This is a genomic window from Micromonospora sp. NPDC004336 (genome assembly GCF_053602615.1).
Genome location: NZ_JBSGDY010000044.1, coordinates 1 through 41716 on the forward strand (window position 1 = coordinate 1; position 41716 = coordinate 41716).

Consider the following 41716-nt stretch of genomic DNA (forward strand, 5'->3'; position numbering starts at 1 on the left):
GCGGGCGCGCAGCCGATGGTGCGCGACGACCTCGGGCTGGCGCTGGTCTTCAACGGCTGCGTCTACAACTATCCCCGGCTCCGCGAGGAGCTGCGCCCGCGTTTCGCCGACTGATCGACGTGCCGGGCCGTGGGCCCGGCCGCCGGTCAGGAGTTGGGGCGCTTGCCGTGGTTCGCGCCGCTCTTCTTCCGGGCCTTCTTCTTCCGGGCCTTCTTCGCCATGGTGACCTCCTCGTGATGGTCGGATCCGCCTGCGCGCGACCTCGGAGCCGGTGCGCGCACCGGTCGTACCGGCACCGGGGTCCGACCCGTTGATGCTAGTGCGGCCGACACCGGCCATCGTGCGCCGGGGCGGCCCGCCGCACACCATGATTGGATACGTCGGCAGGCAAACGCGAGAGAAGGGTCCGTGGAGATGGCCGAGGAGATCCGCGCCGAGATGGTGGCGAACGTCTGGAAGGTCGTCGCGTCGGCCGGGGACACCGTGTCCGAGGGGGACACGCTGGTGATCCTGGAGTCGATGAAGATGGAGATCCCGGTCGTCGCCGAGTCCGACGGTGTCGTCAAGCAGCTCGCGGTCAACGAGGGCGACGTCGTACAGGACGGGGACCTCATCGCGGTGATCGATTGACCGGCCTCTCGGTCCGGCGCGCCGGCCCCGAGGACTTCGCGGCGGTGGCCCGGCTGACGGTCGCCGCGTACGAGGCCGACGGCCAGCTCAAGGGCGAGCACGGCTACGCCGCCGTGCTCGCCGACGTGGCGGCCCGGGCGGAGCACGGCGAGGTGCTGGTCGCCGTCGACGGGGCAGGCGGCGGGGTGCTCGGCTCGGTGACGTTCGTCCTCCCCGGCAGCCGGTACGCCGAGCTGTCCCGCCCCGGCGAGGCGGAGTTCCGGATGTTGGCGGTCGACCCCGCCGCGCAGGGCCGGGGTGTCGGCGCGGCCCTGGTCGAGGACTGCGTGTCGCGGGCGACCGAGCTGGGCTGCACGGCGGTGACGATCTGCGTGCGCAGCGGCTTCGCGACCGCCGCCCAGCGGCTCTACGAGCGGCGGGGCTTCGTTCGCGTGCCGGAACTGGACTGGTCGCCCGTCGCCGGCGTGGAGCTGCTCGGCCTCCGGCTGGACCTCCCGCCCGCCTGATCCCGGCGGCCCTCGCCAGGCCGCGTCGGGCGGCCTGCGGATCGGGCTCGCGTCGGGCGGCTTGCGGCCTCGGCCTCCCCGCGCATCGGCCCATGTTGGGCGGGGGTCTGCGGATCCGGCCGGCCTTGGCCCTGCGGGTCCGGGCGGCCTGCGGCTGGGGCCGGCCTCGGCCCCTAGTACTCCAGCCGCACCTGATGAAGTCGGAGTCTTCGCTGGTAGTGGGCTGTTCTGGCGCGGTACTGGTGTCGGCGTCGCCAAAGTGACCATCGATGGACGTAGTCGAAGGGTCGGGCGGTGGTGATCAGGTGTGCCAGGAGACGTCGGACCTCGCCGAGGGTGAGAGGAATGAGGCCGTCATCGGACTCAGCGCCCCCTTTTTGGCCTGCGCGGCGGTGATGGCGAGGTAGGCGTGGGCGCACAGAACGAGAGTTATGTGCCGGTACCAGGCGTCGTACCGACGCACCTGGTAGTGATCCAAGCCGACCTCGGTCTTGGCGGTCTGGAAACACTCCTCGATCGCCCACCGGGTTCCGGCCACGCGGATCAGATCCTCGTCGAGGGTGCCTGCGGGGCCGAAGCACAGGTAGTAGGCCAGGTCAGTGGGGTCGGTGATGCTGCGGCGGATCAGCAGCCAGTGGCCGTATCCGTCGACCGTGCCGGGCAGGGAGGCCACAGCCCAGTCGTAGAGCCGTGGTCCTTTGGCGCCGTCGCCGCAACTGCGCCGCTTCCACGCCAGGGCCGGCGCGTTCGCGGCGAGGACGTCCGGACGGGAACTGCCCACCGTGGTCGGGACCCGCTGGTTGCGGGGCACGGCCAGGACGTAACCGATGCGTTGCTGCTGCAGCCAGGTCCGGAACTTCGAGTCCTGTCCGTAGGCCTCGTCCGCGGTGACCCATCTCGCCGGCAGGCCGGCGGTGATGGCACGTTCGAGCATCCGCAGGCCCAGCGCGGGCTTCGTGGCGAATCCGACGCTGGCCGCGATACCGGCTTCCTCGCGGCGGGCGGGGTCCTCGCACCAGCCACGGGGTAGATACAACTCCCGGTCGATCAGCGTGCGCCCGCCCGGGCTGGCATAGGCCAGGAACACCCCGAGCTGGCAATTCTCCGTCCGCCCGGCCGTGCCCGAGTACTGACGCTGCACCCCGGCCGACTTGATGCCCTTCTTCAGGAACCCGGTCTCGTCGACGATCAGGACCCCGTCGTCGTGACCGAGGTGCTCGGACACGTAGGCGAACAGGTCGTCACGAACAGCGTCCGGGTCCCACGCGGACCGGTTGAGCAGCCGCTGCATCCGGTCCGGCGTCGCGTCGCCGGCGGCCTCGGCCAGGGTCCAGCCGTTCTTGCTGGCCAGGGGTGACAACAACCCGACCAGGTAGGTCAGCGCCTGCCGGCGCGGCTCCGCCCGCCCGAAACGGTGCGCGAACCGCGCCAGCAGATTATCCAGACCCGCCCGCCAGCCCACAATCTCATCGATCAACACAAGCACGGGAGCCTGCCCGCACTACGACTGGCCACAACAGACAGACAGTGCGACCACGCAAACCATCGACCGATAGCATCGACATACGCAGCTGCGTGGTCGGCTCAACTCCGACATCGATCACGCCAATGAGCTGCCGAAACCTCAGATGAGGCAACTGCGGCTGGAGTGCTAGGGCCGGCGGTGTGCAAAGAGGACCGCTCCTGGAAGGCTCTCGTCGAGGCCGAGCAGCATCTGGGCCTTGACCGTGAATCCGGCATCGCGCAGCCAGGTCGCCATCCGGTCCGGCTGACGGCGGTGCACGTAGACCTTCATCGGGTGACCGCCGTAGCCTTCCGTCTTCAGCCGTGACTCATCTCCGACGTGAAAGCCGAGCAAAAGAGGTCCATCGGGACGCAGAACCCGCCGAAAGTGGCCAAGAACCGCCGGGATCTCGTCGTCGGGGATGTGGATCAACGACCAGAAGGCGAGCAGGGCAGTGATCGATGCGTCAGCGAGTTGTAGGTCCGTCATCGAACCCACCTCGAACCGCAGGCCGGGGTGCTCCCGCCGAGCGATGTCGATCATCGCGGGTGCCAGATCGACGCCGAAGGCATCGACGCCCAGCTTATGCAGGTGGGCAGTGACATGGCCTGGTCCGCAGCCCACGTCCGCAACCGGGCCACCGCCGGCGGCGTGGACCAGGTTGGCGAACAACGCCAACGCCGCGAGCAGATAGGGCTCCCCGGCCAAGGCCACCCGTGTGTAGTCGGAGTAGCTGTCGGCGACCGTGTCGTAGGAGATCCGGATGTCTGCCAACCAGTCGTCCGCTCGCCTGCTCCGTGACCCAGAAGTGCCGCCGCCTTCCAACCGCGTTCCGGTATCCGTCATCGTTCGGCTCCTTCTCATGAACTGGTGCGGACGCGTAGGTCTCGGAAGCCGCGCACGCTACCAGTCTCCAAGCCAACTTCGGTGAGCCGAGCGCCCACCTTCGAGGTTTGACACCGCCCTGGCCGTCACCAGCTACAGCGAGACAGACGCCAGATGTCGGAGACCGGAGACCAGTGCCAACACAATCCGGACGGTGCCACCACTGGTGCCACCAACCGTGGACGGTGCCGGCTTCGAGTGGACCGGACACGGGCGCCTCGTTGCCGTCGGCCCGGTGACGGACGACTTCTACTGCGACCAGGCACTCAACGGCAGCACCCCGATCCAGGTCGTAGCCGAGACCGCCCACGTGCTCGCCTTCCACCACACCCGGCCCTTCTGGCCCGTCCATATCGTCGTCGTCCCCAAACGCCATATCCCGTCGCTGGTGGACCTGGGTGACGCCGACATCTCCGAGGTCCATCAAGTCCTGGCCGTCGTCCGCGATATCGCGACACGGGCGTGCGGCGGCGAGGGGCGTCAGGGCGCCCCGGGCGCGGCGTCGTCGCGCTGCCCGCCGATGGGGGCGAGGAGTTCGTCGGCCATCGCCAGCGCGAGCTCCATCCGCTGGGCGTCGGTGAGCTCCGGGGCGCGGACCGCGAACCAGCTGCTGTGCACGGCGAAGATCGCCAGCACGGCGCGGAGCTGCGCAGCCGGTGACTTGTCGTCCCGGCACAGCAGGTCGGCCAGCCGCAGCATCCGGCCGCGCATCTGCTGCCCGGCGGAGAGGCTCTTCAGCACGGTCTGGTTCTGCTCGAAGAACCGCATGACGGAGGGCTGGTCGCCGGCGAACATGGCTTCGGCGTACCGGCCGATCACGGCGCGCCGGGTGTCCAGGCCGTCGGGCTGCGACTCGGCCCACTCGATGAGGGCGTCCAACCGGGCCAGCCGGTCCTCGACCACGCTGGTGACGATCTCGTCCTTGCTCTTGAAGTGGTAGTAGAGCGCGGCCTTGGTCACGTCCAGCCGCTCGGCGATCTCGCGCAGCGAGGTCTTCTCGTACCCCTGCTCGGTGAAGAGCTCCAGCGCGACGGCCTGGATGCGTTCCCGCGTGCCGCCTGTGCTCTCCCTCACCAACACCACCCAATCCGGTTGACCGATCCTGGTGCCCAACTTACCGTCCGGCTAGTAAGGTAGCTAGCCGGCCGGCAAGTAAGTGCGGCACATCTCGGGGGGAGCTTACCCATGACGCAGGCAAGCCAGGCTCCGGCACGACCTCACGTGCGGGTCGTGCTCTTCGGCCTGATGATCGCCATGATGCTGGCGATGCTCGACAACATGATCGTCAGCACGGCGCTGCCCCGGATCGTGGGTGAGTTCGGCGGGCTGGACCACTTCACCTGGGTGGTCACCGCCTACGTGCTGGGAACCACCGTCTCCACCCCGATCTGGGGCAAGCTCGGCGACCTCTACGGGCGCAAGTCCGTCTTCCTCACCTCGGTGGTCGTCTTCCTGGTCGGCTCGGCGCTCTGCGGCATGGCCGGCTCCGACCTGCTCGGCGGGCCGGACGACGGCATGGTCGAGCTGATCGCCTTCCGCGCGGTGCAGGGCCTCGGCGCGGGCGGCCTGATGGTCGGCGTGATGGCCATCATCGGCGACCTCGTTCCGCCCCGGGAGCGGGGGCGCTACCAGGGGATGATCGCCGGCATCATGGCCTTCGCCATGGTCGCCGGCCCGCTGGTCGGCGGGTTCATCACCGACCACCTCTCCTGGCGCTGGGCCTTCTACGTCAACCTGCCGCTGGGCGGGGTCGCGCTGGCGGTGCTGGTCGCCACCCTGCGCCTGCCGAAGCACCGCACCGAGCACCGCATCGACTGGCTCGGCGCGGCGCTGCTCTCGGTCGCCATCACTGCGATCGTGCTGGTCACCACCTGGGGCGGCAACGAGTACGACTGGACCTCCGGGCCCATCCTCGGCCTCGTCGCGCTCACGCTGGTCGCCCTGGCGGCGTTCGGCCTCGTCGAGCGGCGCGCCGCCGAGCCGATCCTGCCGCTGCGGCTCTTCGCCAACCGCAACTTCGCCCTGATCTCGGTGATCGGCTTCCTGCTCGGCTTCGCCATGTTCGGCGCGATGAACTTCCTGCCGCTCTACCAGCAGACCGTGCAGGGCGCCTCGGCCACCAACTCCGGCCTGCTGCTGCTCCCGCTGATGTTCGGCATGCTCGTGGTCTCGCTGGTGGTGGGCCGGTCGATCACCAAGACCGGGCGCTACCGCGCGTACCCGATCGTCGGCGGCGTCGTGATGGCCGCCGGCATGGCGCTGCTGACCCGGCTGGACGTCGACACCAGCAAGACCGAGTCGTCGCTCTACATGCTCGTGCTCGGCGTCGGCATGGGCTTCCTCATGCAGACGTCGATGCTGATCGCGCAGAACAGCGTCGAGCAGCGGGACCTGGGGGCGGCGAGCGGCGCGGCCACCTTCTTCCGGTCGATCGGCGGCTCGTTCGGCATCTCCCTGTTCGGGGCGGTCTTCGCCAACCGGCTGGCTGGTTCGCCGGGCGGCGACGCGTTCGGCGGCGGCGGCGAGGCCGGCGCCGCCATGGACCTGGAGAAGTTGAAGGACCTGCCGGCGCAGGCCCGCGAGCTGGTGCTGGGCGGCCTCGCCGACGCGGTCTCGCACGTCTTCTGGTGGGCGTTGTTCTTCAGCGTCGCCGTGCCGGTGCTCGCCTGGTTCGTCCGGGAGGTCCCGCTGCGCACCGCGAACGAGCCCCCGGCGCAGCCCGACGGCGGGGACCACGGCGAGGTCTCCCTGGCGAAGACCCCCACGGCCTGAGCGGCGGTCAGGGTCGCGCAGGTGGCGGTCCGAAGCGCGCGGGTGGCGGTCAGGGGCGGCGGAGCGGGGCGGTGAGGCGGCGCCAGAATCGGCGCAGGCGGGAGCCGGGCTCGCGGGGACGGGGTACCGGGCGGGCGGCGGCCAGCGAGGTGGCCAGGGCCGCCGCCTCCGCGTCGAGGGCGGGCGTGGCCAGGGCCAGGTGGGCCAGGGAGGCCGCGATGGGCACCGGGCGGAGCCGGGCCACCGCCGCGACGTCCGCCAGCCGCTCGGCCACCACCCGCGCCACGTCGGGGCGGACGGTCGGGTCGACCCAGGCGGCGGTGACCATGGCGAACAGCGCCGCCTCGGTGATCCAGTCCTCCACGCCCCAGACCAGTTCCAGCAGCACCCGCCGGCGGGTCGAGGTCGCCCACGGCTCGTCCGTGCGGTGGTGCAGCAGGCCGAGGCAGGCCCACACCTGGACGCAGCGCACCCAGAGCGAGGGATCCTGCCCGAGCACCCGGCCCAGCGCGGTGGGCGGCGCCTCCGGCGGGTGCGCGAGCAGGCCGAGCAGGTCGGCCAGGTCCAGGGTGGCCAGTCCCACGGCCGCGTCGTACGCCGCCGGGGGGTGCGGCCACGCCGGGTGGGCGAGCTGCCGCAGCCGGGCGGCGGCCTCCGCCGAGGGCGCCGGCACCGCGGCCGTGACCGCGGTGCCGTCCCAGCGCCAGAGTTGCCGGGCGTCGGGCCGGCGGGGCTCGCGCGGGTCCGGGTCGGGCACGCCGGTCACCTCGACCCGCATCGCCGGCACGGCGGAGGCGACGGTACGCAGCGCGCTCGGCGGCGCGGGCCGGTCCAGCCGGACGGCCGCGCCGACCCCGCCGTGGTCGTCGGCGACGGCCCGGCGCAGCGCGTCCACCACCGCCCCGGTGGCCGGGGTGACCTGCCCGAGCCAGGCCTGGCCGCGGCAGCACTCGGCCAGGTCGCCGTGCTCGTGCGTGTCGTCGGGATGGTCCCGGACGAAGTCGGCGAGCGCGACCAGGTGCGCCACGTCGCCGTCGCGCTGGTAACGCAGCCGGTGGGCGGTGTGCACGGCGCAGTCGAAGGTGGGATCCCGGGCCAGGGCCCGGTCAATCCACTCCAGCGCCTCGTCGAGCCGCCCGGTGTCGGCGAGGGTGCCGGCGATGTCGGCGTACACGGCGAGGTCGTCGGGGTCGTGCGCGACGGCCCGGCCGAGCGCCGCCAGCGCCTCCCGGGTGCGGCCGGCGCTGCGGTACGCGTACCCGAGCCACACCTCGCCGATCTTCGAGGGCTCCGCGCGTACGCCCCGGGCGGCCCACTGGATCGCCAGGGCGACCTCGCCGATCCGCCGGGCCAGGGCGGACGCCGCGCCCAGCAGCAGGCCGTGCCCGGCGTGGACGGTGACCGCGTTGCGGGCCAGCGCCAGGTAGGGGGAGAGCGCCGCCCGGTCGGCCCGGGGCGCCGGGTCGGGCACGGCGGCGCAGACCTGCATCAGGATCCGGGCGGCCCGGTCCGGGTCGAGCCGCTCGGCGAGTTCCGGCGCGGTCACCCAGGGCACGCCGGCCCAGTCCGTGCCCGGCGCGTGCCCGGTCGCCGCGACCAGCAGGTCCAGCCCCTCGGCGGGCCGGCCGGCGGCGGCGAGCAGGTGGGCGCGGGCGACCACGGCGCCGACGAAGGCGTGGTGGTGCAGCGGAAAGAGCTCCACCCCGCCGTTCCCGTCGGCGACGGCGAGCCGGGCGAGGGTCTCGTGGACCTCGGGCAGGGTCGGGGCCTGGGCCAGCGCGGCGGCGACGTGTCCGGCGGCGTGTTCGAGGTCGCCGGCGTCCATGGCGAGCCGGGCCAGGGCAAGTTCCTCCGCCGCGGGCAGCGCCCGGTCGTCCTCGGCCACGTCGTCCTTTCGCTCGTCGGTGCTCCGGTGGGCCGGGCAAGCCTAGGTGATGTTGGACGACGATGGTGATCAACTGCGCACTTCTGCTCGTTCGATTGCTCAGATCAGATCAAAGGTGCAAGACTGAGCAGGAAACGCGCGGCAACCGCGCAGTGGGAGGAGTTTCCGTGACGCGTGCAGGGGCTGGCATGGCCGCCGACATCGACGAGCAGCCGGCGGGCTACGAGCGGTTGCTCTCCGCCGAACACGCCGGGGCGATCGCCCGGGTGGCGGCGGTCATCGCGGAGCGTCGACCCCGGCACGTGGTCTTCACCGCCCGGGGCACCTCCGACCACGCCGCGCTCTACGGGGCGTACCTGACCGAGATCCGGCTCGGCCTGCCCGCCGGGCTCGCCTCGCCCAGCGTCGTCACCGTCTACGGCGCGCGGCCGGACCTCTCCGACGCGCTCGTCGTCGGCGTCAGCCAGAGCGGCGGCTCGCCGGACCTCGCCGAGGTGCTGCGCACCGCCCGCGCCTCCGGCGCGCTGACCCTCGCCGTGACCAACGCGCCCGACTCCCGGCTGGCCGAGGTCGCCGAGCTGAGCGTCGACATCGCCGCCGGGCACGAGCGCGCGGTGGCCGCCACCAAGACGTACACCGCCGAGCTGCTCGCCCTGCTGATGCTCGTCGAGGGCATCCGGGCCGGCGACGGCGCGCTGCCCGCCGACGAGCGCGCCGCGCTCGCCGCCCTGCCCGAGCTGGCCGCCCGCACCCTGGCCGACCAGACCCCGGCCCAGCTCGCGCCCCGCTACCGGTTCGCCGGCCAGCTCGTCACCACCGGCCGCGGCTACGCGTACCCGACCGCCCGCGAGGCCGCGCTGAAGCTGATGGAGACCTCCTACCTGCCGGCGCTCGCCTTCTCCGGCGCGGACCTGCTGCACGGCCCCCTCGCCATGACCGACCCGGACGTGCCGGTGCTCGCCGTGGTCGGCTCCGGGCCGGGCGGCCGGTCGATGGGCGAGGTGCTGCCCCGGCTCGGCGAGCGCCGCGCCGACGTGGTGGTGGTCGGCTCCGCCGACGTCGAGGGCGCCACCCGGATCGCCGTCCCCGAGGTCGACGAGCGGTACGCGCCGCTGCTGGACATCCTGCCGTTGCAGCGCCTCGCGCTGGCGCTGGCGCTGGCCCGGGGCGAGGACCCGGACGCGCCCCGGGGGCTGAAGAAGGTCACCGCGACGATGTGACGCCCGGCGTGGCACGCTGGTCAGCGTGTCCACGCTGCGCGACCTCGCCGAGGAGCACACCCGCCTCCGTCCGGCCGACATCGACCACCTGCACCGGATCGCCGGCGACTGGCAGTTGCTCTCCGACCTGTCCTTCGCCGACCTGCTGCTCTGGGTGCCCGTGGACGGCGACGGGACGTACCTCTGCGTGGCCCAGGTCCGCCCGACGACCGCCCCCACCGCGTACCTGGACGACCAGGTGGGGCGGATCGTCGGCGGGCCGGAGGTGGCCCACCTGGAGGTGGCCCACCGGCAGGGCCGGATCTGGCGCGAGGGCGACCCGGTCTGGTACGGCGACGTGCCCGCCCGGCACGAGGCGATCCCGGTCCGGCTGCGCACCGCCGACGGCGAGGCCGGCGAGGTGATCGCGGTGGTGGGGCGGGACACCAACCTCTCCACCGCGCGCACCCCGAGCCAGCTGGAGCTGAACTACCTCACCACCGCCGACGACCTGGCGCAGATGATCGCCGACGGCACCTTCCCGCCGCCGCGCCATCCCGGCGAGACCACCTCCGCCCCGCGCGTCGGCGACGGGCTGGTCCGCCTCGACGCCGGCGGCAAGGTCACCTACGCCAGCCCGAACGCGCAGTCGGCGTACCGGCGGCTGGGCTACGCCTCGCACCTGGTGGGGGAGGACCTGGCGGCGCTGCACCGCCGGCTGGCCGGCGACCCGCTGGAGGGCACCGACGCGGCGAACGGCATCCTCGCCGCGCTGCGCGGCGAGGCGCCGCCCCGCCGCGAGATCGACGCCCGGGGCGCGACCATGCTCACCCGGGCGCTGCCCCTGATGCCCGCCGGGGTGCCGATCGGCGCGCTGGTGCTGGTCCGCGACATCACCGAGGTACGCCGCCGCGACCGCGCGCTGATCACCAAGGACGCCACCATCCGGGAGATCCACCACCGGGTGAAGAACAACCTCCAGACCGTCGCCGCCCTGCTGCGCCTCCAGGCGCGTCGGGTGTCCATGCCGGAGGCCCGGGTCGCGCTGGAGGAGTCCGTACGCCGGGTCGCCTCGATCGCGCTGGTGCACGAGACCCTCTCCATGTCCAGCGACGAGGCGGTCGAGTTCGACGGCATCGTGGACCGGGTGGCGAGCGCGGCGACCGAGGTGGCGGCGGCCGAGTCGACGGTCGGCATGCGCCGGCTGGGCAGCTTCGGGGTGCTCCCCGCCGAGGTCGCCACCTCGCTGGTGATGGTGCTGAACGAACTGCTGCTCAACGCCGTCGAGCACGGCTTCCCGCCCGCCACCGAGCCGCCCGGCGCGCCGGACACCGGCGGCGCGGCCGGCGGGCCGCCCGAGGTGGTGGTGTCGGCGCACCGGTTCCGCAAGATGCTGCACGTCTCGGTGACCGACAACGGGCGCGGGCTGCCGCCCGACTTCGACGCGGAGTGGGGCGGCAACCTCGGCCTGCAGATCGTCCGGGCGCTGGTCACCGGCGAGCTGCGCGGCACCATCGAGCTGCGCGACGGGGCGAACGGCGGCACCGAGGCGACGATCGTCGTCCCGCTGGCCCGCAGCGCCCCCGAGGGCCGCTCCACCCCCTGACCCGATGCTCTCCCGGGCCTGCGTGCCCGGCGGCCCGCCCGTCCCGCGTGTCCGGCGTCCCGTCCGTTCCGCGTGTCCGGCGGCCCGTCCGTTCCGCGTGTCCGGCGTCCCGTCCGTTCCGCGTGTCCGGCGTCCCGTCCGTTCCGCGTGTCCGGCGGCCCGTCCGTTCCGCGTGTCCGGCGTCCCGTCCGTTCCGCGTGTCCGGCGTCCCGTCCGTCCCGCGTGCCCGGCGGCCCGCCCGTCCCGCGCGTCCGGCGGGGCGGTCCCCGTCAGCGGGTGAGCAGCGCGACGGTCAGCCCGGGGCGGTGCCAGACCCGCTCGACGGTGAAGCCGGCGCGCAACGCGTCGCCCTTCGCGCCGGGCACGGCGGCCAGCGGGTCCTCGCGGCGGCCGGCCACGACCAGCCAGATCCGGTCCGTGCCGGCCAGGCACTCGGCCGGCCGGGCGCACTCGGCGGCCCACAGGTCGCCCCGGCGGACCTGGTCCCGCGTGGCCAGCACGTCCCGGGGACGGTGGTCGAGGTGGTAGGCGAGACCGAGGTCCAGGAAGAGCCAGCTCTCCCGGGGCGAGTAGACGACAGCGTCGCCCGGTCGCTGGCCGTCGCCGACGATGCGGGCCACGCCCCGGTAGTCCACCGGGGCGCTGCGCGGCCACTCGTGGGTGCGCCGCAGCGCCGCCTGGTCGGGCAGGCCGAGCAGCCCGGCGAGCGCCACCACGGCCAGCGCGGCGGGCAACCGCACCGTGGCCAGCGCCGCCCCGGCCAGCAGGCACGCGAACGGCACGACGAAGACCAGGTAGCGGGGCACCCACAGGGGTACGGCGACGCCGGCGGCGAAGACCAGCAGCACCGGCAGCAGCACCGCGCACCCGGGCAGCAGGGCGCGCCGGCCCAGCCGGGCCGCCCCGAGCGCGGCGAGGCCGACCAGCAGCCCACCCACCACGCCGCTCTGCGCCACCCCGCCCGGCAGCGCGGCCAGGTCGTCGAGGCGGGCGGGTGCCACCCAGTCGAGCTGCCGGGACCGCTGCCTCGCGGCCAGCAGCACCAGCGGGGTGACCAGCAGCGCCGCCGGCAGCAGGGCGAGCAGCCAGCTCAGTGGACGACGCCACGACCCGGCCGCCCGCGCGGCGGCACCGCTCCCCGCCGACGGGCCGGCCCGTTCCGGCTCTTGGTGGGCGGCGGGTCCACGTCCCTGGTGGGCGGCGGGTTGTGGCTCCCGGTCGTTGGCGGGTTCCGGCTCCCGGTGGGCGGTGGGTTCGCGTTCCTGGTGGGTCGCGGGTTCGTGTTCCTGGTGGGTGGCGAGTTCGTGTTCCTGGTGGGCGGTGGGTTCCGGCTTCTGGTGGGCGGTGGGTTCGCGTCCCTGGTGGGTGGCGGGATCCGGCTTCTGGTGGGTGGTGGGTTCCGGCTTCCGGTGGTCGGCGGGTTCGCGCCGCCGGTGGGCGGCGAGCACCGTCACCGCGTGCGCGGCGAGCAGGGTGAGGGCGATCAGGTGGGTCAGCCCTAGGCCGGCGACGGCAGCGGCGTAGGCGGCCCAGCGCGCCCATCCGGGCCGGCGCAGCGCCTCGACCAGCAGCAGGGTCGCCAGCACTGCGAGGAGCGTGGCCAGCGCGTACGGTCGGGCCTCCTGGCCGTAGCGCGACGTGCCCGGGAGCACCGCGAGGAGCAGCCCGGCGAGCAGCCCCGCGCGGGCGTCGACGAGCCGTTGGCCGAGGAGCGCGGTCAGTCCGGCCGCGGCGGCCATGGCCAGCGCGGCGGGCAGCCGCAGCGCCGTGACCGAGTCGCCGGCGAGCGCCACCCAGGCGTGCATGAGCAGGTAGTAGGGGCCGGTGGCGGCGTCGATGGTGCCGGTGAGGCGGAGCAGGTCGCCCACCGGGCGGGTGGCCGCGCTCCAGGTGGCCAGCTCGTCCCGCCACGGTTGGGCGCGACCGATCCCGGCGGCGGTCACCAGCAACGTCAGCAGCGCGGGCCACGGCCAGACCGGCAGCGGCCGGCGGGCCGGATCCGACCGGGGGCGGTCCCCGCGCGACGTCGCGGATCGCCACCTTCCGGACAATCTGCCCACGGGCCGAGCCTTCCACACCCGCGTCCACCCCGTGCCTCCCGCCGAAGATCGCGCCGGGATGGGGCCGGAGACCGCGCCGGAGGTCGCGCAACTTGCGGGAAGTAGTGCCCTCCCTGCGGCGGGAGGCCACTACTTCTCGGAAGTTGTCGTCTTCCATCCGGCGGGGCGGGAGCTCGGAGTCCGTGCCTCGCGCCGGGATGGCGGCGGGGACCGCGCCGGGGATCGCGCAACTTTCGGGAAGTAGCGCCCTCCCCGGGGCGAGGAGGCCACTACTTCCGGGAAGTTGTCGTCTTCCACCCGGCGGCGCGGCGCGGCGGGGGGCGGGGCGGGGCGGCGCGGCGCGGCGCGGGGCGGGAGCACGGAGCCTGTGACTCGCGCCGGGGATCGCACCGGGATTGGCGCTGGGATGGCGCCGGGATGGCGGCGGGGACCGCGCCGGGGATCGCGCATCTTCCGGGAAGTTGTGCCCTCCCTGGGGTGGGGAGGCCACTACTTCCGGGAAGTTGTCGTCTTCCATCCGGCGGCGCGGCGCGGCGCGGGGCGGGGCGGGGCGGGAGCGTGGAGGCCGACGACGACGCGTCCGCCGCAGTCGCGCCGGCAGCCTGGCGCGGATCGGGCGGTGCGGCGGGCGGCCCCGGCACGCCGCGCATGCCGGCAGCCTGGCGCGGATCGGGCGGTGCGGCGGGGCGACTCCGGTGCGCCGCCCGTGATGTGGGATCCGGCACGCGCTCGTTGGCCGGGCCCCCACGGGTGTGGCAGCATGACGTTCATGACCGCCGCTGTCGTCCGCCGCTTCGTGGCTCGTCGCCACGTCGACTACGGCCGCGTGCGCAGCGCGATCTGTCCGGCCCACTGACGACGCCCGACCAATCTGTCTCGGGCGCGCCCCGCGCCGGCTGTTCCGACACCGTTGTCCCCAGCCCGTTCTCCACGGGCCGGCCGCCGCGCCCGCGCATCCCGAGGCACCGCAGACAACGGAGGACGCCGCCATGGCGGTCAGCAGCATTCCGGCGCGGGCCGGCGACCCGACTGCCCCCCGACCGGCCCGGGCCCCGCGCCGTCCGCGCGGCGAGGGCCAGTGGGCGCTCGGCCACCGCGAGCCGCTAAACGCCAACGAGCGGATCAAGAAGGACGACGACCCGCTGAACGTACGGGCGCGGATCGAGAACATCTACGCCCACCACGGGTTCGCCTCGATCGACCCGCAGGACCTGCGCGGCCGGTTCCGCTGGTGGGGGCTCTACACACAGCGCAAGGCGGGCATCGACGGCGGGCGTACGGCCGTGCTGGAGCCGCACGAGCTGGAGGACGAGTTCTTCATGCTCCGGGTCCGGGTGGACGGGGGCGAGCTCAACCTCGCGCAGCTGCGGGTGGTGGCGGACATCTCCCGCGAGTTCGCCCGGGACACCGCCGACATCACCGACCGGCAGAACATCCAGTACCACTGGATCCGGGTCGAGGACGTGCCGGAGATCTGGCGCCGGTTGGAGTCCGTCGGCCTGCAGACCACCGAGGCGTGCGGCGACTGTCCCCGCGTCGTGCTGGGCAGCCCGGTCGCCGGCGTCGCCCGCGACGAGCTGGTCGACCCCACGCCGGCGCTCGACGAGATCGTCCGCCGGTACGTGGGCGACAAGGCCTACTCCAACCTGCCGCGCAAGTTCAAGACCTCCATCTCCTGGCTGGTCGACACCCCGTACGAGGCGAACGACGTCGCGTTCCTCGGCGTCGACCACCCCGACCACGGGCCCGGTTTCGACGTCTGGGTGGGCGGCGGCCTGTCCACCAACCCGATGCTGGCCCAGCGGCTCGGCGTCTGGGTGCCGCTGGCGGAGGTGCCGGACGTGTGGGCCGGCGTGGTCGGCATCTTCCGCGACTACGGCTACCGCCGGCTGCGCAACCGGGCGCGGCTGAAGTTCCTGGTCGCCGACTGGGGCGTGGCGAAGTTCCGCGAGGTGCTGGAGAAGGAGTACCTGGGGCGCGCCCTGCTCGACGGGCCGGCCCCGGAGCTGCCGGACCGGCCGGTGGACCACATCGGCGTGCACCCGCAGCGCGACGGGCGCAACTACGTCGGGGCCTCCCCGGTGGTCGGGCGGGTCTCCGGCGGGCAGCTGGCGCGGCTCGCCGACGTGGTCGAGGCGCACGGCAGCGACCGGGTGCGGCTCACCCCGTACCAGAAGCTGCTGGTGCTGGACGTGTCGCCGGAACGGACCGACTCGCTGGTGCGCGAGCTGCGGGGGATCGGCCTGGAGGCGCAGCCGTCGGCCTGGCGGCGCGGCACCATGGCCTGCACCGGCATCGAGTACTGCAAGCTGGCCATCGTCGAGACGAAGGCGCGCGGCGAGGAGCTGGTGGCCCGGCTGGAGGAGCGGCTGCGCGACTTCGACGCCGACATCTCCATCCACCTGAACGGCTGCCCCAACGCCTGCGCCCGCACCCAGGTCGCGGACATCGGCCTCAAGGGCCAGCTCGTGGTCGGCCCGGACGGCCGCCAGGTGGAGGGCTTCCAGGTCCACCTGGGTGGCGGGCTCGGCATGGCCGAGGGGCGCACGGCCGGGTTCGGCCGCAAGCTGCGCGGTCTGAAGACCACCGCCGAGGAGCTTCCGGAGTACGTGGAACGCCTCGCCCGGCGCTACCTGGCCGGACGGGAGACGGGCGAGACGTTCGCCAACTGGGTGATCAGGGTCGACGAGGAGGAACTCCGATGAGCGAACCAGTCAGCCGGACCGGCGAGGTGGCGCGATGAGCGAGTCGCGTTCCGTGCCGCTCTACTGCCCCTACTGCGGCGAGGAGGACCTGCGGCCGAGCGAGGCCGGCCACGGCGCCTGGGAGTGCCACGCCTGCGCCCGCGTGTTCTCGGTGCGGTTCACCGGCCTGCTCGGTCGGGCGGTGGCCCGGTGAGCGGGGGCGCGGCCGACCGGCCGGGGCTCGGCTCTGCGGCTGACCGGCCGGGGCTCGGCTCTGCGGCTGACCGGCCGAAGCTCGGCTCGGCGGCCGATCGGCCGAAGCTCGGCTCGGCGGCTGACCGGCCCGGGCTTGGCTCTGCGGCTGACCGGCCGGGGCTCGGCTCTGCGGCTGACCGGCCCGGGCTCGTCTCCGCGGCGGGGCTGGGCCTGGTCGGCGCGGGCGGTCGCGAGCCGGCCGACCCGGCCCGGCGCGGCCCGGACGAGCTGCGCGCGCTGGCCGAGGAGGCGGGCCGGGAACTGGAGGGCGCGCCGGCGCTGGAGATCGCACGCTGGGCGGCCGAGACCTTCGGCGACCGATTCTGCGTCACCAGCTCGATGGCCGACGCCGTGCTGGCCCACCTGGTCAGCCGGGTCGCGCCGGGGGTCGACGTGGTCTTCCTCGACACCGGCCTGCACTTTCCCGAGACGCTGAAGGTCCGGGACGAGGTGGCCCGGACGCTGCCGGTCAACGTCCGGTCGATCCGGCCGAGGCTGACCGTGGGCCAGCAGGACGGCCAGTACGGTCCCCGGCTGTTCAACAAGTCCCCGGACGACTGCTGCCAGCTGCGCAAGGTCGAGCCGCTGGAGCGGGCGCTCGGCGGCTACGACGCCTGGGCCGCCGGGCTGCGCCGGGACGAGTCGCCGACCCGGGCGAACACGCCGGTGGTGACCTTCGACGCCCGCCGGGGCAAGGTGAAGGTCAATCCGATCGCAGCCTGGCGGCAGGCCGACGTGGACGCCTACGTCGCCCGCTGGAACGTGCCGGTCAACGAGCTGTTCAGGCAGGGCTACGGCTCGATCGGCTGCTGGCCCTGCACGCGCCGCACGAAGGCGGGGGAGGACCCCCGGGCCGGCCGCTGGGCGATGTTCGAGAAGACCGAGTGCGGCCTGCACGTCTGACCGGGCCGGTCCCGGGCTCTCCCGCGTCGGGGGCGCCCGGGCCGTCGGCAGTCGCCGGGCTGTCGGAGGTGGCCGGGCCGTCGGGGGCGGCCGGGCTGTCGGCAGTCGCCGGGCTGTCGGAGGTGGCCGGGCTGTCGGAGGTGGCCGGGCTGTCGGAGGTGGCCGGGCTGTCGGGGGTGGCCGGGCCGTCGGGGGCGGCCGGGCCGTGGGACGTGGCCGATCCCGTGGTCCTGGTGGCGCACGGCAGCCGGGACCCGCGCGCCGCCGAGGCGACCCGCGCGCTGGCCCGGGCGGTGTCGGCCGCCCGGCCAGGCACGCCGGTGCTGGCGAGCTGGCTGGACCACACCGACCCGGGACCGGCCGCGGTGCTGCGGGACCTGGCCGCCGCCGGCCGGCGACGGGCGGTGCTGGTGCCGCTGCTGCTCACGGCCGCGTACCACCGGCGGGTGGACATCCCGGCGGCGGTGGCGGCGGCCCGCGCGCAGGGCCCGCCGATCGCGGTACGGGTGACCGACGTGCTCGGGCCCGCCGACGGGGCGGTCGACGCCGGGCTGCTGGCCGGCCTGGGGCGGCGGCTGGGCGAGGCGGAGCCGGGGCGGTTCGACGGGCTGGTGCTGGCGGCGGCGGGCACCAGGGACGCCCGGGCTCGCGGGTCGGTGGGGCGGGTGGCCGCCGCGCTGCGCGCCGGTCTCGGGGTGCCCACCCGGGTGTCGTACGCCTCGGCCGCCCCGCCGGCCGTCGGCGCTGCGGTGGCCCGGCTGCGGTCGCGGGGCGCCCGGCGGGTGGCGGTGGCGGCGTACTTCCTGGCGCCCGGCCTCTTCCACGACGCGGTGGCCGCGGCGGCGCGGGACGCCGGCGCGGTGGCGGTGTCGGCGCCACTCACCGACGCCCCGGAGCTGGCCGACCTGGTGCTGCGCCGCGTCGACGCCGTCGATCGGGTGGCCGGGGTCACGCCTCGACCATGATCGGAAAGGGCGCCGCGCGGGTAGTTGACCGGTGTGCGGACAGCAGTACGCCCCGGCGGGCGGACCCGGCCGGGGCGTGACGCTGTGGTGCGGGGATCAGGCGGAGTGAGCGCGCAGCACCCGGAGGCCACCGCGGCGCTTCACGGCGCGCCGCTCCTCCTCGCTCATCCCGCCCCAGACGCCGGCGTCCTGACCGGACTCCAGCGCCCACTGCAGGCACTGGTCGGTCACGGAGCAGCGCCGGCAGACGGCCTTGGCCTGCTCGACCTGCAGGAGAGCCGGTCCGGACGTCCCGATCGGGAAGAACAGCTCCGGGTCCTCGTCGCGGCAGACAGCATGGTGACGCCAGTCCATGGCGGCAACACTCCTCATTCTGGGTGGGTGGCAGATATTGCTTTGGTGCTTTTCCTATATGCATCCGCAGCGCCGAATGGTGACGGTTCGCGTCCGCTTATTCGGCAGTGCGTGAGCAGGCTGTGTCGGCCCCGAGGACCTGCTGGAACAGCTCAACCTGACGAGCATATCCAGGCAATGTCCCGGTAACTCAAGTTCGCTTGTGAATACTTTCACGAACGCCCGGGATGTCAAGGGGTGACGCTCGGAAAAACTCCGGGCGGTGAGCAAGCCCACAACCCATTTGTCCGGATTCCAGCACCTTCCTGGTTACCCGGTGTACCACAGTCGAGGATCAATATAGTACGGTCCGCGTGACAATGCTGACATTTCCGGCACCTGCCTCTCGGTGTGGCGGCCACCTCGTCGGTGCGGGCTCGTCGCCGCGTCGACCTAGGGCAGTACCCGAGACCTAGCAGATTACTCTCAGTGCGGCAGGAACGGATGTGAATCTAACTTTCTCCCGCTCGCCGAGGTAGTCCCCGTCGAGCTGGAACGCCTGCGGACGCGCCGAGACCAGCGTGAACTCCGCTACATCGTGCAGCCGCAGCACCTGACGGCCGTGCGGATCGGGCGTCCGCGAGAAGAACTGCGTCACGGTACGTGTCGTACTGGCGACCCGGAGCTGCCGCAGCGCGAGCACGTCGAGGCCCAGGTCGAACGACGCCTCCGGGTTCGGGTTGACCTCCCGGTCGCCCAGGTACGTCCACGGCGCGGTGTTCTGGATGATGACGGTGGCCAGCTCGCCCTCCGCCGCCTCGCCCGGCCGCTCCAGGCTGATGGCGGGATGACGCCGGTCGGAGTTGAGGAAGTACTGGGCGACCGTGGAGCGGAAGTAGAGCGCGGGGGTGGAGACCCGGCCCCGCCGGCGCGCCTGCTCCACCCGGTGGATGACCGCGGCGTCGACCCCGAAGCCGGCGCAGAAGGTGAAGTAGCGGTCGTCGGCCCGGCCGAGCCCGATCGTCCGGTACCGGCCCAGCCGCAGGCCCTCCAGGATCATGCTGGTGCCGTCCGGCCAGTCGCGGGGCAGCCCGAGCGCGCGGGCGAAGACGTTGGTCGAGCCCCCCGGCACGGTCGCCAGGGCCGGCAGCCGCTCGGCCGACGTGGCCGCGCCCGGCACGGTCGGCGGCTGCGCGGTCATCAGGCCGTTGACCACCTCGTTGACCGTGCCGTCGCCACCGAGCGTGACGACGACCTCGACGCCCTCCTCGGCCGCCTCGCGGGCCAGATCGGTGGCGTGCCCCCGCCGTCGGGTGTAGCGCACGGAGAGGTCGACTTCGCTGCGCAGGGCCCGGACCAGGACGTCCCGGCTGCGCTCGCTGGTGGTGGTGGCCTTCGGATTGACCACCAGGACGGCCCGCATGGGCGGCACTGTACCCCGCGGGAGCCCGGGTATCGTGGCGCGCGTGACCATCGACTCGGACCCGGTTCCCGTCACCCTCCGCTGGGCGGTCCGGCTGCTGCGGGGCGAGGCGGTCGCCATCGGGCTGGTCGCCGCGTGGCTGATCTGGGCCGACCTCACCGCCACCACCACCGACCTGACGTCGGCGGTGCTGGTCACCGCGTTCGCGGTCGGCGCGGCGGCGGCGCTCTGGGCCCTGGGCGGCGCGCTGGCGCGACGTCGGGCCGGCGCCCGGGCCCCGGCGATCGTGCTCCAGCTCATGCTGCTGCCGATCGGATGGTTCATGGTGCAGGGCGGGCTGGGCTGGCTCGGCGTGCCGCTGATGGCGCTCGGCCTCGGCGTCACCGCGCTGCTGGTGAGCACCCCCACCACCCGGGCCCTCGGCTTCGAGTGACGCCCCGGCGCGCTCGCCGGCGCGAAACGACGCCGCTGGCGCGAAACGACACCGCTGGCGCGGACAGTAGCGCGAAAACGGTGCTGGGCAGCGCGGGAACGATGCCCGGCGGTGCGGAGGGCCGCCCGCCGGTGCGGTAGCGGCGGCCGGCCGTGCGGAAACGGTGCCCGCCGGCGGCCGATCAGTAGCCGGAGGCGCGGCGGGTCAGCAGCGAGATGGTCGCCCGGCCGTCGGCGGCGCTCGCGCCCGCCGAGGTGGTCAGCGCGGTGAGCACCTTCCACGCGAAGGACGACTCCGCCGGCAGCGTGGCACCCCGGACCGTCGGCACCGTCACCTCGACGGTGAGCGCGTCGTCGGTGACCGCGAAGCGGCAGTCGAGCTCGGCGTCGCGGGTGGCGATGGCGAGCAGCATCGCGCACGCCTCGTCGACGGCGATGCGCAGGTCCTCGATCTCGTCGAGCGCGAACTGGAGCCGCGCCGCGAGCCCGGCGGTGGCGGTACGCAGCACCCCGAGGTAGCCCCCGTCCGCGGGCACGGTGAGGTGCACGACGTCGTCGTCGATCGTCGGCTGCCCGGTCAGTTGAGTCACCACTCATCCCCCCGGTCGGGGACTCTACCCGCTCGGCCGCACCGACGTGTGGGGGCCGCCACGTGCCTGCGCCGCCAGGCCGGCCAGCGCGTCCCCGCTGAGCCGGTACGGCACCCACTCGGACACCTGCCGAGCCCCGATGGCGGCGTAGAAGCCGGCGGCCGGGTTCCAGTCGATCATCGACCACTCCAGCCGCCGGTAGCCCCGCTCGACGCAGATCGCGGCGAGGGTGGCCAGCAGCAGTCGCCCCGCCCCGGTGCCCCGGGCGGCCGGCCGGACGTAGAGGTCCTCCAGGTAGATGCCGTGCACCCCGGCCCAGGTGGAGAAGTTGAGGAACCACAGCGCGAACCCCAGCGGCCGGTCGTCCGCGTCGACGGCCACGTGGCCGTAGAGCGCCGGGGCCGGGCCGCGACCGCTCGGCGCGTCCGACGCCGCGCCGGGGCCCGGCGCGGTCCCGAACAGGGCGGCGGTGAGCTGCTCCTCGGTGAGGTGGCACTGGTCGGGCGCGCGTTCGTACTCCGCCAGCTCGTGCACCATGGCGACGACGGCCGGCACGTCCTCGGGACGTGCCGGCCGGATCGTCGGCGGACCGCTGAGGGTCACGCCTTCTTGGTCTCCCAGAAGATCTTCGAGATCTCGTCGATCTTCTGCAGCAGCTCGTCGGCCTTGGACGGGTCGGTGCCGCCCTTCGCGCCGGCGGCGCCCGCCAGCTTGGTGGCCTCGTTGAACAGCTGGTGCAGGTGCGGGTACTTCTCGAAGTGGGCCGGCTTGAAGTAGTCGGTCCAGAGCACCCACAGGTGGTGCTTCACCAGGTCGGCGCGCTGCTCCTTGATCAGGATCGCGCGGGTGCGGAACTCGGGGTCGGTGTTCGCCTGGTACTTCTCGCAGATCGCCTTCACCGACTCGGCCTCGATCCGGGCCTGCGCCGGGTCGTAGACGCCGCAGGGCAGGTCGCAGTGGGCGCTGGCGGTCACGCTGGGCGTAAGGATGCGCGGAAGTCGCATCAGGATCCTCCATGGGAAGTTTGCGATGATCCAATACGACATTACTCCTGGAGCCGCGCCGAGAGGCCGGGTGGAGGTGAACCGGTGCAGGCCGATCACCCGGCGGGAGCACCCCGGCTGCGCTGGCCGCTGACTGCCGTGCTGGTGACCGGACCGTCCATGTCGCCGACGCTGCGGCACGGCGACGCGGTGCTGGTCCGCACGGGGGGCCGGGCCGTCCGCCCCGGCGACGTCGTGGTCGCGGTGTTCCGCAGCCGCCCCGACCTGCTCGTGGTCAAGCGCGCGGTCCGCGCCGAGGCCGGCGGCTGGTGGCTGACCGGGGACAACGACCTGGTCACCGACGACTCCCGGGCGTACGGGGTGGCGGACGTGCGGGGGCGGGTGGTGGCGCGCTACTGGCCCCGCCCGGGACGGGTGCGTACGCGCCGGTTATGACCCTGCTCACATCGGCGTCCCGGTGGCGACACTATGCTCGGGTACGTGCCCGGGTGACCCCCGCACCGCGTGCCGCCGCTCGACGCCTCAACCCGCGCCCGCGCCGGCCGCCCCGTCTGCTCGACAGATCCTGGAGTCACCATGTCGTCGTCCACCGTGGACCCCGCTGATCCCGTCTTCCGGCTGCACCGGGGCGGCAAGATGGCAGTCGCCTCGACCGTCCCGCTGACCAGCCGGGAGGACCTCTCCCTCGCGTACACCCCGGGTGTGGCCCGGGTCTGCGAGGCGATCGCCGCCGACCCGAGCCTCGCCGCCGACTACACCTGGGCCTCGCACACCGTCGCGGTCGTCACCGACGGTTCGGCCGTACTCGGGCTGGGCAACATCGGCCCGCGCGCGGCGCTGCCGGTGATGGAGGGCAAGGCGGTGCTGTTCAAGCAGTTCGCCGGGGTCGACGCCGTGCCGGTCTGCCTGGACACGCAGGACGTGGACGAGATCGTCGCGACGGTGCGGGCGCTGGCGCCGTCCTTCGGCGGGATCAACCTGGAGGACATCAGCGCCCCGCGCTGCTTCGAGGTGGAGCGCCGGCTCGACGAGGCCCTCGACATCCCCGTCTTCCACGACGACCAGCACGGCACCGCGATCGTGGTGCTCGCCGCGCTGCGCAACGCCGCCACGCTGCTCAACCGCAAGCTCGGCGACCTGCGGGTGACCGTCAGCGGCGCCGGCGCGGCCGGGGTGGCGGTGACGAAGATGCTGGTCGCCGGCGGTGTCGACCCCGACCAGGTGGTGGTCTGCGACTCCAGGGGCATCATCGGCCGGCACCGGGAGGGGCTGACCGGCACTAAGGCCGAGCTGGCCGCCAGCACCAACGCCGACGGCCGCGAGGGCGACGTCACCGAGGCGCTGCGCGGCGCCGACGTGCTGATCGGCGTCTCCGGCGGGCAGATCCCGGAGCGGGCGGTGGCCGGCATGGCCTCCGGCGGCATCGTCTTCGCCCTGGCCAACCCGACGCCCGAGGTGCACCCCGAGGTCGCCGCCCGGCACGTGGCGGTCGTCGCCACCGGCCGCAGCGACTACCCCAACCAGATCAACAACGTGCTCGCCTTCCCGGGCGTGTTCCGGGGCGCGCTGGACGCCCGGGCCACCCGGATCACCGACGGGATGAAGGTGGCCGCCGCCGATGCGATCGCGGGCGTGGTGGCCGAGTCGCTCACCGCCGAGGCGATCGTGCCGTCCCCGCTCGACCCCCGGGTCGCCCCCGCCGTGGCCGAGGCGGTCGCCGAGGCCGCCCGCCGCGACGGCGTCACCCGCTGACGGTGCGGGAGGGGCCCTTCCCCCGGGTGACGGGAAGGGTCCCTCCCGCACCGGGGCACTTCTTAACGACCGCTCAGCTTGTTACCGTGCCGATCATGCGTGCCGCCTTCGCCACCCGATTCGACGACGCCAACCCGCTCGCCGCGCTCAGCGTCGGCGAGCGGCCCGAGCCGACCCACCCCGCCGACGACTGGGTGACCGTGCAGGTGCGGGCCAGCTCCCTCAACCACCACGACCTCTGGTCGCTGCGCGGGGTGGGGCTGCGCGCCGAGCAGCTGCCCATGATCCTCGGCTGCGACGCCGTCGTGGTGGACCCGGACGGCAACGAGGCCGTCGTCTACCCGGTCATCCCCACCCCGGGCGACCCGCGTGGCGTCTCCATCCTCTCCGAGCACTTCCCCGGCACCCTGGCCGAGCGGGTCGCCGTACCCCGGTCGAACCTGCTGGCCCTGCCGGCGGGCCTGGCGGCGACGGACGCGGCGTGCCTGCCGACGGCCTGGCTGACCGCGTGGCGGATGCTGACCACCAGGGGCCGGGTCGACGAGGCCGACGCCGTGCTGGTCCAGGGCGCCGGCGGCGGCGTGGCGACCGCGGCCGTCGCGCTCGCCGCCGCGATGGGCAAGCGGGTGTACGCGACGAGCCGCGACGCCGCCAAGCGGGAGCGGATCGCCGAGCTGGGCGCCACCGCCGTCGAGCCCGGCGCCCGGCTGCCGGAGCGGGTCGACGTGGTGATCGAGACGGTCGGCGCGGCCACCTTCGACCACTCGCTGAAGTCGGCCGCGCCGGCGGCCCGGATCGTGGTCTCCGGCGCCACCGCCGGCCACGAGCCCAAGGTCAACCTGCGTCGGGTCTTCGCGATGCAACTGGAGATCCTGGGCACCTCGATGGGCACCCCCGACGAGCTGGCCGCCCTGCTCGCGTTCTGCGCCGAGCGGGGCGTGCGTCCGGTGGTGGACAGCGTGGTCCCGTTCAGCAGGGTCGCCGACGCCTTCGCCCGCCTGCACTCCGGCGATGTCTTCGGCAAGGTCGTCGTCGACCACACCGCCTGACGCCACCTCCCCGCGCGCCGCGCTCTGGGCGGTGGGATCGCGCTCTTTCGCGGAAATAGTGGCCTCCCGGCGCGGGGGAGGCCACTATTTCCGCGAAACAGTGGTCTCCCGGCGCGGGGGAGGCCACTGTTTCCGGGTAGTTGTGCGGATCTTGTGGGCAGCGGCATCAGCGTGCCCGGCGGGGCCCGGGGCAAGCCGGGCGGCCGGTCAGAGGCGGTTGTCGAGGGTGGCGATGTCGTCGCGGGCGGCGTCGGTGGGGATGCGCCCCTTGGCGGCCTCGTCGCCGTAGAGGGACCAGCGCAGGAACTCGATCGTGGTGTCCGAGACCACCCGCAGCGCGACGCCGTCGCTGAGCAGGGCCCGGCCGTGGTCGCCCTTCGACAGGCTCAGCATGGCCTTCGGCCAGGGCACCTTGTCGTAGGCGGCCCGCCCGGCGGCGTACTCGACCACCTCGTCGGCCTCGCCGTGCACGAAGAGCTGCGGGGCGGCGGCGCCCGCGAAGGCGGTGCCGACGCCGAGCGCGGTGCCGGCGAAGACCACGCCCGCGTCCAGCCGCTCGTCCCGGCCGGCCGTGAAGAGGCCGATCGTGGTCACCCCGCCCGCCGAGTGCCCGGCCGCCGCCACCCGGTCCGTGGCCAGCCGGCCGCGCAGCGGGTCGCCGGCCTGGGCGTCGAGGGCGAGCACCCGGGTCAGCGCGTACGACACGTCGGCGGGCTGGTTGAGCACGTCCAGCACGTTGCCGTCGCCGCCCCGGGCCGTGTGCGGGAAGGTCGGCGCGGCCACCACGAACCCGGCCGCCGTCCAGCGGGTGAGCAGCGTCTCGTAGTCGGCCGGTCGTCCGTTCAGGCCGTGGCTGAACATGACGACGGGAAACCTGCCCTCGGCAGCCGCCGCCGACCGCTGCGGCTGCCCGCCGGCCTTCCCCGCCGCCGGGTACCACACGGTCACCGGCAGCGGCCGGTCTCCGTCGCGGTTCAGCTTCAGCTGCCGTACGCCGACGGCGAATGCCTTGGCGGGCGCGGTGCCGGCGGGTACCCGCGGGGTGGGGACGGCTGCCTGCGGGGGCGGGGCGGTCGGCTGCGGCGCCGCCTGCGGGGCCGACCCGGCGTCGCGGGAGCAGCCGACCAGGCCGGCGGCGAGCAGGGCGGTCGCGAGCAGGGCGGGGGTGACGCGAGGCGGCATGGGATCGATTGTGCCTCGCGGCGTGCCCCACCCTCCGGTGATCGGCCGGTGTGCTCGTCGCCACCCGCCGGTCCCACCCATGATCGGTTGACGCGGACCCGGGCGGGACGCGCTCCCAGGCCCGGCGGGGCGTCAACCGATCATGACCGCCCCTCTGCGACGCGGGTGACGCGCAGGCGGGCGAGGTCGGCGGTGTCCTTCGCCCGGCGGGGCCGGTCCGGCATCCAGACGGGGAACATCTCCTTGAACTCGATCTGGGCGGCGACCGAGATCACCGGGACGGTCAGCGGGCCGATCCGACCGGGCGGGCCGGCCAGCATCCCGTCGGGCAGCGCGGTGCCCGCCCACGGCCCGGCGCCCACCACGACCCGCCCGGCGGGGTCCCGCGCCAGGTACGCGACGCTCACCTCGACGCCGTCGCGGAGCAGGTCGAGTTGCAGGTCGACGGGCATCGTCGGATCGGGCCGCCAGCCGCGGGCGTGGAGCAGCTCGGCCAGCCGCCGCGCGTCGGCGGCCCAGCAGTACCAGTCGACGTCGACGTGCGGGCGGGTCACCTCGCCGAGGAGGAAGTCCATCGCCCACCCGCCCCGCAGCCACACCTCGACGCCCGCCGCCGACGCCGCCTCGGTCAGCTCGGCGATGCTGTCCAGTTGCCGCCTCGCGAGATCGTCCACCCCGCCAACGTAGCCCCACCGCCCCGGTCGCCGCCGTCCGCCGGTTCAGCGGGCGGGGTGGGTCGTGGACGGTCGCCCCCGGGGGGCGTCGGCGTCCCGGGTCTCAGCGGGCGGGGTGGGTCGCGGACGGTCGCCCCCCGGGGGAGCGGGCGTCGGCGTCCCCGGGTTCAGCGGGCGGGGCGGGTCTCGTAGACCGTCACCCCGGGGGAGCGGGCGTCGCCGGGCAGGCGGCGGCCGGCGGCCGGGTCGCCGTAGAGGGCCCAGCGGAGGAAGTCGGTGGTGGTGGCCAGGACCTGGTCGAAGCCGGGCCGCCCGGGGGTCAGGTACTCGCCGTGGCCCTGCCCGAGCAGGCTCAGGAAGGCCGCCGGCCCGCCGGTGCGATGGTATGCGGCGCGTCCGACCGACGCCGGCACGATCGGGTCGGCCGTGCCGTGTACGAACAGCAGGGGCGCCGGCGGGCCGGCGAAGCTGCCGGCCGTCCCGCCGCCGGCGATCACGATGCCGGCCCGCAGCCGCCCCGACCGGCCCGAGGTGAACATGCCCGACGTGGTGAAGCCGCCCGCCGAGTGGCCGGCGGCGGCGAACCGGGTGACGTCGAGGTGCCCGGCGAGCGGGTCGCCGTCCCGGGCGTCGAGCCGCACCAGGTGCCGGATCAGCCGCCAGCCGTCGGCGGGCTGGCGGCGTACGTCGGCGCGGCTGAACCGGTGCGCGCCGCGCCGGGTGTGCGGGTAGGCCGGGGCGGCCACCACGAACCCGGCGGCGGCCCAGCGGGCGGTCAGCCCCGCGTGCAACTCGGGCAGGCTGTCCAGCCCGTGGCTGTAGACCACCACCGGGAACCGCCCCGCCGCCACCCCGTCGTCGTCCGCCGGGTACCAGACGGTCACCGGCAACGGCCGCGCGGAGGCGGGGTCGACGGTGAACGTGCGTACCCCGACGGCGTATGCCACCGCGGGGGCCGGGCGGGCCGGCGGCGCGCCGGCGCCGGGCGCGGCGGTGGCCGGCGCGCAGCCCGCCAGCAGCGCCGTCGTCAGCACGGCGAACAGCCGCTTGATCCCCACCGTTTCACGGTAGGCGGCCGGCTGCCCGGATCGTCCCCGCCGTCCGGTCCGGACCGTCCCGCCACCCGGGCCGGATCGGGTCGACCGGCCGGCCGGACCTGCCGCGCCCGGGCGCGTGCGGGACGGCGACAGGGGAGCGGTTTGACTAGGGTCACCGGCATGCCTGAGAACCAGACCGACCCCAGCGGCAACACCGAGGCCTTCCGCGCCTTCGCCAACACCGCCGAACCCGAGGCGCCCGCCGCCCCGTCCCGCACGCCGCTGCTCGCCGGCGCGGCGGTCGTCGCTGTCGTGCTGGTCGCCCTGCTCGCCTGGCTCGCCCTGGGCTGAGTCCCGCCGTCGCCCGGCCGCGACGCCTGCGCGGTCCCGCCGCGACGCCTGCGCGGTCCCGCCGCGACGCCTGCGCCCTCCGCCGCCGCTCCCGAACGCCGGCGGATCGCTTCAGCCGGCGGCCTCGACGACCGCGCGGGTCTGGAGGGCGATCTCGCGTTCCTCGTCGGTGCCGACGACGCAGACCGTCACCTCGGCCCCCTCGGGCGAGATGACCCGGTCGCCGCCGCCGGCGTTGCGCTCCGGGTCGACCGCGATGCCGAGCCGCTCCAGGCCGGCGAGCGCGGCGGCGCGCACCGGCGCGGCGTGCTCGCCGACGCCGGCCGTGAAGGTGACCGCGTCCACCCGGCCGAGCAGGGCGTAGTACGCCCCGACGTAGCCGGTGATCCGCCGGCAGTAGACGTCGAAGGCGAGCGTCGCCGCCGGGTCGCCGGCCGCCCGGCGCGTCAGCACCTCGCGCATGTCGTTGGCGCCGGCCAGCCCCAGCAGGCCGCTGCGGTGGTTGAGCAGGTCGTCGATCTCGTCGACGGAGAGCCCGCCCTCCCGGCGCAGGTGGAAGATCACGGTCGGGTCCAGGTCGCCGCTGCGGGTGCCCATCACCAGGCCCTCCAGCGGGGACATCCCCATCGAGGTGGCCACGCTCCGGCCGCCGGCCACCGCGCAGGCGCTGGCCCCGTTGCCCAGGTGCAGGGTGATCGTGTTGACCTCCGCGTACGGCCGGCCGAGCAGTTCGGCGGTGCGCCGGGACACGTACGCGTGCGAGGTGCCGTGGAAGCCGTACCGCCGGATGCCGTACCGCTCGGCGGTGGCCCGCTCGACCGCGTAGGTCGCGGCGGCCTCGGGGAGCGTGGTGTGGAACGCGGTGTCGAAGACGGCGACCTGCGGCACGTCCGGCAGCGCGGCCAGGGCGACCTCGATGCCGGCCAGGTTCGCGGGGTTGTGCAGCGGCGCGAGCGGGACCAGGTCGCGGATCGCGGCCAGCACCGCGTCGTCGACCAGGACGGGCTCGCCGAAGCGCTTCCCCCCGTGCACGACGCGGTGCCCGACGGCGGTCAGCCCGGTCAGGTCGAGCCCGGCGAGGATCTGCCGGACGGCGGCGTCGTGGTCGGCCGGGCCGCCACCGGGCTCGCCGACCCGCTCCACGGTGCCCTTGTCGAGCACCCGGTCGCCGTCGAAGAGCCGGTACTTGACCGACGACGACCCGCAGTTGAGCACGAGCACCCGGCCCGCCCCCCGCGAGGCGGGGGCACCGTCGACGGGCGTGTTCATGACGACTCCTCGGTGGCGGCGGCCTGGATGGCGGTGATCGCCACGGTGTTCACGATGTCCGGCACGGTGGCGCCCCGGGACAGGTCGTTCACCGGCCGCCGCAGCCCCTGCATGACCGGCCCGACGGCCACCGCCCCGGCGGAGCGCTGCACCGCCTTGTACGTGTTGTTGCCCGTGTTCAGGTCCGGGAAGACGAAGACCGTGGCCCGGCCGGCGACCTCGCTGCCGGGCAGCTTCGTCGCCGCCACCGCCGGGTCGATGGCCGCGTCGTACTGGATGGGCCCCTCGACGAGCAGGTCGGGCCGGCGCTCCCGGACGAGCTTGGTGGCCGCCGCGACCTTCTCCACGTCGGCGCCCGCCCCGGAGCTGCCGGTGGAGTAGGAGAGCATGGCGACCCGGGGCTCGATGCCGAACCGGGCGGCCGTGTCCGCCGAGGAGATGGCGATGTCGGCGAGCTGGGCGGCGTCCGGGTCGGGGTTGACCGCGCAGTCGCCGTAGACCAGCACCCGGTCGGCGAGCAGCATGAAGAAGACGCTGGAGGCGACCGAGACGCCCGGCACGTTGCGGATGATCTCGAAGGCGGGGCGGATGGTGGCGGCGGTGGTGTGGGTCGCGCCGGAGACCATCCCGTCGGCGTGCCCGGTCTGCACCATCAGGGTGCCGAAGTAGTTCGGCTGGGCGACGATGTCGTGCGCCAGCTCGACGGTGATCCCCCGGTGGGCGCGCAGCTCGGCGTACGTGGCGGCGAACCCGTCGCGCCACTCGCTGGTCACCGGGTCGACGATTCGCGCGCCGCCGATGTCGATGCCCAGCTCGCGGGTCCGCCGGGCGATGTCGTCGGGGCGCCCGAGCAGGGTGATGTCGGCGACGCCCCGGCGCAGCAGGATCTCCGTCGCCCGCAGGATCCGCTCCTCCGCCCCCTCGGGCAGCACGAGGTGGCGGCGGCGCGTCCGGGCCCGGTCGATCAGGTCGTACTCGAACATCAGCGGGGTGACCCGCTCGGAGCGGCTGACCCGCAGCCGGCGGGCGAGGTCGTCGGTGTCCACGCAGCGCTCGAACGCGCCGAGCGCTGCCTCCACCTTGCGCGGGTTGTCGGCGCTGGGCCGGCCCTCGATCCGGCTGGACGCGGCCACCGTGTCGTAGCTGTCGCTGGTCACCGAGAGCACGGCGAGGCCGGGCTTGAGCCCCTCCACCAGCCGCATCGCCCGCGGATCCGGCTGCTCGCCGAGGGTGAGCACCATCCCGGCGACCGACACCTGGCCGGCCACGTGCGCGGCGCTCGTGGCCACCAGCAGGTCGTCCCGGTCGCCGGGCATGATCACCAGGGCGCCGTCGGTGAGGTGGTCCAGCAGGGTCGGCACGTGCGCCGCCCCGACCACGTAGTCGAGCACGTCGCGGCCGAGCGCGTCGTCGTCCCCGGCCAGCAGGGTGGCGCCGAGCGCCGCCGCCACCTCGGCCACCGTCGGCGCCGACACGGTCGGCACCTCCGGGATGGCGTACGTGGGCACGGGCAGCTCCGGCAGCGTCATCGGGCCCGGCACCCGGTTGGCGATCACCGCGAGCACCGTGGCCCCGAGGTCCGCCAGATCGTGGTACGCCCCGCGCGCCGCCGCCGCGATCGCCGCCGGCTCCTGCCCGAAGCCGTCGACCACGGGCACCACGACGCTGCCGAACTCGGTGGCCAGCCGGGCGTTGAAGGCCAGCTCGCGGGGGCCGGCCCCGTCACCGCCGTCGGCGAAGTCGCTGCCCACCACGACCACGGCGGGGCAGCGCCGCTCGACCTCCCGGTAGCGCTCGACGATGCCGCTGATGAGCTCCTCGCGCCGCCCGTCGGCGACGAGCGCGGTCGCCTCGGCGTACGTGGTGCCGCTCAGGTCGGCCAGCGGCAGCTCGATCCGGTAGCGGTCGCCGAGCAGGGCGAGGATCGGGTCGGGGCCGTGCCCGCCGACCAGTGGCCGGAACGCGCCGATCCGCTCGACCTGCCGGGACAACAACTCCGCGAGACCGAGGGCGACGGTCGACTTCCCGCCGCCGGACCCCACACTGGTCACGTACACACTGCGCGCCACGCACCCACCCTAGAAGATCTTCGGATCCCCGGCCCGGGTCCTTCGCCCTCTCTCGTCGATCATCAAGTTGTCGTCGGCGGCGCCAAAGCGGACGGCGACAACTTCGTGATCAACGAGGGTGGGCGTCGGCGAGGGCGCCGGGGTGGGTGGGTTACTCGTCGTCGGGGTCGTCGAGGCGGGCCAGCCAGGTGGCGAAGCGCTCGATCGGCGTCTCGAACTCCGGGTTCAGGTCGACGAAGTCGCGCAGGCGCTCGCCCAGCCACTCCATGCTGACCTGCTCGTCGCCCCGGCGCTCGACCAGTTCCTCGATACCGCGGTCGGTGAAGTACATGCTGTCCGTTCCTCGTTCGTCGTTGTCGCGGTGCGGGATCCGCCCCGGCCGCCACGGGCCGGCGTGCGTGGTCCGAGTGGCGCGGGGGCCGGACGGCGACCGGGGCAGAGCCGTCGTGGTGACGGTCCCTGCCCCGGTCGGCGCTGTGCTCAGGTCACGGGCGGGGCAGGGCCGCCTCGATCAGCGCGGCCTGCTCGACCTCGTGCATCTTGGCCGAGCCGACGGCCGGTGCGGCGGCCGCCGGCCGGGAGATGCGGCGCAGCCGGACGTCGGCCAGGTGCTCCAGCAGGTTGAGCGCGACGAACGACCAGGCGCCCTGGTTGGCCGGCTCCTCCTGCACCCAGGCGTAGTCCTCGGCGTTCGGGTAGGCCGCCAGAGCGGCCCGGATCTCCTCCACCGGCAGCGGGTAGAGCTGCTCCAGCCGGATGATCGCGGTGTCGGTGACCCCCCGCTCCTGCCGGGCCTGGAACAGGTCGTAGTAGACCTTGCCCGAGCAGAGCAGCACCCGCTTGACCTGCTCCGGCGCCGGGGCCCCGGAGTCGGGCAGCACCGGCGAGAAGGTGCCGGTGGTGAAGTCCTCGACCGGGGAGACGCAGAGCTTGTGCCGCAGCAGCGACTTCGGCGTGAACACCACGAGCGGCTTGCGCTTCGGCGAGAGCGCCTGCCGGCGCAGCAGGTGGAAGTAGTTCGCCGGGGTGGTCGGGATGGCCACCCGCATGTTGTCCTCGGCGCACATCTGGAGGAACCGCTCCGGCCGGCCGGAGGTGTGGTCGGGGCCCTGGCCCTCGTGGCCGTGCGGCAGCAGCAGGGTCACCGCGGAGCGCTGGCCCCACTTCACCTCGCCCGAGGAGATGAACTCGTCGATCACCGACTGGGCGCCGTTGACGAAGTCGCCGAACTGCGCCTCCCAGCAGACCAGCGCGTTGACGTTCTCCACCGAGTAGCCGTACTCGAAGCCCATCGCCGCGTACTCGCTGAGCAGGGAGTCGTGCACGAAGAAGCGGGACCGCTCGCCGTCGCCGGTCAGCGACTGGAGGGGGAGGTGGTCCTCGCCGGTCTGCGCGTCGACCACGGCGGCGTGCCGCTGCACGAAGGTGCCCCGGCGGGAGTCCTGACCGGCCAGCCGGACGGTGACCCCGTCGTGCAGCAGCGAGCCGAACGCGATGATCTCGCCGAAGCCCCAGTCGATGTTGCCCTCGACGGACATCTTGGCGCGCCGGTCGAGCAGCTGCTGGATCCGCTTGTGCGGGGTGAAGCCCTCCGGCAGGCTGACGTGCGCCTCGCCGACGGCCTTCACGACGGCGGCGTCGGTGGCGGTGTCGACCTGCGGCTCCGGCTCGTCCTCCCGCTTGGGGCGGCTGAGCTGGCGCGGCGTGGTGGCCGCGTCGCGGGTGGCTTTGAAGACCCGCTCCAGCTGCGACTGGTAGTCGCGCAGCAGCTCCTCCGCGTCCTCGACGGTGATGTCGCCGCGCCCGATCAGCTCCTCGGTGTAGAGCTTCCGGACCGACCGCTTCGAGTCGATGATCTTGTACATCTGCGGGTTGGACATCGACGGGTCGTCGCCCTCGTTGTGCCCGCGCCGGCGGTAGCAGACCATGTCGATGACGACGTCCTTGTTGAACGCCTGGCGGTATTCGAAGGCCAGCCGGGCGACCCGGACCACGGCCTCGGGGTCGTCGCCGTTGACGTGGAAGATCGGCGCCTGGATCATCCGGGCGACGTCGGTGCTGTAGAGGCTGGAGCGGCTGTACTCCGGGGCGGTGGTGAAGCCGACCTGGTTGTTGACCACCACGTGCACCGTGCCGCCCGTGCGGTAGCCGCGCAGCTGGGAGAGGTTGAGCGTCTCGGCCACCACGCCCTGACCGGCGAAGGCGGCGTCGCCGTGCACCGCGAGCGGCAGCACGGTGTAGCCCTCCAGCTTGAGGTCTATCCGGTCCTGCTTGGCCCGGACGATGCCCTCCAGCACCGGGTCGACGGCCTCCAGGTGCGACGGGTTCGCCACCACGGAAACCTTGACCGAGTGGTCGCCGGCCGGCGTGGTGAACTTGCCGTTCTGGCCGAGGTGGTATTTCACGTCGCCGGAGCCCTGCGTGGAGCGCGGGTCCAGGTGCCCCTCGAACTCCGAGAAGATCTTCTCGTACGGCTTGCCGACGATGTTGGCCAGCACGTTGAGCCGGCCCCGGTGGGCCATGCCGATGACGACCTCGTCCAGCCCGCCCTCGGCGGAGGCCTCCAGCACCTCGCCGAGCAGCGGGATCAGCGACTCGCCGCCCTCCAGCGAGAAGCGCTTCTGACCGACGTACTTGGTCTGCAGGAAGGTCTCGAACGCCTCGGCGGCGTTGAGCCGGTTGAGCACGTGCTTCTGCTCGTCCGGGGACGGCTTCTCGTACTTGCGCTCGATCCGCTCCTGGATCCAGCGCCGCTCCTCCGGGTCCTGGATGTGCATGTACTCGACGCCGACGCGGCGGCAGTACGAGTCGCGCAGCACGCCGAGGATGTCGCGCAGCTTCATCCGCTGCTTGCCGGCGAAGCCGTTGACCGGGAACTCGCGGTCCAGGTCCCACAGGGTCAGCCCGTGCTGGAGCACGTCCAGGTCGGGGTGCTTGCGGATCTTGAACTCGAGCGGGTCGGTGTCGGCCATCAGGTGCCCGCGCACCCGGTAGGCGTGGATCAGCTCGTGCACCCGCGCCGTCTTGTTGATCTGGCCCTCGTTGTTGACCGCGACGTCGCGCACCCAGCGCACGGGCTCGTAGGGGATGCGCAGCGAGGTGAAGACCTGGTCGTAGAAGCCGTGCTCGCCCAGCAGCAGCTCGTGCATGACCTTGAGGAACTCGCCGGACTGCGCGCCCTGGATGATCCGGTGGTCGTACGTGCTGGTCAGGGTGATGACCTTGCTGACCGCGAGCTCGGCCAGGGTGGCCTCGGACATGCCCTGGTAGGGGGCCGGGTATTCCATCGCGCCGACGCCGATGATCGCGCTCTGCCCCTGCATGAGCCGCGGCATCGAGTGCACGGTGCCGATGCCGCCGGGGTTGGTCAGCGAGATCGTGGTGCCGGAGTAGTCCTCCATGGTCAGCTCGTTGCGGCGGGCGCGCCGGACCACGTCCTCGTACGCCTGCCAGAACTGCCGGAAGTCCATCTGCTCGCAGGCCTTGATGGACGGGACCACCAGGTTGCGGCTGCCGTCCGGCTTGACCAGGTCGATCGCGATGCCGAGGTTGACGTGCTCCGGCCGCACCATGGCCGGCTTGCCGTCGACCTCGGCGAAGGAGTTGTTCATCTCCGGGTGGGCCACCAGCGCGCGGACCATCGCGTAGCCGATGAGGTGGGTGAAGCTGACCTTGCCACCGCGCCCACGGGTGAGGTGGTTGTTGATCACGATGCGGTTGTCGACCAGCAGCTTGGCCGGGACGGCGCGCACGCTGGTGGCGGTCGGCACGGCCAGCGAGGCGTCCATGTTCTGGACGATCTTCGCCGCCACGCCGCGCAGCGGGGTGGTCTGCGGACCGGTCGCGGTCGGCTTGGCCGGCGCGGGCTTGGCCGGGGCCGCCTTCGCGGCCGCCGGCTTGGCGGGGGCGGCCTTGGCGGCGGGCTTCTCGGGCTTGGCCTCGGGCTTCTTCTCGGCCGGCTTCTTCTCGGCGGGCTTCTGCCCGGTCGGCTGCGCGACCTTCGCGGTCGCCTCCTGCTGACCGGCGGGCTCCGGCTCGGCGGCCGGCTTCGGGGCCGGCTGCTCGGCGCGGGGCGTGCCGGCGCCCGGCGCCGGGCGGTAGTCCGCGAAGAAGTCGTGCCAGGCCGAATCGACGCTCGTGGGGTCGGCGAGGTAACGCTGGTACATCTCCTCGACGATCCACTCGTTCGGACCGAAACCCGCCAGTGGGTTCTCCTGCGAAGTCTGCTGGGTCGACACGGCCGGTAATCGCCTCTTTCACGCGGGTTTGTGTGTCACGCGACGTCCGGGTGACGCCCTGCCTGCGAGCGCACACGAGACGGCTCCCAGGCTACGCCGTGCGGATCCCGCAGGCATTTCCGCCTCCGTCCCGTGGCCGGTTTCACAGAAGATGCCAGAAGTTCGCCAAACGCTGCGTGTCCGGTCGGCTGCTGGTAAGGACCCGTGGCCTCGCCGGCGCTTGGCAGGGAGCGGACGCCGGCACCCCCAGGCCCGGCAGAAAACGGAGGCGGGGGCGATGCCGCGCACCGCCCCCGCCTCCGTCGCCCGATCGCGTCAGGAGACGTCCCGACGGCGGGTGATCAGGATGCCGACGGCCCCGCTGACCACCGCGTAGCCGATCAGCACGAGCGCGCCGACCCACCACGCGGGGGTGAAGTCCGTCTGGCCGTCGCTCACCATGACCGTCGAGGCGACGGCCGGCCAGATCACCTGCCACTTCACCACGGCCTCGTTGTCCAGCACGTTCGCCAGCAGCAGGAAGAGCAGCCCCACCACCTGCGTGCCGACCAGGTAGAGCACCGCGGAGGTGATCACCGCGCCGAGCTGGTTGGTGATCAGGGTGCCGATGCCGACGCCGAGGACGGTCCAGATCGCGTACGCCAGCAGGTTGAGCAGCAGCGCCCGCTGCACGGCCCACTCGCCGAGCAGGGTGCCGTGGTCGTTGAGGGACAGGAACGTGGCGCCGGCGATCAGGTCGATCACCGTGGTCACCAGCCAGAAGGCGAAGCCCAGCAGGCTGGCCGCGACGAGCTTGCTGAGGATCACCGCAGTGCGCCGCGGCGTGGACAGGAACGTCGTGGTCGCCGTCTGGTGGAAGAACTCGTTGGTGACCATCAGGATGCCGATGAGCATCACGAACATCAGGCCGAGGTACTGACCGGAGGTGTAGAGGTTGGCGGCCTGCGCCGCCGCGGTCGCCTGGTCGCCGGTGACGCCCAGGTTCTCGCCCTTGCCGCTGAGGGTCTCGTCGGCGACCCAGGCGTTGAAGGCGAAGGCGAGCACGATCGACAGGAACGCGCCGATGGCCAGCCACCACCAGGTGCTGGTGGTGCGGATCTTGAGCAGCTCGGATCGGACGAGGTTCATCGGATGCCCGCCTTCCCGGCCGTCAGCTCCAGGAAGACCCGTTCCAGGTCGGGCCGTTCCGTGGTCAGTTCGTGCAGTTCGACGCCGGCGGTCAGGGCGACCCGGCCCACGGTCGGGGCGTCCACGCCGCCCACCAGCAGGACGCCGTGCTCGTCGACCTCGACGGTGGCCGACCCCTCCTTCAGCGCGGCGGTCAGCGCGTCGGCCTGCGGGGTGCGCACCCGGACCCGGACGCCCTGCGCCATCGACCCGATGACGTGCTCGACCGTGCCCTGCCGGACGAGCTGGCCGGCGGCGATGATCACCACGTCGTCGGCGAGCAGCTGCATCTCCGACAGCAGGTGGCTGGAGACCAGCACGGTGCGGCCCTCGTGCGCGAGGTTCTTGAGGAAGCCGCGCATCCACCGGATGCCCTCCGGGTCCAGCCCGTTGGCCGGCTCGTCGAGGATCAGCACGCGGGGGTCGCCGACCATCGCGGCGGCGATGCCGAGCCGCTGCTTCATGCCCAGCGAGTAGCCCTTGAACTTGCGGTTGGCCGCCGGCGTGAGCCCGACCAGCGCCAGCGCCTCGTCGGCCCGCCGCTTCGGCAGCCCCGCCGCCGCGCAGATCACCCGCAGGTGGTTGATGCCGGTGCGGCCCTTGTGCGCGCTGGACGCCTCCAGCACCGCGCCGACGTGCCGCAGCGGGTCGGTCAGGTCGGCGTACCGACGGCCGCTGATGGTCGCCTCCCCGCCGGTGGGGGTGACGAGGTTCAGCAGCATGCGCAGGGTGGTGGTCTTGCCGGCGCCGTTGGGGCCGAGGAACCCGGTCACCCGCCCCGGTTCGACGGTGAAGGACAGGTTGTTCACGGCCCGGACGTTCTTGTACTGCTTCGTCAGGCCGGACACCACGATCTGACCCTCGCCTGTGGGGCTTCGCTGCCCGTCAGTCATTGCTCTCCTTCGTGCGGGGGCGTCGGGGTACGCCGTGACACAGCGTGGCGGGCCGGCGCAAGCAGGTCAATCAGGCGCGCTCCGTAGATCCATCTCCGCCTCAGGCAGGAGGCCGTCCTCCCCGAGGGGGATCAGCCGGCGTGGGCCGCGACGGCGATCCAGGTCGCGCGGGCCCAGGCCAGGAGCGTGCCGTCGGGGGCGTACAGGCTGGTGTGCACGAGCGCCTTGCGGCCCTCGCCGCCGACCGTCGCGCCGGTCACCACGCACTCGTCGCCCGGCTCCGGCAGCGCCGCGACCGTCGCCGCGATCCTACCGAGGACGTACGGCCGGCCGGGGGCGATGACCGCCCAGCCGCCCGGGCAGTCCAGCGCGGCCCAGACCGTGGCGGGGGCGACCGGGTCGGGCACCCGGAACGGCGCGGCGGTCCGGCCGTCCGGCAGCCGGCCGGGGAAGATCCGCAGCCCGTCGGGCCGGTCGGGGCCGCAGACGTAGCAGCCGGGGAAGGGGTGGTCCATCAGTCCGGGGTACGCCGCCGAGGCGGCCCGCGCCGTCGGCAGGTCCACCGTCGGCACGACCGTCCGGGTGTCCTCCGCCGGGCGGACCTGCGCGACGACCGCGCCGTCGGGATCGCGCACCTCCCCGTCGACCACGGTCAGCGGGGTCTCCAGCGGCGGCGGCCGGCGCAGCGTCACCTCGACCGGCCCGGCGACGCCGGACGCGGCGGCGAACACCCCCGCGCTCCAGCCGCCGTTTCCCGAGCCGGGCGGCCCGTTGAAGCGCGACTCGATGATCATCGAACATCCTCCGTGGCGTGGCGTGGCGTGGCGTGGCGTGGCGTGGCGTGGCGTGAGGCGTGGCGTGGCGTGGCGCCCGGCCCCGTCGCCGGCCCGCCACGGCAGCGTCGCACGCCCGCCCGTGGGCGTCGCCACGGGCCGCCGTCCCGGCGGCTGCTCGCCCGGGCGGCCGAGTCGGCCGTGCACCCGGTGCCGCCGCCCGCCCGGCCGGCGACGCCCCGGTCCTGCTGTCCCGGCGACGTCCCGGTCCTGCTGTCCCGGCGACGTCCCGGTCGTGCCGTCCCGGCGACGTCCCGCTCCTGCTGTCCCCGCGGCGCCCGGGTCGTGCTGTCCCGCCGGCGCCCGGCGGCCGGGCCTGGCCGCCTGACTCCGGCGGCCGAACGTCGCGCTTGCCCTATCGCGATGTATCGCGTTACTGTCGTGACATCGCCGCGCCGCCTCCGGCGCGTCGCCGGAAGGAGGGCACCGTGACCGGCTGGACCGTGGCCGCCCCGCAGCGGCTCACCCTTGACGAGCCGGTCACCCGGCTCGACGTCCGACTGCTCGGCGGCAACCTCAACGTCGTGGCCACCGACGGCCCGGCCCGGGTCGACGTCACCCGGGTCGGTCGCCGCCCGATCCTGGTGGAGCACCGCGACGGCCGGCTCTCCGTGCGCCAGGAGCGGCACCGGCGGTGGTCGGAGTTCGCCTGGTGGCTGGGGCCCCTGGCCCGGCTGCTCCGGGCCGACGTCTCCGTCGCGGTCCCCGCCGACGCCCTGGCCGACCTGGAGCTGGTCGACGGCTCGCTGGTCGCGTCGGGCCTGCGGGGCCGCACCCGGGTAGAGGTGACGGCGGGCCGGATCACGCTGATGGGGCTGCGCGGCGACACCTCCGCCAAGATCACGTCGGGGCCGGTCGAGGCGCTCGGCGTGACGGGCGACCTCGACCTGGAGACGGTCTCGGGCGAGGTGACCCTCGCCGACAGCGCGGCCGGGCAGGTGCGCGCTCGGACCGTCTCCGGAGCCATCACCTGCGACCTGGACAACCCCCGGCGCAGCGACATCCGGCTCAGCACGATCTCCGGCGCCATCACCGTCCGGGTCCGTGCGGACAGCGACCTCGCCGTCCGCCTGCACACCACCGCGGGCCGGATCACCAGCGGCTTCGCCCAGGTGCGGGGCAGCGCCGCGCCCGGGGCCGTGGTCGACAGCGAGGGAGTGCTCGGCACGGGCGAGGGTAGGCTCTGGGCGTCCGCCACGTCGGGCAGCATCGCGCTGCTCGCCCGCCCCGCGGGCACCGACGAGGAGGAGCTGCCGTGACCGCCGTGTTCAGTCACGGGCGGCTCCGGCTCTACCTGCTCAAACTCCTCGACGACGGCCCGAAGCACGGCTACGAGCTGATCCGCCTGCTGGAGGAGCGCTTCCTCGGCCTCTACGCGCCCAGCGCCGGCACCATCTACCCCCGGCTGCAACGCCTGGAGGCCGACGGGCTCGTCACCCACACCGCCGTCGGCGGCCGCAAGGTCTACGAGATCACCGACGCCGGCCGCGCCGAGCTGCGCCACCGGGCCGGCGAGCTGACCGCCCTGGAGTCCGACATCGCGGCCTCCGTCGAGGACCTGGCCACCCTGGCCGGGGAGATCCGGGACGAGGTACGCGGCTCCGTCCGCGACCTGAAGCGGGAGCTGCGGGAGGCGGCCCGACAGTCCCGCCGGGCCCGGTCGACGCCCCCGATGCCCGGTCCGGTGTCCGCCGCGACCCACCCGACCGCGCCGCAGCCGGCCCCGCTCGCCGAGTTCGACCAGCGGCTGGCCGCCTTCACCGTCGAGGTGGGTGCCCTGGTGCGGTCCCGTCGACTCACCGACACCCAGGTGCGTACGGCGATCCGGCTGCTCGACGGCGCGCTGGACGGCCTGCGCCGGCTGCTGCGCTGACGCCGGGCGCCGGCGCGGGGGCGGCTCCACTCGGCCCCACCGGTCTCACAGGCTTTTTCCAGCGAGCGCCCAGCGCGGGCGCAGCCAGAGCACGGATGATGGGCGGCATGGCCGCTACCCAGACCGAGGCGCGACTGCTCGTCGTCGAGGACGACCCCAACATCCTCGAACTGCTCTCCGCGAGCCTGCGCTTCGCGGGCTTCGACGTGGCCACCGCGACCAGCGGCAGCGCCGCCCTGCACGCCGCCAAGGACCACCGGCCCGACCTCGTCGTGCTGGACGTGATGCTGCCCGACCTGGACGGCTTCGAGGTCATCCGGATGCTGCGCGAGGGCGGCACCCGCACCCCGGTGGTCTTCCTCACCGCCCGCGACGCCACCGACGACAAGATCCGCGGGCTCACCCTGGGCGGCGACGACTACGTCACCAAGCCGTTCAGCCTGGAGGAGCTGACCGCCCGGATCCGGGCGGTGCTGCGGCGCACCAGCACCGGCGAGCAGGCGCCCTCCCGGCTCACCTTCGCCGACCTGGAGCTGGACGAGGAGACCCACGAGGTGCACCGGGCCGGCCAGCGGGTGCAGCTGTCGCCGACCGAGTTCAAGCTGCTGCGCTACCTGATGCTGAACGCCAACCGGGTGCTGTCCAAGGCGCAGATCCTCGACCACGTGTGGAACTACGACTTCCGCGGCGACGACAACATCGTCGAGTCGTACATCTCCTATCTGCGCCGCAAGGTGGACAACACCCAGCCCCGGCTGATCCACACGCTGCGGGGCGTGGGCTACGTGCTGCGCAAGCCGGCGGCGTGAACCCCGTACACCAGGGGAAGACGTGGCTGCGCGGCGTCCCGCTGCGGGTCAAGCTGGTCGCCTCGGTGCTCGCCCTGGTCGCCGCCGCCCTCCTGGTGATCAGCTCGCTGACCACCGTCTTCCTCCGCGGCTACCTCATCGAGCAGGTCGACGGGGAGCTGCGCGGCACCACCCGCTCGGTCGACGCGGTGCTCAACCTCTACAAGGAGGGCAGGACGGGCGGCACGGTGCTGCCCAGCGACTTCATGGTCGCCCTGGCCCAGCCGGGCCGGGTGATGTCGCCCGTGTACGACAACCGCAACTTCCGGCCCGAGCAGCTGCCACGGCTCCCCGACACCATCGCGGGCTTCGCCGAGGAGACCGGCGAGCCGCGCACCGTCACCTCGCAGGACCACAGGTCCCGCTGGCGGATGCTCTACACCCAGCTCCCCGACGGTGAGGTCCTGGCCGTCGGGCAGCACCTCACCGACGTCGACCTGGCGGTCAAGCGCCTGGTCTGGATAGACCTGCTGGTCGGCGGCGCGGTGCTGATCCTGCTCGCCTCCATCGGCGCGGCGATCGTCCGGACCAGCCTGAAACCGCTGGTGGAGATCGAGCGTACGGCCGCCGCGATCGCCGGTGGGGACCTCACCCGGCGGGTGCCCGACCCGGAGGAGGGGCAGCCCGTCCCGACCTCGGAGCTGGGCCGGCTCTCCCGGGCGCTGAACGCCATGCTGACGCAGATCGAGGCCGCCTTCACCGCGCGCGCCGCCTCGGAGACCGCCGCCCGGGCCGCCGAGGCCGGCGCCCCTGTCCCTGCACCGCGACCAGACGGCACAGGCGGCGGCGACGCTCCCCGTCCCCCACCTCGCCGACCTGGCCCTGGTGGTCCACCTGCCGCCCTC

At 73.9% G+C, this 41716-nt stretch carries 39 protein-coding genes and 2 pseudogenes; 20 read left to right on the forward strand and 21 right to left on the reverse strand.

The features are described from left to right. A pseudogene (locus ACWENR_RS12340) lies at positions 1–96 on the forward strand (hypothetical protein); the annotation flags it as partial. A gap of 50 nt (positions 97–146) precedes the next feature. On the opposite strand, the gene ACWENR_RS12345 reads toward ACWENR_RS12340, so the two are convergent. Further along, the gene (locus ACWENR_RS12345; protein ID WP_369700219.1) at positions 147–221 is read right to left on the reverse strand and encodes a 50S ribosomal protein bL37; all 75 of its coding nucleotides are present in this window, start codon (positions 219–221) and stop codon (positions 147–149) included. A 187-nt stretch (positions 222–408) separates the two neighbouring features. On the opposite strand from ACWENR_RS12345, the gene ACWENR_RS12350 reads away from it, so the two are divergent. Together ACWENR_RS12350 and ACWENR_RS12355 are read left to right on the forward strand one after the other, a co-directional pair. Then, positions 409–630, forward strand: coding sequence for a biotin/lipoyl-binding carrier protein (locus ACWENR_RS12350; protein ID WP_176737378.1), 222 nt, complete (start codon positions 409–411; stop codon positions 628–630). Next, positions 627–1136 (forward strand): GNAT family N-acetyltransferase, encoded by a 510-nt coding sequence (locus ACWENR_RS12355; protein ID WP_452277073.1) that lies wholly within the window; start codon positions 627–629, stop codon positions 1134–1136. The genes ACWENR_RS12350 and ACWENR_RS12355 overlap by 4 nt, the downstream gene beginning before the upstream one ends. 301 nt (positions 1137–1437) lie before the next feature. On the opposite strand, the gene ACWENR_RS12360 is transcribed toward ACWENR_RS12355, so the two are convergent. After that, the gene (locus ACWENR_RS12360) at positions 1438–2616 is read right to left on the reverse strand and encodes an IS701 family transposase (protein ID WP_452277101.1); all 1179 of its coding nucleotides are present in this window, start codon (positions 2614–2616) and stop codon (positions 1438–1440) included. A gap of 171 nt (positions 2617–2787) precedes the next feature. Then, the gene (locus ACWENR_RS12365; RefSeq protein WP_452277074.1) at positions 2788–3486 is read right to left on the reverse strand and encodes a class I SAM-dependent methyltransferase; all 699 of its coding nucleotides are present in this window, start codon (positions 3484–3486) and stop codon (positions 2788–2790) included. Positions 3487–3760: 274 nt separating this feature from the next. Between ACWENR_RS12365 and ACWENR_RS12370 the strand changes: the two are divergent. Then, positions 3761–4015 (forward strand): annotated as a pseudogene (locus ACWENR_RS12370) (HIT family protein); the annotation flags it as partial. Here ACWENR_RS12370 and ACWENR_RS12375 read toward each other — a convergent pair. Then, positions 4006–4599, reverse strand: coding sequence for a TetR/AcrR family transcriptional regulator (locus ACWENR_RS12375; protein WP_452277075.1), 594 nt, complete (start codon positions 4597–4599; stop codon positions 4006–4008). The pseudogene ACWENR_RS12370 and the gene ACWENR_RS12375 overlap by 10 nt on opposite strands. 111 nt (positions 4600–4710) lie before the next feature. Between ACWENR_RS12375 and ACWENR_RS12380 the strand changes: the two genes are divergently transcribed. Next, the gene (locus ACWENR_RS12380) at positions 4711–6297 is read left to right on the forward strand and encodes an MDR family MFS transporter (protein WP_452277076.1); all 1587 of its coding nucleotides are present in this window, start codon (positions 4711–4713) and stop codon (positions 6295–6297) included. Positions 6298–6346: 49 nt separating this feature from the next. On the opposite strand, the gene ACWENR_RS12385 is transcribed toward ACWENR_RS12380, so the two are convergent. Continuing rightward, a complete protein-coding gene (locus tag ACWENR_RS12385; protein ID WP_452277077.1) occupies positions 6347–8182 on the reverse strand; it encodes a tetratricopeptide repeat protein in 1836 nt (611 codons plus the stop codon). Between the two features lie 188 nt (positions 8183–8370). Here ACWENR_RS12385 and ACWENR_RS12390 point away from each other — a divergent pair, with 188 nt between their 5' ends. Both ACWENR_RS12390 and ACWENR_RS12395 read left to right on the forward strand, forming a co-directional pair. Further along, positions 8371–9402: an SIS domain-containing protein gene (locus ACWENR_RS12390; RefSeq protein ID WP_452277102.1), complete on the forward strand. Its 1032-nt coding sequence runs from the start codon at positions 8371–8373 to the stop codon at positions 9400–9402. 25 nt (positions 9403–9427) lie between these two features. Further along, positions 9428–10987, forward strand: coding sequence for a histidine kinase N-terminal domain-containing protein (locus tag ACWENR_RS12395; protein ID WP_452277078.1), 1560 nt, complete (start codon positions 9428–9430; stop codon positions 10985–10987). A 269-nt stretch (positions 10988–11256) separates the two neighbouring features. Here ACWENR_RS12395 and ACWENR_RS12400 read toward each other — a convergent pair whose 3' ends face one another. Next, positions 11257–12969: a glycosyltransferase family 39 protein gene (locus ACWENR_RS12400; RefSeq protein WP_452277103.1), complete on the reverse strand. Its 1713-nt coding sequence runs from the start codon at positions 12967–12969 to the stop codon at positions 11257–11259. 1067 nt (positions 12970–14036) lie between these two features. On the opposite strand from ACWENR_RS12400, the gene ACWENR_RS12405 reads away from it, so the two are divergent. The 4 genes from ACWENR_RS12405 to ACWENR_RS12420 all read left to right on the forward strand — a co-directional run bounded on the left by ACWENR_RS12405 (position 14037) and on the right by ACWENR_RS12420 (position 17854). Continuing rightward, positions 14037–15752, forward strand: a complete 1716-nt coding sequence (locus ACWENR_RS12405) for a nitrite/sulfite reductase (protein ID WP_452277079.1) — start codon at positions 14037–14039, stop codon at positions 15750–15752. A 34-nt stretch (positions 15753–15786) separates the two neighbouring features. Then, positions 15787–15945: a hypothetical protein gene (locus ACWENR_RS12410; RefSeq protein ID WP_452277080.1), complete on the forward strand. Its 159-nt coding sequence runs from the start codon at positions 15787–15789 to the stop codon at positions 15943–15945. Positions 15946–16151: 206 nt separating this feature from the next. Further along, a complete protein-coding gene (locus ACWENR_RS12415) occupies positions 16152–16889 on the forward strand; it encodes a phosphoadenylyl-sulfate reductase (protein WP_452277104.1) in 738 nt (245 codons plus the stop codon). 176 nt (positions 16890–17065) lie between these two features. Then, positions 17066–17854, forward strand: coding sequence for a sirohydrochlorin chelatase (locus ACWENR_RS12420; protein WP_452277105.1), 789 nt, complete (start codon positions 17066–17068; stop codon positions 17852–17854). A 96-nt stretch (positions 17855–17950) separates the two neighbouring features. Here ACWENR_RS12420 and ACWENR_RS12425 read toward each other — a convergent pair whose 3' ends face one another. Both ACWENR_RS12425 and ACWENR_RS12430 read right to left on the reverse strand, forming a co-directional pair. Next, positions 17951–18208 (reverse strand): WhiB family transcriptional regulator, encoded by a 258-nt coding sequence (locus ACWENR_RS12425; RefSeq protein ID WP_007072794.1) that lies wholly within the window; start codon positions 18206–18208, stop codon positions 17951–17953. A gap of 451 nt (positions 18209–18659) precedes the next feature. Continuing rightward, positions 18660–19610 (reverse strand): diacylglycerol/lipid kinase family protein, encoded by a 951-nt coding sequence (locus tag ACWENR_RS12430; RefSeq protein WP_452277081.1) that lies wholly within the window; start codon positions 19608–19610, stop codon positions 18660–18662. On the opposite strand from ACWENR_RS12430, the gene ACWENR_RS12435 reads away from it, so the two are divergent. Beyond that, positions 19609–20043, forward strand: coding sequence for a hypothetical protein (locus tag ACWENR_RS12435; RefSeq protein ID WP_452277082.1), 435 nt, complete (start codon positions 19609–19611; stop codon positions 20041–20043). The two genes, ACWENR_RS12430 and ACWENR_RS12435, sit on opposite strands and share 2 nt — an antisense overlap. A gap of 181 nt (positions 20044–20224) precedes the next feature. On the opposite strand, the gene ACWENR_RS12440 is transcribed toward ACWENR_RS12435, so the two are convergent. The 3 genes from ACWENR_RS12440 to sodN all read right to left on the reverse strand — a co-directional run bounded on the left by ACWENR_RS12440 (position 20225) and on the right by sodN (position 21636). Beyond that, positions 20225–20632 (reverse strand): anti-sigma regulatory factor, encoded by a 408-nt coding sequence (locus ACWENR_RS12440; RefSeq protein WP_452277083.1) that lies wholly within the window; start codon positions 20630–20632, stop codon positions 20225–20227. Positions 20633–20656: 24 nt separating this feature from the next. Continuing rightward, a complete protein-coding gene (locus ACWENR_RS12445; protein WP_452277106.1) occupies positions 20657–21169 on the reverse strand; it encodes an N-acetyltransferase family protein in 513 nt (170 codons plus the stop codon). A 62-nt stretch (positions 21170–21231) separates the two neighbouring features. Further along, complete coding sequence (sodN, locus tag ACWENR_RS12450) at positions 21232–21636, reverse strand: superoxide dismutase, Ni (RefSeq protein ID WP_452277084.1); 405 nt, start codon at positions 21634–21636, stop codon at positions 21232–21234. A gap of 84 nt (positions 21637–21720) precedes the next feature. Between sodN and ACWENR_RS12455 the strand changes: the two genes are divergently transcribed. The 3 genes from ACWENR_RS12455 (at position 21721) to ACWENR_RS12465 (ending at position 24437) form a co-directional block, all read left to right on the forward strand. Then, positions 21721–22071, forward strand: a complete 351-nt coding sequence (locus ACWENR_RS12455; protein ID WP_452277085.1) for a S24/S26 family peptidase — start codon at positions 21721–21723, stop codon at positions 22069–22071. Positions 22072–22212: 141 nt separating this feature from the next. Continuing rightward, entirely contained in the window at positions 22213–23388 is a 1176-nt protein-coding gene (locus ACWENR_RS12460; protein WP_452277086.1) for an NAD(P)-dependent malic enzyme, read from the forward strand. An 86-nt stretch (positions 23389–23474) separates the two neighbouring features. After that, positions 23475–24437, forward strand: coding sequence for a zinc-binding dehydrogenase (locus ACWENR_RS12465; protein ID WP_452277087.1), 963 nt, complete (start codon positions 23475–23477; stop codon positions 24435–24437). 207 nt (positions 24438–24644) lie between these two features. Here the strand turns inward: ACWENR_RS12465 and ACWENR_RS12470 are convergent, their stop codons facing one another. The 3 genes from ACWENR_RS12470 to ACWENR_RS12480 form a co-directional block, all read right to left on the reverse strand. Continuing rightward, positions 24645–25619: an alpha/beta hydrolase family protein gene (locus ACWENR_RS12470; protein WP_452277088.1), complete on the reverse strand. Its 975-nt coding sequence runs from the start codon at positions 25617–25619 to the stop codon at positions 24645–24647. A gap of 140 nt (positions 25620–25759) precedes the next feature. Next, positions 25760–26293: a nucleotidyltransferase domain-containing protein gene (locus tag ACWENR_RS12475; RefSeq protein WP_452277089.1), complete on the reverse strand. Its 534-nt coding sequence runs from the start codon at positions 26291–26293 to the stop codon at positions 25760–25762. Between the two features lie 167 nt (positions 26294–26460). Next, entirely contained in the window at positions 26461–27351 is an 891-nt protein-coding gene (locus tag ACWENR_RS12480) for an alpha/beta hydrolase family protein (RefSeq protein ID WP_452277090.1), read from the reverse strand. Positions 27352–27510: 159 nt separating this feature from the next. On the opposite strand from ACWENR_RS12480, the gene ACWENR_RS12485 reads away from it, so the two are divergent. Then, the gene (locus ACWENR_RS12485) at positions 27511–27681 is read left to right on the forward strand and encodes a hypothetical protein (RefSeq protein WP_452277091.1); all 171 of its coding nucleotides are present in this window, start codon (positions 27511–27513) and stop codon (positions 27679–27681) included. Positions 27682–27792: 111 nt separating this feature from the next. On the opposite strand, the gene ACWENR_RS12490 is transcribed toward ACWENR_RS12485, so the two are convergent. The 7 genes from ACWENR_RS12490 to ACWENR_RS12520 form a co-directional block, all read right to left on the reverse strand. Beyond that, positions 27793–28950: an acetate/propionate family kinase gene (locus ACWENR_RS12490; RefSeq protein ID WP_452277092.1), complete on the reverse strand. Its 1158-nt coding sequence runs from the start codon at positions 28948–28950 to the stop codon at positions 27793–27795. Beyond that, complete coding sequence (pta, locus tag ACWENR_RS12495) at positions 28947–31019, reverse strand: phosphate acetyltransferase (protein ID WP_452277093.1); 2073 nt, start codon at positions 31017–31019, stop codon at positions 28947–28949. The genes ACWENR_RS12490 and pta overlap by 4 nt, the downstream gene beginning before the upstream one ends. A gap of 151 nt (positions 31020–31170) precedes the next feature. Next, positions 31171–31350: a DUF6104 family protein gene (locus tag ACWENR_RS12500; RefSeq protein WP_091103304.1), complete on the reverse strand. Its 180-nt coding sequence runs from the start codon at positions 31348–31350 to the stop codon at positions 31171–31173. Positions 31351–31504: 154 nt separating this feature from the next. Continuing rightward, positions 31505–35257 carry a multifunctional oxoglutarate decarboxylase/oxoglutarate dehydrogenase thiamine pyrophosphate-binding subunit/dihydrolipoyllysine-residue succinyltransferase subunit gene (locus tag ACWENR_RS12505; RefSeq protein ID WP_452277094.1) on the reverse strand — a complete coding sequence of 1251 codons (3753 nt, stop codon included), beginning with the start codon at positions 35255–35257 and terminating at the stop codon, positions 31505–31507. 315 nt (positions 35258–35572) lie between these two features. Next, positions 35573–36385, reverse strand: a complete 813-nt coding sequence (locus tag ACWENR_RS12510) for an ABC transporter permease (protein WP_452277095.1) — start codon at positions 36383–36385, stop codon at positions 35573–35575. Then, complete coding sequence (locus ACWENR_RS12515) at positions 36382–37317, reverse strand: ABC transporter ATP-binding protein (RefSeq protein ID WP_452277096.1); 936 nt, start codon at positions 37315–37317, stop codon at positions 36382–36384. The genes ACWENR_RS12510 and ACWENR_RS12515 overlap by 4 nt, the downstream gene beginning before the upstream one ends. Before the next feature lie 131 nt (positions 37318–37448). Beyond that, positions 37449–38111, reverse strand: a complete 663-nt coding sequence (locus ACWENR_RS12520) for a hypothetical protein (protein WP_452277097.1) — start codon at positions 38109–38111, stop codon at positions 37449–37451. A 467-nt stretch (positions 38112–38578) separates the two neighbouring features. Here ACWENR_RS12520 and ACWENR_RS12525 point away from each other — a divergent pair, with 467 nt between their 5' ends. The 4 genes from ACWENR_RS12525 to ACWENR_RS12540 form a co-directional block, all read left to right on the forward strand. Continuing rightward, positions 38579–39409 carry a DUF4097 family beta strand repeat-containing protein gene (locus ACWENR_RS12525; RefSeq protein WP_452277098.1) on the forward strand — a complete coding sequence of 277 codons (831 nt, stop codon included), beginning with the start codon at positions 38579–38581 and terminating at the stop codon, positions 39407–39409. Next, positions 39406–40023: a PadR family transcriptional regulator gene (locus ACWENR_RS12530; RefSeq protein WP_452277099.1), complete on the forward strand. Its 618-nt coding sequence runs from the start codon at positions 39406–39408 to the stop codon at positions 40021–40023. The genes ACWENR_RS12525 and ACWENR_RS12530 overlap by 4 nt, the downstream gene beginning before the upstream one ends. A 107-nt stretch (positions 40024–40130) precedes the next feature. After that, entirely contained in the window at positions 40131–40832 is a 702-nt protein-coding gene (locus tag ACWENR_RS12535; protein ID WP_091103329.1) for a response regulator transcription factor, read from the forward strand. Further along, a partial coding sequence (locus tag ACWENR_RS12540) for a HAMP domain-containing protein (protein WP_452277100.1) occupies positions 40829–41716 on the forward strand: 888 nt, incomplete at its 3' end. The genes ACWENR_RS12535 and ACWENR_RS12540, both read left to right, overlap by 4 nt.

Bases quoted from the DNA above. Each gene is read 5' to 3' on its own strand.
- ACWENR_RS12365 (WP_452277074.1), bottom strand. From the start codon at position 3,486: ATGACGGATACCGGAACGCGGTTGGAAGGCGGCGGCACTTCTGGGTCA.
- ACWENR_RS12520 (WP_452277097.1), bottom strand. From the start codon at position 38,111: ATGATCATCGAGTCGCGCTTCAACGGGCCGCCCGGCTCGGGAAACGGC.
- ACWENR_RS12460 (WP_452277086.1), top strand. From the start codon at position 22,213: ATGTCGTCGTCCACCGTGGACCCCGCTGATCCCGTCTTCCGGCTGCAC.
- ACWENR_RS12535 (WP_091103329.1), top strand. From the start codon at position 40,131: ATGGCCGCTACCCAGACCGAGGCGCGACTGCTCGTCGTCGAGGACGAC.
- ACWENR_RS12500 (WP_091103304.1), bottom strand. From the start codon at position 31,350: ATGTACTTCACCGACCGCGGTATCGAGGAACTGGTCGAGCGCCGGGGC.
- ACWENR_RS12515 (WP_452277096.1), bottom strand. From the start codon at position 37,317: ATGACTGACGGGCAGCGAAGCCCCACAGGCGAGGGTCAGATCGTGGTG.
- ACWENR_RS12435 (WP_452277082.1), top strand. From the start codon at position 19,609: ATGGGCGGCACTGTACCCCGCGGGAGCCCGGGTATCGTGGCGCGCGTG.
- ACWENR_RS12410 (WP_452277080.1), top strand. From the start codon at position 15,787: ATGAGCGAGTCGCGTTCCGTGCCGCTCTACTGCCCCTACTGCGGCGAG.
- ACWENR_RS12490 (WP_452277092.1), bottom strand. From the start codon at position 28,950: ATGAACACGCCCGTCGACGGTGCCCCCGCCTCGCGGGGGGCGGGCCGG.
- ACWENR_RS12390 (WP_452277102.1), top strand. From the start codon at position 8,371: ATGGCCGCCGACATCGACGAGCAGCCGGCGGGCTACGAGCGGTTGCTC.
- ACWENR_RS12380 (WP_452277076.1), top strand. From the start codon at position 4,711: ATGACGCAGGCAAGCCAGGCTCCGGCACGACCTCACGTGCGGGTCGTG.
- ACWENR_RS12405 (WP_452277079.1), top strand. From the start codon at position 14,037: ATGGCGGTCAGCAGCATTCCGGCGCGGGCCGGCGACCCGACTGCCCCC.
- ACWENR_RS12510 (WP_452277095.1), bottom strand. From the start codon at position 36,385: ATGAACCTCGTCCGATCCGAGCTGCTCAAGATCCGCACCACCAGCACC.
- ACWENR_RS12470 (WP_452277088.1), bottom strand. From the start codon at position 25,619: ATGCCGCCTCGCGTCACCCCCGCCCTGCTCGCGACCGCCCTGCTCGCC.
- sodN (WP_452277084.1), bottom strand. From the start codon at position 21,636: ATGCGACTTCCGCGCATCCTTACGCCCAGCGTGACCGCCAGCGCCCAC.
- ACWENR_RS12445 (WP_452277106.1), bottom strand. From the start codon at position 21,169: ATGGTGCACGAGCTGGCGGAGTACGAACGCGCGCCCGACCAGTGCCAC.
- ACWENR_RS12425 (WP_007072794.1), bottom strand. From the start codon at position 18,208: ATGGACTGGCGTCACCATGCTGTCTGCCGCGACGAGGACCCGGAGCTG.
- ACWENR_RS12430 (WP_452277081.1), bottom strand. From the start codon at position 19,610: ATGCGGGCCGTCCTGGTGGTCAATCCGAAGGCCACCACCACCAGCGAG.
- ACWENR_RS12485 (WP_452277091.1), top strand. From the start codon at position 27,511: ATGCCTGAGAACCAGACCGACCCCAGCGGCAACACCGAGGCCTTCCGC.